The 41,019-nt window shown below is 71.3% G+C and carries 37 protein-coding genes; 15 read left to right on the top strand and 22 right to left on the bottom strand.

Features of this window, described 5'->3' with window-relative positions; genetic code table 11:
• The 5 genes from VF139_19065 to VF139_19045 all read left to right on the top strand — a co-directional run.
• Positions 1 to 192 (top strand): hypothetical protein (locus tag VF139_19065; GenBank protein HEX6853505.1); only part of this gene is annotated, 192 nt, incomplete at its 5' end.
• 27 nt (positions 193 to 219) lie between these two features.
• Positions 220 to 975, top strand: a complete 756-nt coding sequence (locus tag VF139_19060) for an arylamine N-acetyltransferase (protein ID HEX6853504.1) — start codon at positions 220 to 222, stop codon at positions 973 to 975.
• A complete protein-coding gene (locus VF139_19055; protein ID HEX6853503.1) occupies positions 972 to 1,484 on the top strand; it encodes a hypothetical protein in 513 nt (170 codons plus the stop codon). The genes VF139_19060 and VF139_19055 overlap by 4 nt, the downstream gene beginning before the upstream one ends.
• Positions 1,481 to 1,912, top strand: a complete 432-nt coding sequence (locus tag VF139_19050; protein HEX6853502.1) for a GNAT family N-acetyltransferase — start codon at positions 1,481 to 1,483, stop codon at positions 1,910 to 1,912. The genes VF139_19055 and VF139_19050 overlap by 4 nt, the downstream gene beginning before the upstream one ends.
• A 175-nt stretch (positions 1,913 to 2,087) precedes the next feature.
• Entirely contained in the window at positions 2,088 to 2,996 is a 909-nt protein-coding gene (locus VF139_19045; protein ID HEX6853501.1) for a tetratricopeptide repeat protein, read from the top strand.
• A 70-nt stretch (positions 2,997 to 3,066) separates the two neighbouring features.
• Here VF139_19045 and VF139_19040 read toward each other — a convergent pair whose 3' ends face one another.
• The 6 genes from VF139_19040 to msrB all read right to left on the bottom strand — a co-directional run bounded on the left by VF139_19040 (position 3,067) and on the right by msrB (position 9,629).
• A complete protein-coding gene (locus VF139_19040) occupies positions 3,067 to 4,179 on the bottom strand; it encodes a DUF4097 family beta strand repeat-containing protein (GenBank protein ID HEX6853500.1) in 1,113 nt (370 codons plus the stop codon).
• Between the two features lie 49 nt (positions 4,180 to 4,228).
• Complete coding sequence (locus tag VF139_19035; GenBank protein HEX6853499.1) at positions 4,229 to 4,756, bottom strand: GNAT family N-acetyltransferase; 528 nt, start codon at positions 4,754 to 4,756, stop codon at positions 4,229 to 4,231.
• A gap of 565 nt (positions 4,757 to 5,321) precedes the next feature.
• Positions 5,322 to 6,119 carry a nucleotidyltransferase domain-containing protein gene (locus VF139_19030; GenBank protein HEX6853498.1) on the bottom strand — a complete coding sequence of 266 codons (798 nt, stop codon included), beginning with the start codon at positions 6,117 to 6,119 and terminating at the stop codon, positions 5,322 to 5,324.
• Positions 6,116 to 7,546, bottom strand: a complete 1,431-nt coding sequence (locus VF139_19025; protein HEX6853497.1) for an NAD(P)(+) transhydrogenase (Re/Si-specific) subunit beta — start codon at positions 7,544 to 7,546, stop codon at positions 6,116 to 6,118. The genes VF139_19030 and VF139_19025 overlap by 4 nt, the downstream gene beginning before the upstream one ends.
• 10 nt (positions 7,547 to 7,556) lie before the next feature.
• The gene (locus tag VF139_19020; protein HEX6853496.1) at positions 7,557 to 9,134 is read right to left on the bottom strand and encodes a Re/Si-specific NAD(P)(+) transhydrogenase subunit alpha; all 1,578 of its coding nucleotides are present in this window, start codon (positions 9,132 to 9,134) and stop codon (positions 7,557 to 7,559) included.
• A 96-nt stretch (positions 9,135 to 9,230) separates the two neighbouring features.
• Positions 9,231 to 9,629 carry a peptide-methionine (R)-S-oxide reductase MsrB gene (gene msrB, locus VF139_19015; GenBank protein ID HEX6853495.1) on the bottom strand — a complete coding sequence of 133 codons (399 nt, stop codon included), beginning with the start codon at positions 9,627 to 9,629 and terminating at the stop codon, positions 9,231 to 9,233.
• A 256-nt stretch (positions 9,630 to 9,885) separates the two neighbouring features.
• Between msrB and VF139_19010 the strand changes: the two genes are divergently transcribed.
• On the top strand, positions 9,886 to 11,175 hold the full coding sequence (locus VF139_19010; GenBank protein HEX6853494.1) for an FAD-dependent monooxygenase: 1,290 nt from the start codon (positions 9,886 to 9,888) through the stop codon (positions 11,173 to 11,175).
• Here the strand turns inward: VF139_19010 and VF139_19005 are convergent.
• From VF139_19005 to VF139_18995, 3 genes are all read right to left on the bottom strand, one after another.
• Positions 11,172 to 11,870, bottom strand: a complete 699-nt coding sequence (locus tag VF139_19005) for a 4'-phosphopantetheinyl transferase superfamily protein (protein HEX6853493.1) — start codon at positions 11,868 to 11,870, stop codon at positions 11,172 to 11,174. The two genes, VF139_19010 and VF139_19005, sit on opposite strands and share 4 nt — an antisense overlap.
• Positions 11,871 to 11,877: 7 nt before the next feature.
• Entirely contained in the window at positions 11,878 to 13,188 is a 1,311-nt protein-coding gene (locus tag VF139_19000; protein ID HEX6853492.1) for a 1-acyl-sn-glycerol-3-phosphate acyltransferase, read from the bottom strand.
• Between the two features lie 70 nt (positions 13,189 to 13,258).
• Positions 13,259 to 13,966 (bottom strand): DUF4397 domain-containing protein, encoded by a 708-nt coding sequence (locus tag VF139_18995; GenBank protein HEX6853491.1) that lies wholly within the window; start codon positions 13,964 to 13,966, stop codon positions 13,259 to 13,261.
• A gap of 214 nt (positions 13,967 to 14,180) precedes the next feature.
• Between VF139_18995 and pulA the strand changes: the two genes are divergently transcribed.
• Complete coding sequence (gene pulA, locus VF139_18990; protein ID HEX6853490.1) at positions 14,181 to 18,248, top strand: pullulanase-type alpha-1,6-glucosidase; 4,068 nt, start codon at positions 14,181 to 14,183, stop codon at positions 18,246 to 18,248.
• 85 nt (positions 18,249 to 18,333) lie between these two features.
• On the opposite strand, the gene VF139_18985 is transcribed toward pulA, so the two are convergent.
• Entirely contained in the window at positions 18,334 to 18,936 is a 603-nt protein-coding gene (locus VF139_18985) for a hypothetical protein (protein HEX6853489.1), read from the bottom strand.
• Positions 18,937 to 19,017: 81 nt separating this feature from the next.
• On the opposite strand from VF139_18985, the gene VF139_18980 reads away from it, so the two are divergent.
• The 3 genes from VF139_18980 (at position 19,018) to VF139_18970 (ending at position 25,200) form a co-directional block, all read left to right on the top strand.
• A complete protein-coding gene (locus tag VF139_18980; protein ID HEX6853488.1) occupies positions 19,018 to 20,487 on the top strand; it encodes an alpha/beta hydrolase in 1,470 nt (489 codons plus the stop codon).
• A gap of 89 nt (positions 20,488 to 20,576) precedes the next feature.
• Positions 20,577 to 22,778, top strand: coding sequence for a patatin-like phospholipase family protein (locus tag VF139_18975; GenBank protein ID HEX6853487.1), 2,202 nt, complete (start codon positions 20,577 to 20,579; stop codon positions 22,776 to 22,778).
• 16 nt (positions 22,779 to 22,794) lie between these two features.
• Positions 22,795 to 25,200, top strand: a complete 2,406-nt coding sequence (locus VF139_18970; protein HEX6853486.1) for a glycogen/starch/alpha-glucan phosphorylase — start codon at positions 22,795 to 22,797, stop codon at positions 25,198 to 25,200.
• A gap of 10 nt (positions 25,201 to 25,210) precedes the next feature.
• Here the strand turns inward: VF139_18970 and VF139_18965 are convergent, their stop codons facing one another.
• Complete coding sequence (locus tag VF139_18965; protein ID HEX6853485.1) at positions 25,211 to 26,173, bottom strand: phospholipase A; 963 nt, start codon at positions 26,171 to 26,173, stop codon at positions 25,211 to 25,213.
• A gap of 53 nt (positions 26,174 to 26,226) precedes the next feature.
• Here VF139_18965 and VF139_18960 point away from each other — a divergent pair, with 53 nt between their 5' ends.
• Both VF139_18960 and VF139_18955 read left to right on the top strand, forming a co-directional pair.
• Complete coding sequence (locus tag VF139_18960) at positions 26,227 to 27,240, top strand: trypsin-like peptidase domain-containing protein (GenBank protein ID HEX6853484.1); 1,014 nt, start codon at positions 26,227 to 26,229, stop codon at positions 27,238 to 27,240.
• On the top strand, positions 27,240 to 28,718 hold the full coding sequence (locus tag VF139_18955; GenBank protein HEX6853483.1) for a SpoIIE family protein phosphatase: 1,479 nt from the start codon (positions 27,240 to 27,242) through the stop codon (positions 28,716 to 28,718). The genes VF139_18960 and VF139_18955 overlap by 1 nt, the downstream gene beginning before the upstream one ends.
• A gap of 4 nt (positions 28,719 to 28,722) precedes the next feature.
• On the opposite strand, the gene VF139_18950 is transcribed toward VF139_18955, so the two are convergent.
• On the bottom strand, positions 28,723 to 29,067 hold the full coding sequence (locus VF139_18950; GenBank protein ID HEX6853482.1) for an STAS domain-containing protein: 345 nt from the start codon (positions 29,065 to 29,067) through the stop codon (positions 28,723 to 28,725).
• A 26-nt stretch (positions 29,068 to 29,093) separates the two neighbouring features.
• Here VF139_18950 and VF139_18945 point away from each other — a divergent pair, with 26 nt between their 5' ends.
• Both VF139_18945 and VF139_18940 read left to right on the top strand, forming a co-directional pair.
• Complete coding sequence (locus tag VF139_18945) at positions 29,094 to 30,491, top strand: MBL fold metallo-hydrolase (GenBank protein ID HEX6853481.1); 1,398 nt, start codon at positions 29,094 to 29,096, stop codon at positions 30,489 to 30,491.
• Between the two features lie 256 nt (positions 30,492 to 30,747).
• Positions 30,748 to 33,099: a hypothetical protein gene (locus VF139_18940; GenBank protein HEX6853480.1), complete on the top strand. Its 2,352-nt coding sequence runs from the start codon at positions 30,748 to 30,750 to the stop codon at positions 33,097 to 33,099.
• Between the two features lies 1 nt (position 33,100).
• Here VF139_18940 and VF139_18935 read toward each other — a convergent pair whose 3' ends face one another.
• A complete protein-coding gene (locus VF139_18935; protein ID HEX6853479.1) occupies positions 33,101 to 33,616 on the bottom strand; it encodes an ORF6N domain-containing protein in 516 nt (171 codons plus the stop codon).
• A 134-nt stretch (positions 33,617 to 33,750) separates the two neighbouring features.
• Between VF139_18935 and VF139_18930 the strand changes: the two genes are divergently transcribed.
• Positions 33,751 to 34,506 carry a MopE-related protein gene (locus VF139_18930; GenBank protein ID HEX6853478.1) on the top strand — a complete coding sequence of 252 codons (756 nt, stop codon included), beginning with the start codon at positions 33,751 to 33,753 and terminating at the stop codon, positions 34,504 to 34,506.
• Positions 34,507 to 34,521: 15 nt separating this feature from the next.
• Here the strand turns inward: VF139_18930 and rpiB are convergent, their stop codons facing one another.
• From rpiB to VF139_18885, 9 genes are all read right to left on the bottom strand, one after another.
• Complete coding sequence (gene rpiB / locus VF139_18925) at positions 34,522 to 34,950, bottom strand: ribose 5-phosphate isomerase B (GenBank protein ID HEX6853477.1); 429 nt, start codon at positions 34,948 to 34,950, stop codon at positions 34,522 to 34,524.
• Positions 34,951 to 34,953: 3 nt separating this feature from the next.
• Positions 34,954 to 35,139, bottom strand: coding sequence for a hypothetical protein (locus VF139_18920; protein HEX6853476.1), 186 nt, complete (start codon positions 35,137 to 35,139; stop codon positions 34,954 to 34,956).
• A 62-nt stretch (positions 35,140 to 35,201) separates the two neighbouring features.
• Positions 35,202 to 36,464 (bottom strand): histidinol dehydrogenase, encoded by a 1,263-nt coding sequence (gene hisD, locus VF139_18915; protein ID HEX6853475.1) that lies wholly within the window; start codon positions 36,462 to 36,464, stop codon positions 35,202 to 35,204.
• Positions 36,461 to 37,729, bottom strand: a complete 1,269-nt coding sequence (hisE, locus tag VF139_18910; GenBank protein ID HEX6853474.1) for a phosphoribosyl-ATP diphosphatase — start codon at positions 37,727 to 37,729, stop codon at positions 36,461 to 36,463. The genes hisD and hisE overlap by 4 nt, the downstream gene beginning before the upstream one ends.
• Positions 37,726 to 38,484 (bottom strand): imidazole glycerol phosphate synthase subunit HisF, encoded by a 759-nt coding sequence (gene hisF / locus VF139_18905; protein HEX6853473.1) that lies wholly within the window; start codon positions 38,482 to 38,484, stop codon positions 37,726 to 37,728. The genes hisE and hisF overlap by 4 nt, the downstream gene beginning before the upstream one ends.
• The gene (gene hisH, locus VF139_18900) at positions 38,478 to 39,089 is read right to left on the bottom strand and encodes an imidazole glycerol phosphate synthase subunit HisH (GenBank protein ID HEX6853472.1); all 612 of its coding nucleotides are present in this window, start codon (positions 39,087 to 39,089) and stop codon (positions 38,478 to 38,480) included. The genes hisF and hisH overlap by 7 nt, the downstream gene beginning before the upstream one ends.
• Positions 39,086 to 39,673, bottom strand: coding sequence for an imidazoleglycerol-phosphate dehydratase HisB (hisB, locus tag VF139_18895; protein HEX6853471.1), 588 nt, complete (start codon positions 39,671 to 39,673; stop codon positions 39,086 to 39,088). The genes hisH and hisB overlap by 4 nt, the downstream gene beginning before the upstream one ends.
• Positions 39,670 to 40,662 (bottom strand): histidinol-phosphate transaminase, encoded by a 993-nt coding sequence (locus VF139_18890; protein HEX6853470.1) that lies wholly within the window; start codon positions 40,660 to 40,662, stop codon positions 39,670 to 39,672. Before VF139_18890 ends, hisB begins: the two co-directional genes overlap by 4 nt.
• Positions 40,663 to 40,671: 9 nt before the next feature.
• A partial coding sequence (locus tag VF139_18885) for a hypothetical protein (protein HEX6853469.1) occupies positions 40,672 to 41,019 on the bottom strand: 348 nt, incomplete at its 5' end.

The raw sequence follows: 41,019 nt of genomic DNA, 5'->3' as shown, positions 1-41,019 counted from the left end.
GCGAGATCCTGGAGCGCGTCCCTCGAGCGGGAGCTGCGCCTGGAGCCCGACGCGCGCTACCTCGAGCTGACGCCCCTGCTCGCCGTCGAGCACATGGCGACGGACGGTTTCCACCCCGGACCGGGGATCTACGCGGACTGGGGGGCCCGCGCCGCTAAGATGATCGCCGTCGAGCGTGCTGCAGAGCGTTGAGCGCGCGCCCCCCGGGGAGGCTCGTCCGTGAACGTCGCCGCCTACCTCGACCGCATCGGCATCCGCCGCCCCGTCGGGAGCGACGCGGCGTCCCTGCTCCATCTCCACGTCGCGCACCTGCTCTCGGTCCCCTTCGAGAACCTGAGCATCCACTGGGGGGAGCCGATCGTCCTCGACGAGGAGGCGCTGTTCGACAAGATCGTCGTGCGGCGGCGCGGCGGGTTCTGCTACGAGCTCAACGGCCTCTTCGCCGAGCTGCTGCGCGAGCTCGGATTCGACGTCGACCTCCTCGCCGCCGAGGTCGCGACGCGCGACGGAGGGTACGGCCCGCCGTTCGACCACATGGCGCTGCGGGTCGCGCTCGCGGGGCCGTGGCTCGTGGACGTCGGGTTCGGGGATTCGTTCCGGCAGCCGCTGCGCCTCGACGCCGTCGGGGAGCAGGTTCAGGGGGCCGACGCGTTCCGGATCGACGCCGTCGGGGACCGGCGCGTGTTGTCCCGGCGGGGCGAGGGGGACGTGTGGGCGCCTCAGTACCGCTTCGGCCTCGAGGCGCACGACCTCGCGGAGTACGAGCCGATGTGCCGGTACCACCAGACTTCCCCCGACTCGCACTTCACGCAGAACCGCGTCTGCTCCCTCGCGACCCCGTCGGGGCGGATCACGCTGAGCGGGATGAAGCTCATCGAGACCGAGAAGGGAGTGCGGCGGGAGCGGGTTTTGGCGGATGAGCGGGAATACGACGCGTTGCTGCGCACGCGGTTCGGAATCTCGAGGGATCGATGAAGGTCCTCAACGTCCACGAACGGCGCCTCGCGGCAACGCCGGACGCCGTCGGAGAGTTGATCGACTCCCTCGCGTCGTCCGACGATCGCCTTTGGCCTCGCAAGGCCTGGCCGTCGATGCGGTTCGATCGGCCGCTCGGCGTCGGGGCGGTCGGCGGCCACGGCCCGATCCGGTACACCGTCGTCGAGTACCTTCCCGGCGTCTGCGTTCGATTCCGGTTCGACGCGCCGCGGGGGTTCCACGGGACCCATCGCTACGAATGGGAGGCGGTCGAGGGGGCGGTGGTTCTCGCGCACGTCCTCGAGATGGAGACCCGCGGCCTCGCGACGGTGACGTGGCCGATCTTCTACCGCCCCCTGCACGACGCGCTGATCGAGGACAGCCTGGCGGTTGCGCAGCGATCGCTCCGCCTCGCGCCGGAGCGGCACCCCTGGAGCGTTCGCGTGCGCGCGTTGCGCCGGATCGTGGGTCGAGGCCGCGCGCGATCCCAGTCGGAGCTGTTCGCGTGAGGATCCGCCCCGCCGCCCTCGACGACGCGGAGGCGATCGCGCCGCTCCTGGGCGAGCTCGGGTACCCGTGCTCGACGGAGGAGGCGAGGGAGCGGCTCGGGAAACTGCTCGGCGTCGCGGGGATCGCCGTCTTCGTCGCCGAGGTCGAGGACGCTCTGGCCGGAGTCGAGGTCGTCGCGGAGCTCACGGCGCTGCTGCATCAACCCGGGCGGGTCGCGCAGATCACCGCCCTCGTCGTCGGCTCGAGCCATCGGAGAGTCGGAGCCGGGAAGCTCCTCGTCGAGGCGGCCGAGCGGTGGGCGCGCGACTGCGGTTGCGCGCGGATCCTCGTCGCGTCCGCGGAGCACCGCCACGACGCCCACGCCTTCTACGCGTCGATCGGCTACCGGCACACCTCGCGGAGGTTCACGAAGGACCTGGCGCCGTAGCCGGCGTGTCCCGCGGCCCACACGACGTCTCCCGACTCCCACGTCCTCCCACGCGTTGGCTCGAAATCCCTCGGCAATTCGACGGTGCAGCCGTGGCACGCCCCTCGCCATGTCCTCCGTTCGAGCCGGCCGCAACCCATGGTGGGGAGCGCGGCCCGGCCGAACGGAGCCCGCCATGAACCGCCGGATCGCCCGCAACGTTCTCGGCGGCGGCGCGATCGCCGCCGCCCTCGTCCTCGCAGGCTGCAATTCCTCGCAGCCCGTCGAGACCGCCCGCACCTCCACCCCGCCCGCCTCGCTGCTGAGCGACGGGCCGCTTTCCCCCGCGACGCCGAGCACCGAGACGACCGCGGTTGCCGAAGCGTCGAACCCCGTGCCGACCGAGGCCGAGATGAAGTCGGCGTGGCGCGAGGGCGTCGCCCTCTTCGAGGCGAAGGACTACGCCGAGGCGGCCGAACGGTTGTCGGTCGCGTCGCTCGGCCGCGGCCAGGACCCCTACGCGCACTATCTCCTCGGTCTCGCACGCTGGAAGTCGGGGGACCTCGAGGGCGCCGAGGGCGCGCTCGCGACGAGCGTCGGCCTCGACGCGACCCGCGTGAAGACCCATGTGAACCTCGCCCGCGTGCGCATGGACCTCGGCAGGCACGCGGATGCGCTCGAGGCGGCGGAATCCGCCCTCGCGATCGAAACCGGCTTCGTTCCGGCGCTCCATCAGAAGGGACGCGCGCTGTTCGCGCTCGGGAAACACGACGAGGGGATCGAGTCGCTGCGCGCCGCGCACGAGCTCGCGCCTTCGGACGGCCAGGTCGCGAACACCTACGGCTGGATGCTGCTGCAGTCCGGGCGCCCGGGGGAATCCGTGGCGCCGCTCGAGAAGGCGAGAGAGCAGCTCCCGTCGGTCGCGTACGTCCGCAACAACCTCGGCGTCGCCTACGAGCGGACGTCGCGGCTGGGTGAGGCGCTCGCGGAGTACCGCGCCGCCGTCGAGGCGGGGGATCCGGACGGGAAGGCCCGGGCGAGCGTGACGCGCCTCGAGCCGGTGGTGGAGCGGGTCGTGATCGCTTCGGGGACCGACGTCAAGTAGGTCGGCCTCGCTCGCGGCGGCGGTCGCGCGGATCCGGGTGTGTCCCGCGCGGCCGCCGTTCGCGTTCTCGCTACTTCGACCGGGCGAGCAGCGCCGTGCCGTCGCCGGTCGAGAGGACCAGCTTCGCGCCGCCGCTTCCCTGCCGGTACCGCATCACGTTGGGCTCGCGGGCGATCTCCTTCAGCTCGAGCCCCTTCACCGCGAAATCCCCCGAACCGCTGTGCAGCTCGGCGTCGAAGTGCGACCCCGGCCCGACGCGCAGGGCGATGTCGGCGGTCTCGGACCTCAGGACGGCGTTCTTCGTGCCGGTGAGCCCGGAGGTGACGTCGATCCCCCCTTCGGTCGTGGCGACCTCGAGCGATACCGCCTCGGTGTGCTCGAAACGCACGTCGCCGAGCTTGGCCTCCACCTTCCAGGCGAGCCCCTCGACACGGTCGGCGGAGACCTTGCCGCTCGTCGTGCGGACCGAGGCGTCCGCCGCGCGGACGTCGATGAGCTCGATCGGTCCGGAGAGGGTCTCGATCGAGAGCGTGGCGCCCTTGAAGGTGCGGACCTCGATCGGCGAGGCGCTCGTGCGCGCCGCGAGCGCGCCGTAGACCTGCTCGATCGTGATCCCGCCGTCCACGCTTTCGGTGACGAAGTTGCCGCGCGCGTGGTTCACGCTCACGGGGCCGACGATCTGCTTGGCGTCGACCTTCGATTCGTGCGGGACGGTGACGACCACGTGGACGGCGAGCGGCGTCGCGTCGCGCTGGTTCCCGAGGCTCACGGTCCGCCCGTCCCACGGGTAGGCGACCTTGTCGCGCTTGAGGAGCGGGGCGATCCACTTCGCGTATTGCCCCTCCGCATCGGCGCGCGGCATCCTGAGGGCGGGGTAGCGGTCGACCGGGAGCACGGGCCGCACGACGACGACGCCGGACTCGGTGACGACCTTCATCTCGACCGCGTCGGCGATGGCCTTGGCCGCTTCGTACGTCTCCCCTTCGGCAACGACGCGCGCCTCGACGGAGGCCTTGCCGGCCGTGCCGCCGCCGCGGATCTCGATCGATCCGAGCAGGTTCTCGACGCGGACCGTCCCCTTCGCGGCAAGCGGCTGCTCGGCGCGGCGAACGACTTCGACCTTCTCGTCCGCGAGCGCGGGGAGCGTCGCCAGCCCGAGCGCGATCACGATTCCGTAACGCATGATGGGGACCCTCCGGAAAGGACGGAGGGAACATGGGGCGCGAGGGCGGTCAGCGCAAAGAGGGCATCGCCGACGTCCGCTCCACCCTCCACACCACGTGCTCGAACCCGTGGAACTCCACCTGCCGCGTCGGCGCCATCCCGATCCGCCGCGCGACCGCCTGAGACGGGACGTTGACCGGGCGGATCAACGAGACGACGTACGGGAGCTCCCACGTCGTGAACGCGTGGTCCCGCACCGCGGACGCCGCTTCGGTCGCGTAACCGTGTCCCCAGAACGGACGGTGGAGCAACCAGCCGATCTCGCGTTCGGAGACACCTTCGACGGTCTGTCGAATCAGCCCGACCTGGCCGACCGGCTCGCCGGTGTCGCGAAGCTCGACGAGCCAGAGTCCGTGGCCGTCGTCGGCGTACCGCGCGAGCTGCCGGTCGAGCCAATTCCTGGACTCGTCGCGGTCGAGCACCTTCGGGTAGTGCCGCATGACCTCGGCGTCGCCCATCATCCGGGCGACGAAGTCGAGGTCGGCAGGTTCGAGTTCTCGGAGACCGAGTCTGGGTGTTTCGAGGATCGGGTTCATGACGGACCTCGAACGCGTCGCGCGCCGTGCCAGACGGCTACGATCCGTACGGTACTCGTCCCAACCTCGTAAAAGAAGCGGTACTCTCCGACCAAGATCTCTCGCGTCGACGATTCGGGGGACTCTGGGATCCTTCTCCCGGATGAAGGGAACCGCTCGAGTCGCCGCAGTCGCGTCCGGGCACGACGTTCGAACCGGCGTGCCGCGAGTGGATCGTCCTGGGCTATGAACTCGAGAATCTGTACGAACTGGGATAGGGCGATTCCGGTGAATCGAACCTTCAAGCACCTTTCCGCCTGAGGAGGCGGTTGGTGACGTCGAAGACCTCATCGAGCGAGTACGTCCGCTTGCCTTCGGACTCGGCTCGAGCCCGTTGCAGCATGTCCAATACCTCGCGACTCGGGCGAGCCGAATCCGGCTTCGCTGTCGCTGGAGGGGAAGTATGGCGGCCGTCTCGTCGCATGAACCGGTCTCCGGGACCGGAGGGAGCGTACGGCGACGGTGATCGACCTGCAAGGGAGCATCGACCGAACGAGGTTGCATGGATGCAACCTCTCGGGAAGAGTCAGCCCCAAACCTCTCGAAGAGTCTCGCGGAAGAGAACGTTCAGCTCCTCGATCGGAGGCGCCACCTCCGGTCTCGGTGCCTCGGTGGCCTCGTGCCGCCCGAGCTCCGCCTCGACGAACGCGCTGATGGCCTCGACGCGCGGCGCGCGCGCGAGCTCTGCGCCCGCGCGCTTCTCCGCGATCAGCGCGTCGATCGCACGGCGGAGCGCCGGGTCCTCGACGGTTGCGTCGACCAGGCGCTCGAATTCGATGGGGGGCGCCCCCGAGCCCGCCTCGATCCACCGGATCGCGAGCAGCGGTCGGAGCACGTAGAAGTACTTCTTGCGCCAGACCTCGTCCCCTCGCAGGTACTCGCGGAAGTTCCCGCGCGCCATGTGGAGGTAATGGTGGAACCCGGCGCGCGGGTCGAAGTGCGTGGGGATCATCGCGCGCAGGCGTTGCGCGACGGAGAAACGCTCCGCGTACACGATCGGGCACTGGAGCCACTCGAGAAGCGGCGGGTTCGACTTGCGGAAGAGGCGCAACGCCTTGCGCAGGTCCCATCCGTTGACGTCGTAGTCGTCGACGATCGGGCGCTCGAGAACGTCCCGACGACGCTCGAGGTCGACGGTGAGGTACCAGTCGGGAGGGCGGACGTAGAGAAACCGGGTGTCGTAGTCGCTGTCGTCCGAGGCGAATCCCCAGGCGCGACTTCCCGACTCCACGGCGAGGAGGACCACGACTCCCTCCTCGCGCTCGATCGCCTCGAGCCGGCGCCTTACCTCCGCGACCGCCTCGGGCCCCGGCCTGCCGCTCACCCCTCCGCCTGCACCGACGCCAGCAGCTTCGACACGCTCTGCTTCGCGTCGCCGAAGAGCATCAGCGTGTTCTCGCGGTAGCAGAGGGGGTTGTCCACGCCGGCGTACCCGGCGTTCATCGAGCGCTTGAGCATGACGACCTTGCCGGCCTTCCAGACCTCGAGGACGGGCATCCCGTAGATCGGGCTTCCCGGGTCGTCGAGGGCGGAGGGGTTGACGATGTCGTTGGCGCCGATGATCACCGCCACGTCGGTCTTGGGGAAGTCCTCGTTGATCTCGTCCATCTCCTTGACGATCTCGTAGGAGACTCCCGCCTCGGCGAGCAGGACGTTCATGTGCCCCGGAAGGCGCCCGGCGACGGGGTGGATCGCGTAGCGGACCTCGACCCCCTTCTTGCCGAGCTGCTCGGTGATCTCCTTCACCACGTGCTGGGCCTGGGCGACCGCCATGCCGTAGCCGGGGACGAAGATGACCTTCTTCGCGCCGGTGAGGAGGCCTCCGACCTCGCCGACGTTCGTCTCGCGGACGGGACCGCCGGTCCCGGCCGCCGCGACCGCGGGCTTCCCGCCTTCGGTCCCGAAGCCACCGAAGATGACGTTCCAGATGGAGCGGTTCATCGCCTCGCACATGATGTAGCTCAGGATCGCGCCGGACGCGCCGACGAGGGCGCCGGTCACGATGAGCAGGTCGTTCGAGAGCATGAACCCCGCGGCGGCCGCGGCCCATCCCGAGTAGCTGTTGAGCATCGAGACGACGACGGGCATGTCCCCGCCGCCGATCGCCGCGACGAGGTGGATGCCCAGGATGCAGGAGAGCACCGTCACCACCAGGAGCATGTTCAGCGCGGTCGCGGGCTCGGCGGGAATGCCGACGACCGAGGCGACGACGCACCCGGTCACGAGCGCGAGGTTCAGGAAGTGACGCGCGGGGAGGAGCAGGGGCTTGCCGCTGAGCGAGCCGCGCAGCTTCAGGAAGGCGACGACCGAGCCGGTGAAGGTGATCGCGCCGACGAAGACCCCGATGAAGATCTCGAAGACGTGGGCGAGTCCGGCGGTGTCGCCGTGCGAGCCCGCCATCTGCGTCGCGATCCCGACGAGCACCGCGGCGATGCCGACGAAGCTGTGCAGCATCGCGACGAGCTCGGGCATCTGGGTCATCGCGACCCGGGCGGCGAGGACGGCGCCGATCACGCAGCCGACGCCGATCATCGCGGCGAGCAGGCCGTAGGTCGAGGGCGCGGCGGGGCCGTGGCCCGTCGCGCCCGGGGAGAACAGCAGCGCCCCGGTCACGAGGATGGCGAGGAACATCCCGACCGTGCCGAGCAGGTTGCCGCGGCGGGCGCTCTCGGGCTGGCTCAGCCCCTTGAGGCTCATGATGAACAGGAGGCTCGCGAGGACGTACGTGGCGTTGGCGAAGGTGGTCGTCACGGCTCGCCTCCTACTTCCGGAACATCTTCAGCATGCGCTGGGTGACGAGGAAGCCGCCCGCGACGTTGATCGAGGCGACGAGGACCGCGATCGCGCCGAGCCACTGCGGGATTCCGAGCGAGGGTCCGACCGCGAGGAGCATCCCGCCGATGACGATGATCCCCGAGATCGCGTTCGTGACGCTCATGAGCGGGGTGTGGAGCGCGGGGGTCACGTTCCAGATCACGTGCCAGCCGACGACGACCGCCAGCAGGAAGACCGTCATGTGCTGCAGCACCTGCGGGGGCGCCTCGAGGCCGATGAGCGCCAGCAGTCCCGCGAGTCCCGCCATCCCGATCCGCGAGGGCCACGGCGAGGGCTCCTTCTTCGCGGGGGCCGAGGGTTTGGGGGGGGCGGGTTTGGGCGGCTGCGGCGCCGCGGCGCGCACCTCCGGCCTGGGGGGCGGCCACATCAGCTTGCCGTCGTGCAGGACGAGCATCCCGCGCTGGACCTCGTCCTCGAGGTCGAGGCGCCACGCGCCTTCCTTGATCATTTCCTCGAGGAGGTTGTACAGGTTCGTCGCGTAGAGCTCGCTCGCCTGGGTCGCCATGCGGCTGGTCAGGTCGGTCAGCCCGACGATCGTGACGCCGTATTTCTCCACGATCTGGTCGCGTTCGGTGAAGGCGCAGTTCCCGCCCTGTTCGGCGGCGAGGTCCACGATCACCGAGCCCGCGTGCATCTCGACGACGGCGCCCGCGGTGATCAGCTGCGGCGCGGGTTTCCCCGGGATGAGGGCGGTCGTGATGACGATGTCGGCGTCCTTGCAGTGTTTGGCGAGGAAGGCCTGCTCGGCGGCGAGGTAGGCGTCGGACATCTGCTTGGCGTATCCGCCCTCGCCCTCGCCCTTCTCGTCGAACTCGAACTTCAGGAACTGCCCGCCGAGGCTTTCGATCTGCTCGCGGACCGCCTCGCGCGTGTCGAAGGCCTTCACGATCGCGCCGAGGGCGCGGGCGGCACCGATCGCGGCGAGGCCGGCGACGCCGGCGCCGACGATCAGCACCGTCGCCGGGCGGATCCGGCCGGCGGCGGTGATCTGCCCCCCGAGCAGGCGGCCGTAACGGTTCGCGCCCTCGAGCACCGCCTTGTACCCCGCGATGTTCGCCATCGCGGAGAGGGCGTCGAGCTTCTGCGCGCGCGTGATGCGCGGCACCGCGTCCATCGCCATCACCGTCGCCTTGCGTGCGGCCAGGCGCTCGATGAGCGGGGCGTTCTGCGCGGGCCAGAGGAACGAGATCAGCCGCCCGCCCGGTCGCAGCAGGTCCGCCTCGTGCCGCTCGAGCGAGGAGTTCAGCTCGGGGGCGCGGACCTTGAGGATGAGATCGGCCTCGGACCAGAGGGCCTGGGTATCCTCGATGACCCGCGCCCCGGCTTCCTCGTACGACTGATCGGAGAAGCTGGCTGCGTCACCCGCGCCGCTCTCCACGATCAGCTCGGCGCCGAGCTTCGTGAGCCTGGTCACGGTCGCGGGCACCGCGGCCACGCGGCGCTCGCCCGGATGAACTTCCCTCGGGATCCCGATCTTCAGCTTCGAGGAGGCGGTCTCCGCCACGATACGTCCTCCGGGGGTGTCGGCCGGCCCCAAAAAGGCCGCGCATCTTAGTCCCCCGGACGCCGCCCGCGCTCGTGACGTAGGTCGTCGTTCGGCCTACTCCGACTTCTCGAAAGTCAAGGCCGCCGAGTTCATGCAGTAGCGCTGGCCGGTGGGCTTGGGGCCGTCGTCGAAGACGTGCCCGAGATGCCCCCCGCACCGGGCGCAGTGCACCTCGGTCCGGAACATCCCCCAGCTGAAGTCGCGATGGGTCCCGACGACCTGCGGGTCGACCGGCTCCCAGAAGGAGGGCCAGCCCGTCCCCGACTCGAACTTCGTCTCGGAGGTGAACAGGGGCTGGCCGCATCCGGCGCACCGGTACACCCCCCGGTCGTGGTTGTTCCAGAGCGCTCCCGTGTAGGCGCGCTCGGTTCCCTTCTCGCGCAGGACGTGGAACTGCTCGGGGGTCAGGACCTTGCGCCACTCGTCCGCGGACTTCTCGACCTTGTCGGCCATGATTTTCACCTGGATGGGGGAGGAAGATGAGGCCGTCGGAGCCGGGGCGGGGGCGGCGAGATCGGTGGAACACGCCGGCAGGAGGGCCGCCAACACCAGCAGTCCGAAGCTCAAAGGCCTGGTAGGACGCACGGGGACCTCGCTTCGCTGGCATTCTGCCGGACGACCCGGCCGAGCGCCGCTCCCGTTGGACGCTGAACCGTGGTCAAGAGTTTCGCCGGCCGAAGGCGCGTAGAGTTTCCCGTGGAGGTGCCCCATGTCCTGGTTCAAGTCCCCCTGCGAAGTGCTCGTCGCCGGCGCCGGGCCGGTGGGTCAGTTCTGCGCCCTCGAGCTCGCCCGGCGCGGAATCTCGGTCCGGGTGCTCGAAGAGCAGTGGCGGACGACCTCCCGCAGCTACGCCCTCGGCCTCCACCCCCGCACGCTCGAGCTCCTCGACGCCCACGGGCTCGCGGAGCCGTTGATCGCGCAGGGGCACCGCATGGGCTCCGTGGTCCTCCGGGACGCGAAGGGGGAAAAGGGGAGGCTCGACTTCGCCCACGTCGGCGGCAAGTTCCCGTTCCTTCTCGTGCTCCCGCAGTTCGCCCTCGAGGCGGCGCTCGAGCAGGCGCTCGAGAAGCGCGGGGTCAAGGTCGAGTGGAACCACAGGCTCGACTCCGTGCGCCCCGAGGGGACGAAGGTCGTCGCGGTCGTGCACAAGCTCGGCAAGGAGACGATGGGGTATGCGGCGGCCACGACGGAGTGGGTCGTCGAGAAGGAGTTCGAGGTCGAGCCGAGTTTCATCGTGGGCGCCGACGGACATCGGTCGAAGGTCCGCCGCGCGACGGGGATCGGATACCCCGAGGTGGGGCCCTCGCAGCTGTTCGCGGTCTTCGAGTTCCAGGCGGAGGGGTCGCCGCTCTCCGAGGTCCACATCGTGCTCGAGGAGGGGCGATCGAACGTCCTGTGGTCGATGCGCGAGGGCCGATTCCGCTGGGGGTTCGAGATCACCGACCCCGCGGCGGCGGAGGACGAGCGCAAGAAGAGCCGGCTGCTCGTCGGGTTCGACGACCGCTCGTACCCCGCGATCGAGCCCGAGAAGCTCGGCGCGTTCATCGCGGAGCGCGCGCCGTGGTTCCTCCCGCGGGTCACCGAGGTCTTCTGGTCGGCCGCGATCCGCTTCGAGCGGCGCCTGGTGGACCGCTTCGGCGAGGGGCACGTGTGGCTCGTCGGCGATGCGGCGCACCTCGCCTCTCCGATCGGGATGAACAGCATGAACGTCGGCCTGCGCGAGGGACGCGACCTCGCGTGGTCGATCGCGCGACGGTTGCGCGAGCCCGCGGCCGGCGACGCGCTCGCCACCTACGACGCGCAGCGGACCAGGGAGTGGAAGCGCCTTCTCGGCCTCGAAGGGGCGCCCGCGGTCGCGACCGGCGCCGACCCGTGGGTGCGCGCGAACGCCGCGCGCATCGTGGACTGCGCGCCTTCCTCGGGAACCGCCCTCCGGTCCGTGCTCGCGCCGCTGGGCATCCAGCCGGCGGTCGAGGAGGAGTGGGCGGTGCCGGTCTAGCCCGACCGGTCGACGAGCCGTCCCACCGGGCCTTCGACCGCGACGGCCGCGAGGAATCCCTCCGGCGCGCGCGCCTCGCGCAGCGACCAGCGCGAGGGGGCGTCGGGCTCGCCCTCCACGTGCAGCAGGCGGGCGGGCTCGCCCGGCCCGATCGCGACCGTGAACTTCCGCGTGGGGAAGGTCAGGCCGTCGCCGCGCCCCTTCAGCCAGGCCTCCTTGAGGGTCCAGCACCTGAAGAACGCGCGCCTCCACGCCTCCCCCTCGAGCCGGTCGAGGACCTCGAACTCCTGCGGCGCGAAGATGCGCCTCGCGAGATCCCGCCCGGAACGCACGTCGCGAAGGGCCTCGAGGTCGGCGCCGATCGCGCGGTGCCGGGTCGTCGCGACCAGGGCCCGGTCCGCGGAGTGCGACAGGCTGAAGCGCAGGCCCGAGCGGTCGAGCGGCGGGGCGAGATCGGGTTTCCCGCGCATGCCGTAGCGGAACGCCACGGAGCCCGCGCGGACGCCGAGCTCGGCGCCGAGGACCATCCGCAGTCGCCCCCGGGCTACGGCGAAACGGTCGCGGTCGCGGGGGCGGACGAAGCGGGAGGATCGGGCGATCTCGTCGGCGGAGAGAATCGCGCGCGCCATCTCGAGCTCCTCTCCGGGAACGTCGAGACGGAAGTGCCAGAGATCGACCCGCGGCTCCTCGCGCACGGCGCCACTATAAACGGCCGCCCAGCGCTTCGAGTCGCGCGCGCAGCGCGTCCCGTCGCTCGCGAAGCCGCGCGTACAGGTCGCCGCGGACGAGGAAGGTGAAGAATCCCTTCGCGTCGCGCCGGACCCGGAGCAGGCGCTCGCGCCACGTGAGCGCGAAGAACCCCGCGGGGATCAGGAGGACGGCGAACGCCAGCAGCGCGCCGCCTCCGCCGCTCCTCCAGGCGAGCCATCCTTCGAGCAGCCAGGCCGGGGGATACACGACGAGGGCCCCCACGAGCTTGTACGACGCTTCGACGGTCGAGTCGGGTCGCGCGAGCCGCACGCCGATGCGCACCAGAAGCCACGGCAGGCCGTGCAGGGCCATCCCGAGCAGCGCGAGCGGAACGCCCAGGAGGATCGGGCCCCCTTCGAGGATCGCGTAGCGGACGACGGCGGCGGCGCGATAGGTCCGAGGGAGCGAAGCACCCTCGAGCCCCAGGCGCTCGAGGTCCCGCGCCCAGGCCTCGACGTCCTCGCGCACCTCGCGCGCCTTCTCGGGGAACTCGCGCTCGAGCCGGTCGAGGGTGGTGAGCGCCGCCCGGACCCAGGCGGTCCGGGCCGCGGCGTCGTCGTCCGCGGCGTCGGGGCGGCGCCGGCCGACGCTCGCCGCGACCTGCGCGAGGTCGACGGTGTGGCGATCCGCGGCGACGACGATCCGTTCCTCGATCGCCGAGGCGATGCGATCGGTCAGCGCCCTGGCCGTCGCCTCGGGCTGCGCACCCACCTCGATCGGATCGCCGATCGCCGCGAGGGCCCACCCGCCGCGGAACGTCCCCGGCTCGTGCGCGACGAGGCCGACGGGGACGATCCGCACGACGATTGAACCGCCCGAGGCTTCCACCGCGCCCAGCGCGAGCCGCGCCGCCCCGGATTTCAGGGGGGCCAGGCGCGGTTCGTCCTGGCTCACCCCCTCGGGGAAGATCAGGATCGCCCGTTCCCGGCGCAGGGTCTCGAGAGCCGCGGCGAACATCTCGCGGTTGCGCGAAGGATCCGCCCCTTCGTCCTGGCGCCGGTGCACGGGGATCGCGCCCATCAGGCGAAGGAACGGCGCGAGCAGCGGGTTTCGGAACAGCGGCTCCTTGGCGATCGGGACGAGCCGTCTGGGGAGCCGGGCGACCAGGATCATCGGGTCGACGAGCCCGTTGGGGTGGTTGGCGGCGACCACCACCGGTCCCTGCGCGGGGAATCGCTCGAGTCCGACCACCTCGACGCGGCGGTAGAAGACCGCGAGCAGGAACCGGGCGAGCGACCGCAGCGCGCGGTAGGCGACATCCACGGGGGGAGAGTACACAAAACGACGAAGGGCCCGGGTCTCCCCGGGCCCCTCGTGTTCGGGATGCGTCGCTTCAGCGGCGGGCGACCGGCGCCCGCCCGCGGGCGGGCGAGACGGCATCCACGCGGACGACCGCGTCGAGCGCGGGGGCCCCGGAGAGCAGGCCGACCGCGAAGACGGTGTACGTGGTCCCGCCGGCGAGCGCGATGCCCGGAAGGCGCAGCGCCACGGTCTCCGTTCCGGCCGCGCGCACCTCGAGGTCGTAGGTCCCGCGCGGCACGGTCACGTAGTCGCCCACCCCCTTGAACGCGACGTTGCGGAACAGATACGGACCGTCGGCGACCTTGATGTCGACGGCGGGAGCGTCGGGGGAGGCGTGCACGAATCGGACGCGGGAGAACGGCAGGCCGACCGGGCGGTTGTCGTCCTCGAGGAGCAGCGGCTCGATCCGGTCCAGGAAGTTCACGGCGACGGCGGTGTAGTCGCGGTTGTAGAAGAGGTTCACGGCGTTGGGACCGGTGAGGTCGATCACCACCGGGGCGCTCGCCCCCGCGGGGACGACCTCCACGTCGTAGGCCCCGGCGGGAAGGGTCGCGTAGTCCGTCACGCCCTTGAACGGCGCGTCCGCAAAGGCGACGGCGCCGTTGACCAGGACGTCGACGTTGGGGGCGTCGGGGGACGCGTGCACGACGCGGATCCGGGCGTCGCTGCCGCCGGCGAAGACGGGGGAGACCAAGCCGATCGACAGCGCGAGGGCGGAAAGGGTCGAAATTCGCTTCATGAGAATCTCCATAATCAAGAAAAAGCGGCCATAGGAGGCCTTCTGTCCAGTATTCGTCCAGGACTGCTGTTCGGATTCGGGGAGATCCGAAAACCTACGGCTGAAAAATCTGGGACATTTTCGGACAAGAACTGGACAGGAGAAGGCCGAACACCGGCGCTACACTGCGTCGACGTTCGGGTCGAGCAGTTCCTCACAACGCAAGGGGTGGCAAATGGCTCGGCAATTCGTCCCGGTGCGAGCGCTCGTGGTCGCGGGCCTCGTCCTCGTCGGCAACTTCGTGGTGGCGTCCGACACGCCCAACCCTTCCACGGTGACCGTCGCCGGCAGCCTCCAGCAGGAGCTCGGCTGCCCCGGCGACTGGCAACCCGAATGCGCGTCGACGCACCTCGTGTACGACGCGGGCGACGACGCCTGGCAGGGGACCTTCGACGTTCCCGCCGGCAACTGGGAATACAAGGCCGCGCTCAACGGAGCGTGGACCGAGAACTACGGGGCGGGGGGCGCGCCCAACGGCGCGAACATCCCGCTGAACCTCGCCGAGGCGGCGACGGTGAAGTTCTATTACGACCACGAGACGCACTGGATCACCTCGAACCGCAACGCGACGATCGCCGTCGCTCCGGGGAGCTTCCAGAGCGAGCTCGGTTGCCCCGGCGACTGGCAGCCCGACTGCCTGCGCTCCTGGCTGCAGGATCCGGACGGCGACGGCGTCTACACCTTCCGCACGAGCGGCCTTCCCGCGGGGAACTACGAGACGAAGGTCGCGATCAACGAGTCGTGGTCGGAGAACTACGGAGCCGGGGGCGCGCCCAACGGTCCGAACATCGCCTTCACCGTGACCGCCGACTGCGCGACGGTCGTCTTCTCGTGGGACTCGACGACGAAGGTCCTCGCCGTTTCCGAGGACGCCGCTCCGCCGGCGCAGCCGGCGAGCGTGACCGTCGCCGGGAGCCTGCAGAGCGAGCTCGGATGCTCCGGCGACTGGCAGCCCGACTGCGCCGCGACCCACCTGGCCTTCGACGCCGCCGACGGCGTCTGGCAGGGGACGTTCGACGTCCCGGCCGGCAACTGGGAGTACAAGGCGCCGGTCAACGACTCGTGGGACGAGAACTACGGCGCCGGAGGCGCGCGCAACGGACCGAACGTCCCGCTCGGGCTCGCCGAGGCGGCGAGCGTGAAGTTCTACTTCGACTACGGCACGAAGTGGATCACCTCGAACCGGAACGCGACGATCGCCGTGGCGCCCGGGAGCTTCCAGAGCGAGCTCGGTTGCCCCGGCGACTGGGATCCGTCGTGCCTGCGCTCGTGGCTGCAGGATCCGGACGGGGACGGCATCTACACCTTCTCGACGACGAAACTCCCGGCGGGGAACTACGAGACCAAGGTCGCCCTCGACGAGTCGTGGAACGTCAACTACGGCCAGGGCGGGGCGCAGAACGGGGCGAACATCGCCTTCACCGTCCCGGCGCCGTGCACCCCGATCTTCTTCGCGTGGGACTCGAGCTCCAAGGTGCTGACGGTCGGCTCCGAGGGGGCGCCGCGCGGCAACCTCTCGCTCGCGCAGGCGCACTGGGTCGCCAAGGACACCGTCGCGTTCCGCGTGACCGGGCCGGCCGACGGCCAGACCTTCAAGCTCCACGTCGCCGCGGACGGCGGGCTCCAGCTCACTCCCGAGGCGGTGACGGGCGGCGAGGACTTCGTACTGACCCTCGACCCCGGCGGGCTCTCCGAGGCGGTCGAGGCGAAGTTCCCGCACCTCGCCTCGTACGCCGCGCTCAGGCTCGCTCCCGAAGCCGCGGCACGCGCCGCCGAGCTCGTGAAGGGGCAGCTCGCGGTCTCCGCGACCGGCGGCGACGGGCGGATCGTCGATGCGACGTCGATGCAGATCCCGGGCGTCCTCGACGACCTCTACGCCGCGGCCGCCGCGCCCGCGAGACTCGGCCCGACCTTCGCGGCGGGCGTCCCCACCCTTCGCGTCTGGGCGCCGACGGCCCGGTCGGTGCAGCTCCATCTCTTCGCCGACGCCGACCCGGCCTCGACGTCGACCGTCGTCCCGATGACCCTCGACGCCGCTTCGGGGGTCTGGTCCGTCACGGGGGAGGCGTCCTGGAGGAACCGCTTCTACCTCTACGAGGTCGTGGTGTTCACCCGCGCGACGAACGCGGTCGAGACCAACCTCGTCACCGATCCGTATTCGGTGAGCCTCTCCCGCAACTCGCAGCGCAGCCAGATCGTCGACCTCGACGATCCGTCGCTGAAGCCCTCCGGTTGGGACGACCTCCGCAAACCCGCGCTCGAGGCCCCCGAGGACATCGTCCTCTGGGAGCTCCACGTCCGCGACTTCAGCGCCTCCGACGCGTCGGTCCCCGAGGGGTTGCGCGGCACGTTCAAGGCGTTCACCCTCCCGCGCTCGGCCGGCGGCCGGCACCTCGCCGCGCTCGGCCGCGCCGGGTTCACCCACGTCCATCTGCTCCCGTCGTTCGACATCGCGACGATCGACGAGGACAAGAGCCGTTGGAAGCAGCCGGCGGGGGACCTCGCCTCGATGCCGCCGGACTCGCCCGACCAGCAGGCCGCGGTGGAGGCGGTCCGCGACGAGGACGGGTTCAACTGGGGGTACGACCCGTGGCACTTCAACGTCCCGGAGGGGTCGTATGCGACGAACCCCGACGGCCCGCAGCGGATCCTCGAGTTCCGCGAGATGGTGAAGGGGCTTGCGGATCGCGGCCTTCGCGTGGTGATGGACGTCGTCTACAACCACACGAACGCCTCCGGCCAGAACGCGAAGTCGGTCTTCGACCGGATCGTCCCCGGCTACTACCACCGCCTCAACGCCGACGGCGGCGTCGAGCGGTCCTCCTGCTGCGAGAACACGGCGACCGAGTTCGCGATGATGGACAAGTTCGTCGTCGATTCGACCGTTCATTGGGCCCGCGCCTACAAGGTCGACGGCTTCCGCTTCGACCTCATGGGCCACCACATGAAGGCGAACATCCTGCGGGTGCGCGACGCGCTGAGGTCGCTCACGCCGCAGCACGACGGGGTGGACGGTCGCTCGCTTTATCTCTACGGCGAGGGGTGGAACTTCGGCGAGGTCGCGGACAACGCCCGCGGGGTGAACGCCGTCCAGGCGAACATGGCCGGCACGGGGGTGGGCACCTTCACCGACCGGCTGCGCGACGGCGTGCGCGGCGGCGGTCCGTTCAGCCCGGTTCGCGAGCAGGGGTTCGCCACCGGCCTCTGGTACGACCCGAACGGCTTCACCTCGGGAACGCCCGAGGAGCAACGCGCGCGGCTGCTGTTCTACGGCGACTGGATCAAGCTCGGGCTCGCCGGGAACCTGTCCGGGTACGCCTTCCGCGACATGGACGGCGACGTCGTCACGGGCGCCGACGTCGATTACAACGGCCAGCGCGCCGGGTATGCGCTCGACCCGCAGGAGATCATCAACTACGTCTCCGCCCACGACAACGAGACGCTGTTCGACGTCGTGCAGCTCAAGGCCGCGGCGGACGCTCCGCTCGCGAAGCGGATCCGCATGAACCACATGGCGATCAGCCTCGTGGCGTTCGCCCAGGGGATTCCGTTCTTCCACGCGGGCGACGAGCTCCTCCGCTCGAAGTCGCTCGACCGGAACTCGTACAACTCGGGAGACTGGTTCAACAAGCTCGACTTCACCTACCGCTCGAACAACTTCGGCGTGGGTCTGCCTCCGGCCTCCGACAACCAGGCGAACTGGCCGATCATGGGGCCGCTGCTCGCGAGGGCCGATCTCAAGCCCGGTTTCTTCCCGATCGTCGACGCCTTCCAGCACACGCTCGAGACGGTGGCGATCCGCAAGAGCGCCTCGCTGTTCCGCCTGCGGACCGGGGCCGAGGTGGCGAGCACGGTCAAGATCTGGAACACCGGGCCGGAGCAGGTTCCCGGCGTGATCGTGATGGAGCTCTCGAGGCCGGCCGCGCCTGCGGCGTCGGGCGGAATCCGCCGCGCGGTCGCGGGGCCCGCCGCGCTCGCGCGCGGCGCGTCGCCGCTCCCGGCGCGCCGCGACTACGAGCGGATCTTCGTGGTCTTCAACGCCAACGACGAGCCCCTCACGTGGGTCGGGCCGTCGAAGCTCGGTCTCAAGCTGCACCCGATCCAGGCGGGATCGGTCGATCCGCTCGTCCGCAACGCGCGGTACGACGACGCGACCGGCACCTTCGAAGTCCCGGGGCTGACGACCGCGGTGTTCGTCTGCTGCGGCGGGCCGGACTGGATCCGGGTGAACGTCCCTCGTTGACGTCCGCGGGGGCCGGGCGGATGCGATTCCGCATCTTCCGCCCGGCCCCGCGCGGAACGCGCGGCGGGCGAAGGTGGATGCGCGTCTAGGGAATCAGCCCCTGCTTCTTGATCGCGAACGCGGTCGCCTCCGCGATCTCGGCGATCATCTTCTCGAGTCCCGTCGGGTTCGTCGAGTCGGTCTGCGACGCCCAGATGAGCTTGTCCTGCTTCAGGTCGTAGACGACCGTCTCGACGCGCACGATCGTGTTCTGCGTCACGTAACCCGGCTCGTAGACCGACCCCCACCCGTAACCCCAGTAGCCCGGTCCCCACAACGAGCCGTAGGTGGGGGCGTACGACACCGTGCCGGGCACGTACTGGACTTCCGTCCGCGAGTCGACCGGCCGGAGGATGACGACGCCCTCGAAGCCCTTCTCGCGCAGAAGCGCCTTCGCGGCCTCCTGCTCGGGGGCCTTTTCTCCCGGGAAGACCATGTACGACGCCACGGTGCGATCCGGGCCGAGGATCCGCACGAGGGAGTCCTCGGCGGAGCGCCGCGTGAGCATCTCCGGGCTCATCATCACGGCGAGTACCTTGTTGAACTTCACCTGGGTGGTCGCGGGGTCGCGCCACTGGGAGACGAGCTTGGTGGCGGCACAGCCGGCGGCGAGCGCCAGCGCGATGGAGAGCAGGGCGATTCGCTTCATGGACGTTTCCCTCGGGGTTCGCGGAGACGATAGCCCAGATCCCCGCGAATGCTAGGCTCGGCGCGCGAGGGGAGGTGTCCCATGAGGCCGCGATTCCGTCGTGCGGCGTCGGCCGCGATCCGCTGGTCGCTCCGCGCGTTCGCGACGTGCGCGGCCGTGGTCGCGGCGATCGCCGCCGGCTTCCTGCTGTACGCGCTGGAGGCCCTGCCCCCCCTTCAGCCGTGGCACACCGAGCGCCTCGAGCGCGAGTTCGACGCCGACCGCGATCGGGGACTCGACCTCGACGGATACCGGCGGCTCGAGGAGGAGCTGTTCGCCGGCATTCCCGACTTCGGAGCGCGCGCCGCGTGGACGCGCTGGGACCCGAACGGGCAGGTGCGGCGGCTCGCGGGGGACGCCCCCTGGAATCGCACGTTCCGCGTCGGAACGCCCGGGACGCGCGGCGCCGCGCTGCTGGTGCACGGCCTGACCGACTCGCCCTACGCGATGGGGGCGCTCGCGCGGGTCCTCGCGGAGGCGGGGTACGAGGCGACGGTGCTGCGTCTCCCCGGGCACGGCGCGCTCCCCTCCGGCATGGTGCGCATGCGCCTCGAGGACTGGCAGGCGGCGGTCCGGATCGCGGCGCGCGACGTTGCGGCGCGGGTCCCTCCGGGAGGGCGGTTCGTGGTCGGCGGGTTCTCCACGGGAGGGGCGCTGACCCTGCAGTACACCCTCGATACCCAGGTCGACGCCTCGCTCCGGCGGCCCGACGGGGTCGTGCTCGTCTCTCCGGCGATCGCGGTGAGCCCGCTCGCCGCGTTGTCGAACGCGATGGACCTGGCTTCCATCCTGCCGTGGGAGCCGCTGCAGAAGTCCCATTGGCAGGAGATCAAGCCGGAATTCGACCCCTACAAGTTCAACTCCTTCGCGGTGAACGCGATCCGGCAGGTGCGCCGCACGACCCTTCGCCTCCAGGCCTCGCTCGCCGACGCGCAGGAGGCGGGGCGGCTGGGTTCGATGCCCCCCGTGCTCGCCTTCCAGTCGGCGATCGACGCGACGGTGGGAACGGATCCCGTCGTGGACCTTCTCTTCGCCCGGCTCTCCGGCGCGCAGCACCGGCTCGTCCTCTTCGACGTCAATCGCTACCGCGGCCTGGGAACGCTGCAGCGCCCCGAGACGAAGCTCCTGATCGACCGTGCCGCCGGCGGACCGCGCGGGTACTCCCTCACGGTGATCGCCAATCGCTCCACGGAGAGCCCGGAGGTCGAGGCCCGCGAGTACACACCCGGCTCGGCGGAGCCTTCGGCCCGGCCGCTCGACCTCGCCTGGCCCGCGGGGGTCGTCTCGCTCGGGCACGTCGCCCTCCCGTTTCCGCCGGACGACCCGGTCTACGGCTTCCTCCCGGGGAGCGGCGCCAACGGCGTGCCCTCCCTCGGCTCGTGGGCGCTGCGCGGGGAGGAAGGGGCGATCACCCTGCCGCTCGGGGCGCTGACCCGGCTGCGCAGCAACCCGTTCTGGCAAGTCGTCGTGGAGGAGGTCGGCAGGTTCGGCGCGTCGGGCGAGCGTCCGTGAGGCGGCCCCCGAAAAAATACGGGTCCGCGTCGTCCACCCGTGCCTGCACCGGGCCGATGCGCGAAGATGCGCGCGGAGGAGGGGGTGTCATGCGCGTTCGATTCTGGGGAGCCCTGCTCGTCGCCGCCGCCTGCGGTGCCGTCGCCGCCGAGGGGCCGGCGAAGCCCAAGCTCGCCCTCGTCCTCAGCGGCGGCGGCGCGCGCGGCGCGGCGCACATCGGCGTGCTGAAGGTCCTCGAGGAGAAACACGTCGTCCCCGACCTCATCGTCGGAACGAGCATGGGCTCGATCGTCGGCGGGCTCTACGCCGCCGGCTACTCCCCGCAGGAGATCGAGGACATCCTCGCGGGGATCAACTGGAACGAGGTCTTCTTCGACGCCCCCGAGCGTCGCGACCGCACCTTCCGCCGGAAGCAGGACGACGACGTCTTCCTGGTGCCCACGAAGCTGCGGTTCAAGGGACTCAAGGTCTACATGCCCTCGGGAATCCTCGGCGGGCAGCGGCTCGACCTGACCCTTCGCGCCCTCGTCGACAAGGCGACCGCGGCCCAGGACTTCGACGATCTCACCGTTCCCTACCGGGCGGTCGCGATGGACCTCAGCAACGGGGAGGCCGTGGTGATCGGCGACGGCAGCCTCGCCGAGGCGATGCGCGCGAGCATGTCGGTCCCCGGCGCCTTTCCGCCGGTGGTGCGGGACGGAAAGACGCTCGTGGACGGCGGTGCCGCGGCGAACCTCCCCATCGGGATCGCGCAGTCGCTCGGCGCCGAGCGGCTGATCGCCGTCGACATCACGAGCCCCCTGAACCCGGAGGTCGAGGGGCGCTCGTTCATGGGGGTTCTCGATCAGCTCTCCGCCCTCCTGACCGTCGGCAATCGCGAGGCGGACCTCACGCGGCTGAAGCCCGACGACCTGCTCATCCGACCGAACCTCGAGGGGATCAAGTTCGACGAGTTCGAGAAGGCCAGGGAAGCCGTGGGGATCGGCGAGGTCGCGGCGCGCGAGAAGCTGAACGCGCTCGACGCCTTCTCGGCGGACGACGCGACCTGGACCGCTTTCCGCGAGCGCCACCGTCACGCGGACCTCCATGCCCAGCCGCTCCGGGAGTTCACCCTCGAGAACACGAGCTGGGTCGACGATCGCGTGGTCCTGGAACGACTCGACCTCCCGATCGGAAAGCCGATCGACCGCGCGGCCCTCGACCGCCAGCTCGTGCTGCTGTCGGGGCTCGACTACTTCGGCATCCTCCGGCCCGAGCTCGTGCCGGTGGAGGGCGGCACGGCCCTGAAGCTCACGGCGCCCCGGAAACCCTACTCGAGGGGGAGCCTCCAGTTCGGCCTCAGCCTCGACACCGACCTCGCGGGGGAGGCGACCTTCACCCTCATCGCGCGCCACCGCATGATGGCGGTGAACACGCGTGGGGGCGAGTGGAAGAACACCGCGCAGGTCGGAAGCACCCGGCTGCTGTCGATGGAGTTCTATCAGCCCCTCGACTGGGGGATGCGGTGGTTCTTCTCCCCGGTGATGTACGTCTCCCGGGAGACGCAGAAGCTCTGGGTGGACGGGGTCGCGATCGGCGACTTCAAGGTCGACACCCAGTGGGCCGGCGTCGACTTCGGGAGGATCCTCGCGGAGAAGGTGGAAGTCCGCGTCGGGGTGTTCCGCGGCCGGGAAGACTTCGACCAGACGGTGGGGATCCCGCTCCCCCTCGACGAGCTGGACAACCTGGACTTCGGCGGCTTCCGCGCCGGGTTCCGCGTCGACACCGCCGAGGCCGCGGCGTTTCCCAGCAAGGGGGCCACGATGATGGTCGCCGCCGAGCGCGACCTCGCGGCCTTCGGGGCGGAGGAGGACTCCACGATCTTCAAGGCGGACCTCCAGCAGGCCTTCGAGTTCCGAGGGAGCACCTTCACCCTCCGGGTGGCGGGTTCCACCGTCGTGGACGGGAGCGCGACCCTGCGCACGGCGGCGGTGCTCGGCGGCCTCGGGAGGTTGTCGGGGCTCGGGACCAACGAGCTGTTCGGAGAGCGCGGCGGGTTCGCGGCGTTCACCTGGTACCAGCGCCTCACCGAGATCCCGCTGGGCTCGTTCAAGAACCGTGTCTTCGTCGGCGTCTCGCTCGAGGCGGGCAACACCTACTTCGAGGGGGAGCCGATCACGTGGCCGTCGCTTCGCGCGGGCGGGGCGGTCTTCCTGGGAGCGACGACGCCGCTGGGCCCCGCTTACCTCGGCTGGGGGTGGACCGAGCCGGACCGGAACCGCTGGTACCTGGTCATCGGGGAGCGGTTCTGATCGAAGGGAGCTCGAGATGGACCTCGCGGAGTCGATCGTCGAAGCGCTGCGTTACGGCGTCGGGAAGCTCCCCTCGCGCGCGACGAAACACGACTGGTACATGGCCTTCGCGCACGTGGTGCGCGAGCGGATGCTCGAGCGGTGGATCGCGACCCTCGAGACGCTGCAGCGGCGCGACGTCCGCGGGGTGGCGTATCTCTCGGCCGAGTTCCTCATGGGGCCGCACCTCGGGAACAACCTGCTGAACCTCGGCCTCCTCGAGGAGGGGCGCCGGGCCGCGAGCTCGCTCGGGCTCGACTTCGACGAGATCCTCGCCCAGGAGGAGGAGCCCGGGCTCGGGAACGGCGGACTCGGCCGCCTCGCCGCGTGCTTTCTCGATTCGCTGGCGACCGTGCAGATCCCGGCCGTCGGCTACGGGATCCGCTACGAGTTCGGGATCTTCGACCAGGTGATTCGAGACGGCGCCCAGGTCGAGGTGACCGACAAGTGGCTGCGGTACGGGAACCCCTGGGAAATCTGCCGCCCCGAGATCGCGCACGAAGTGGGCTTCGGCGGGCGCACGGAGAACTGGACCGACGAGCGCGGGAGGTTCCGCGTCCGCTGGGTCCCGGCGCGCGTCGTGATCGGCGTCGCGCACGACACGCCGGTCCTCGGCTACCGCGTCGGAAACGCGAACCTGCTGCGCCTGTGGAAGGCCGAGGCGTGCGAGTCGTTCGATTTCCAGGCGTTCAACACCGGCGACTACTGGGGCGCGGTCGACGACAAGGTCGTGTCCGAGAACATCAGCAAGGTCCTCTACCCGAACGACGAGCCCGCCCAGGGAAAACAGCTCCGCCTCGAGCAGCAGTATTTCTTCACCTGCTGCGCGCTGAAGGACATGGTGACGATGCACCGGTCCACCGGTGCCCCCCTCGAGGCGTTCCACGAGACCTGGGCGGTGCAGCTCAACGACACCCATCCGTCGGTCGCGGTCGCCGAGCTGATGCGCCTGCTGGTCGACGAACACGGCATCGACTGGGACCCCGCCTGGGAGATCACCCGCGCCGCCCTCGCCTACACGAACCACACGCTCCTCCCGGAGGCCCTGGAGACCTGGCCGGTCGAGCTGTTCGGGGCGCTCCTCCCGCGCCACCTCGAGATCGTCTACGAGATCAACCGCCGGTTCCTCGACGAGGTGCGCGCGCGGTTCCCCGGCGACGAGGGGCGCGTGTCGCGGATGTCGATCGTCGAGGAGAGCCGGGGACGCCGCGTCCGCATGGCGCACCTGGCGACCGTCGGGACCCACGCGGTGAACGGCGTGGCGGCGCTGCATTCGGACCTCCTCAAGCGCGAGACCCTCGCCGACTTCCACGCGATGTGGCCCGAGCGCTTCCACAACGTCACCAACGGCGTGACCCCTCGGCGCTGGGTGGCGCTCTCCAACCCCGGCCTGGCGGCGCTGATCACGGGGAGGATCGGGGACCGCTGGCTCGTCCACCCCGAGGAGGAGCTCCCCGCGATCGAGTCGTACGCGTCGGACGCGGCGTTCCGCCGCGCGTGGCGCGAGGTCAAGCTCGCCAACAAGCGGACGCTCGCGGAGGAGCTCGCGCTGCGCGCCGGTGTTCCGGTCGACCCCGAGTCGATGTTCGACGTGCAGGTGAAGCGTTTCCACGAGTACAAGCGCCAGCATCTCAACGTCCTCAACATCGTGGCGACGTACCTCCGGCTGCTCGACGACCCAGGCGGGAACGTGGTCCCGCGCGTCTGGATCTTCGGAGGAAAGGCCGCGCCGGGGTATGCCGCGGCGAAGGAGATCATCCGCCTGATCCACGCGGTCGGCGCCGTCGTCAACGGCGATCCCCGCGTCGGGGGGCGCCTGAAGGTCGCGTTCTTCCCCGACTTCAACGTCACGAACGGCCAGAAGATCTACCCCGCGGCCGATCTGTCGGAGCAGATCTCGACGGCGGGCAAGGAGGCGTCGGGTACCGGCAACATGAAGTTCGCCATGAACGGCGCGATCACGATCGGCACCCTCGACGGCGCGAACGTGGAGATCCGCGAGGCGGTGGGCGAGGAGAACTTCGCGTTGTTCGGGCTGACCGCCGAGGAGGTGGCCGCGTGGGCCGCGCGCGGGTACCACCCCCGCGAGGTCGTCGAGCGGGAACCCTTCCTCGCGAGGGTGCTCGAGACGGTCGGGTCGCTGGGCTTCCGGCCGTTCGTCGAAGGCCTCGTGGCGAACGATCCGTTCTTCGTGCTCGCGGACTTCGCCGCGTACGCGGCCTGCCAGGACCGCGTGAGCGAGACCTGGCGCGACACCGAGCGCTGGACGCGCATGTCCATCTTCAACGCCTGCCGCGTCGGTCGGTTCTCGTCGGATCGCTCGATCCGCGACTACGCCGAGCGGATCTGGAAGGTGTCGCCGATGCCGGTGGAGGTGCCGTAGCCGCGTTCGATCAGTACCAGTTCCCCAGCACGACGCCGAGGCCGAGCGAGGTCTTCCGGAAGTTGTAGTCGATCATGCTCTCGCCGTGCCCGGTGAACGCCTGGAGGTAGCCGCCGACGTGCCGGCCGACGGGGAAGCGCCAGTCGAGCTGCGCCGATCCCCAGCTCTTCGAGAAGGAGAACGTCGGCCGGACCCGCAACGCCAGCGTGTGCCCCTCGACGAGCCTCCAGAAGGCGAGGACCTCGCCGTATCCGACGTAGCCGGCCATGTCCGGGTTGTCGTCGTCCTCGTACTCCTCGTCGAGCCGGATCCAGGGCTTGAGGGTCAGGACGAAGTTCCCGCGCTCGAGGCCGACGAGCGCGTAGATCCTGTTCCAGCTGCGGGAGAGCGGCTCCGCACGGCCGTTCGATTCGTGCACGATGCCGAAGGCGAGCAACCTCCCGTCGAGGCCCGCGATCCGATACCGGGTCGGCAGGGTGAGCACGAGCTCCGGCTCGTAGTTGGTCTCGCGGAACGGGCGCGACGCCTCGGCCGTGTACACCTGCCAGTAACTCTGCTGCGAGTACCCGACCCAGAGATCGGCGCTCCTTCCGAACACGGTTTCCCACACCTTGGTCTTGAAGCTGAGCTGGAACTTCGCCTCCAGGTGTTTCCACGGCAGGGGGACCGGGTCCGTGCTCTGGCGGGTCGGGCTCTGCGGCACCTCGTTGACCTCGTCCGAGGCGACGGCGGGGAGCAGGAAGTTCGGACGGTAGAACCGGAACTGGAAGAGGCCGTGTTTCGTCTCCGGGAGGAGCTCCCAGCGCTCCTCGAGGAGCGTCGGCGTCGTCTCCTCCGGAGCGAGCGTCGCGGCGAGGGCGTCGTAACAGGCGACGCGCTCCGCGGGATCGACGATCGCTCGGCAGCGGTCGAGATCCTCGGCGGTGGGGACGGCGGCGAGCGCGGGCAGCAGCAGCAGCACGGGCGGGTGCATCGGCCGCCGATTGTAGCGACACCTCTGCTAGCCTTGCCCGTCGTGGAGGTTGCATGCGGCCGATCCGTGTCCTGCTCTGCCTTCTCCTGCTCGCGCCCGCGGCGCGGGCCCAGACCGTCGCGGAGGTCTACAAGCGGGTCAGGGACTCGGTCGTCACCGTCCGCACCCTCGAGCGCGGTCCCGCGAAATCCGCCGCGGGGGCCACGGCGTTCCTGGGCCTCGGCTCCGGGGTCATCATCGACGCGTCGGGTTGGGCGCTCACCGCGGCGCACGTCGTGCAGACCGCCGAGGCCGTCGCCGTCGAGCTCGCGAGCGGGGAGGAGATCGAGGCGCGCGTCGTCGCCTCGGAGCCGCTGGTCGATCTCGCGCTCCTCAAGCTCGAGCGCGTCCCGGCGAAGCTCGTGGCGGCGAAGTCCGGCGATTCGAGCCTCGTCGAGATCGGCGAGCAGGTCTTCGTCGTCGGGGCGCCCCTCGGGATCTCGCAGAGCCTGAGCGTCGGGCACGTGAGCGGCAAGCGCGAGGCGAACGCCCTGTTCGGCGGGTTCGAGTCGGCGGAGCTGATCCAGACCGACGCGGCGATCAACACCGGAAACTCCGGGGGGCCGATGTTCAACATGAAGGGGGAGGTCGTCGGGATCGTCAGCTCGATCCTCTCCCGCTCGGGCGGCTTCGAGGGGATCGGATTCGCGATCTCGTCCAACACCGCCCGGCGGCTGCTCACCGAGCGGCCCCCGTGGACCGGCCTCGAGGGGATCATGGTCGCGGGGGAGCTCGCCGCGCTGCTCAACTTCCCCCAGCCGGTCGGCCTGCTGGTGCAACGCGTCGCCTCGGGATCCCCCGCTGCGGCGATGGGGATCCGCGGCGGGTCGGTCGAGGCGACGATCGAGGACGAGAAGATCCTCCTCGGCGGGGACGTCATCCTCGAGGTCGCGGGAGTCAAGCTCTCCGAGACGGGCGCCGGGGCGAAGATCCGCACCCTCATCTCGGGGAGGACGCGCGGGGAGCGGATCTCCGTCGTCGTCCTGCGCGGCGGCGGCCGCGTCGAGCTGATCTACACGGTGCCCTGATGGCGTTGTCGTTCCGCGCGCGCCTGTTGTGGTCGATCGGTCTCCCGCTGCTCGTCGTCTACGGGGCGATGGCCTGGATCCTCACGACGCGCCTCGAGCGCGGCGCGGTCGCGCGCCTGGAGCGCGGCGCGATCGAGCGGGTCGGCGTCTTCGCGGGGCGGCTGGACGATCGCGTGAGGATCCAGGGGGCGGAGGCCCTCGCGTCGTCCTTCGCCGAGTTCGATCGCCGCGTCGCCGAGGCCGGAGCGCGCTACGTCGTGATCGATGCGTCCGGAAAGGTCGTGCACGACTCCGACGGACGGATCGCGGAGGGCGCGGACCTCGCCGTCTCGGCGGAGGCGGCCGGGCGTCCCCAGGTCTCGGGCGCGGTGCGGGAAGCGCTCGCCGGCCGCAGCGGGATCGCTAGGGTCGAGGGGACCCTCTCCGGCGACACGGGTTGGCTCGTCCACGTCCCGCTCGCCTCGACGGGCGGCGCGGTCTTCGCGGGAGCCTCCGAGGCGACGGTCCTCGCGGACCTCCGCTCCCAGATGCGCCTCGGCCTGTCCGTCCTCGCACTCGGGCTCCTCGCGATCCTCGCGGTGGTGTGGGGCATGGGGTCGCACGTCACGCGGCCGGTGTCGCGACTCGCGCTGGCGGTACGCGAGCTCGGGCGCGGCGACCTCGACGTGCGCGTCACCGGGATCGCGTCGCGGGACGAGATCGGCGACCTCGCCGCGGCGTTCAACCGGATGGTCGCCGACCTGAAACACCACGTCGAGGCGCGCGAGAAGGTCGAGGGGGAGCTGCGCGCCGGGCGGACGATCCAGACGGCGATGCTCCCGAAGTCGCTCCCGACCGGGGACGGATTCGCGCTCGCCGCGCGCAACCTCGCCGCGCGTCACGTCGCGGGGGACTTCTACGACGCCTTCGAGGACCGCGGGGCGCTGGTCTTCGTCGTCGCGGACGTCTCCGGGAAGGGGCTCCCGTCGGCGATGTACATGGCGGTTTCGAAGGCGGTGCTCCGCCGGGCGCTCCTCGCCCACGCCTCGCTCGCCGACGCCGTGGCCGACACCAACGACGCCCTGGAACGCGAGGCGATCGGCAGCATGTATCTCACCGCGTTCGTCGGGCGGTACGACGCCGCGACCGGTCGCCTGCGCTACGTGAACGCCGCGCACCCGCCGCCGTGGCGGACGGGGGCGGGGGAGACCGCCGAGGTCGGCACGACCTCCGGCGGGCCGATCGGGATGTTCCCGCGCCGCCGCTTCGAGGAGCGGGAGGCGAGCCTCGCGCCGGGGGAGTCGCTCGTGATCTTCAGCGACGGCGTTCCGGAGGCGCGCACGCACGACGGGGAGTTCTACGGCGAGGGCCGGCTGAAGTCGTTCCTCGAGCATGCCGAGGCCGTGGACGCCGCCGCGGTCGCGCGCGAGGTCGAGTCCTTCCAGCAGGGGATCCTGGCGGACGACGTGACCGTGATGGTGTTGCGCCGCGAGGCGTAGGCGCTCAGGCGCCGAAGTCCTTCCGCGCCGACGCGACGTCGTCGAAGATGTCGAACACCTTGTGGAGGTGGGTGGCGACGAGGATCCGACGGACCGCGCCGTCGGGGGCCGCGGCGACGCGCACGATCGCGGCGCGGTCGGCGGCCCGCTTGGAGCAGGCGACGATGGCTCCCACGCCGGCGCTGTCCACCCAGGCGAGCCGGACGAGATCGAGCACGATCCGGCGCGCCCCGGCCTCGAGCGACTCCTGAAGGGCGGCGAGAAGCTCGGCGTCCCCCTTGCCGAGGGCGAGCTCCCCCGTGCAGGAGAGGACGTGGACGCCGCCGGTCTCGCTTCGCAGGATCGCCATGGCCGGAAGTTATACTCCACGGCTCCATGAGCGAGCTTCCCGACCACGTCCCCCCCGCCCGCGTTCCCGAAGCCCGGCCCAGCGCCCTGGGGATCGTGATCCGCCGCTCCGCCGGCGGATGGGAGCTCCTGTTCGGCCGTCGCGCCGCGACCTCGCGCTTCATGCCCGGCTACCTGGCGTTCCCGGGGGGGCGTTTCGAGCGCGGGGACGGCTCCGAGGCCGACCCGCTCGCCTGGGTGCGATGCGTGGCGCGGGAGATGCGGGAGGAAAGCGGCCTCGACATCCCCGTCGCGTCGTGGCGTCCCGCCGGGGAGCGCACGACCCCGCCGTTCTTCCCGGTGCGGTTCCGCACCGCCTTCTTCGTCGCGGAGCTCCCCCCTTCCGCGACCCTTCCGGAAACGCCGCCGCAGCCCGAGGAGATCGCCACCCTCGAGTTCCGGAACGCTCCCGAGATGCTCGAGGCCTGGGCCCGCGGCGAGGTCCTCGTCCCCCCGCCGGTCCTGCCGATCCTCCGCGAGGCGGCCCTGCGCCCGCCGGCATCCGCCGAGGAGTTCGCGACGCGGGTCGGCGCGCTCAACGCGAGCGAGCAGGCGCTCCCGCGGATCGAGTTCGTCCCCGACGTCTGGGTGTGGCCGACGCCGACGGCGACGCTTCCCCCGGCGACGCACACGAACGTCTGGATGCCGGGCGGCGCGCGCTTCGTCGTGATCGACCCGGGGTGCGGCGATCCCGAGGAGATCGAGCGGATCGTGCGCGTCGTGAGGCGCCGCGAGGCGGCCGGGTCGCGGGCGACGGAGATCGTGCTCACGCACCACCACCGGGACCACGTGGACGGGGCCGCCGCCCTCGCCCGCGCGCTCGACCTGCCCGTCGCCGCGCACGCCGCGACCCTCGACCGTGTCGCGGGAAAGCTGCACGGCGTCGAAACCCGGGCGATCGCCGACGGCGAGCGGCTCGATCTCGGAGGCCAGACCTGGACGGCATTGCACACTCCCGGGCACGCCCCGGGCCATCTGGCCTTCCACGAGCCGGCGCGGCGGTGGATGATCGCGGGGGATCTCGTCAGCGGGTTGTCGACGATCCTCGTCGGGCTCGTCGACGGAGACATGGGGCTGTTCATGGATTCGCTCCGCCGGGTCGCCTCCCTCGGCGTGCGCTCGGTCCTCCCGTCACACGGCGCCCCGCTTCCCGGGAAGGCGCTCGCCGCGGCGTTGATCCATCGCGAGGCGCGCGAGCTGCGGGTCATGGCGGCGCTCGCTGCGGACGGGTCGCACGAGCTTGCCGGGATCGCCGCCGAGGCGTACGCGGACACACCGGCGGCGCCGGTGCCGCTCCGGGAGTCGCAGACCCGCGCGCACCTCGAGAAGCTCGAGCGCGAGGGACGCGTGACGCGCGGGATGTCGGGCTGGTCCGCCGTGCGCTGACCTGCGCGAGATCCCCCACCGCATTTCCGGAAAACGGGTCGGATCCCCCACGCCGCACCGCGAGGATTCGCGATCCGCCGAGCGTCCGATTTCAAGACCGGGCATCGACATTGCAAAACAAACGTTTCAACCGAAGCGTGCCGCATCGGTTCGGTGCCCCACCCCGCGCGGATGCCGGCACGCAGCATGTGGCTCGACGGCGGCGGTCGAAACGGACGCTCGACCGCCGCCGGAGACTTTCCCCGGGGGGTGAACCGTGGTCCCGATGCTCGCCTTCGCGTTCGTGCTGGCGGCCCCGACGGTGCCGACCGAGATCCAGCAGCCCGGGACCCAGCCCGGCGAGGTCGCCGCCTTCGCGAGCCCCGACACCTGCGACAACTGCCACGGCAACATCACCCAGCCGACGAATCCGACGCTCGAGAAGGAGCGCGAGCCGGCGTTCGGGTGGCGTGGCGGCATGATGGGGAACGCCGGTCGCGATCCGCTCTTCTGGGGAACGGTCGCGATCGCCGAGCAGGATTTCCTTCCGAACGCCGACCCGAATCTCCGAGGCGGGGCCGGGGATCTCTGCATCCGGTGCCACAGCGTGGGCGGGTGGATCGCCGGGCGCTCGACTCCGACGGACGGCAGCGGCCTCGCGGCCACGACCGACAAGGAAGGCGTCGAGTGCGAGTTCTGCCATCTGCTCGTCAACCCGGATCCGCCGCTGAGCCTCGCGGGGACGACGGAGGCCTACCAGGCTCCGTTCCAGCCCTTCGACGGCGCCGCGCCGAACGAGACCTACCGCGGCAGCGGGCAATACGTGATCAACGGCAACGGCACCCGGCTCGGCCCCTATGCGGACGCGGCGGCGAACCACGCGTTCGTCGGATCCCCGTTCCACCGGCAGTCCGAGATGTGCGCGACCTGCCACGACGTCAGCAACGCGGCGGTCGGCGACCTCGCCCACAACAACGGCACCCAGGACCTCCCGCTCGCGGCGGGGCGGTTCAGCGGCGTGCCCGGCTCGCCGGTCGACGGCAAGGCGGCCTTCAACAACGCCCCGCACCGGTACGGGATCGTCGAGCGCACGTCGAGCGAGCACGTCGCCAGCGCCTTCGACACGATGCGGGTCTCCGACTTCGCGACCCTGCCCTCCGACCTGCGGACGGCCGGCGGCTCGATCCAGCGCGCGTACCAGCGCGCGATGGACCAGACCGGAAACGCCGCTCGCCCGAACTACCAGGACGGCACGGTTCGTTACTACACCTGCCAGACGTGCCACATGGCGGCCTCGACCGGAAAGGGATGCAACAAGAACGGGGTTCCGACGCGCGCGGACCTGCCGAGGCACGACCAGACGGGTGCCTCGCACTGGGTGCCGGACGCGGTCAAGTACATGGACACGAAGGGGACGCTGCGCCTGGGCGCCGGACTCACGCAGCTTCAGCGGGACGCCCTCGACGCCGGAAAGGCCCGCTCGATCGAGATGATCCAGAGTGCCGGGTCCCTCTCCGCGAGCCAGGACGGCAACGCGCTGGAGGTTCGCGTCACCAACCTCAGCGCGCACAAGCTGATCAGCGGCTACCCGGAGGGGCGCCGCATGTGGCTCAACCTCAAGTGGTACAACGCCTCGAACTCCCTGATCGCCGAGGTCGGCGGCTACGGGAACATCGGGCGGACGGTTCAGGACAACGCGGGGGTCTCCCACCAGGTCCAGTCGCTGCTCGACCTGCACGACGGCGTCGTCTACGAGGCGAAGCCCGGGCTCGACCAGGCGTGGGCGAGCCAGCTGCTCTCGCTCGGGTATCCGGCGAGCCTCCCGCTCGAATACGACCGGATGACCGACTCCCCGGGGATGACGCTCGGGCAGCTCGGCGCCTCGCCCGCGGGGACGCAGCACCACACGTTCCACTTCGTCCTCAACAACGTGATGACCGAGGACAACCGCATCCCGCCGTACGGCTTCAAGTACGACGAGGGGCGCACGCGCAACGCGCTCCCGGTCCCGGCGACGCAGTTCGGGAATCCCGGCCCCGGCGGCACCTACAACTACTGGGACGAGCGGTCGTTCCCGATCCCGCAGGGCGCCGCGCGCGTCGAGGTGCGCCTGTTCTACCAGCAGACGAGCTGGGAATACGTGCAGTTCCTCTGGAAGGCGAACGACCGGCTCAACACGTTCCTCGGGAACGAGGGTGTGAACCTCCTCGACGCGTGGCTGAACACGGGCCAGGCGGCGCCGGTGCAGATCGCTCTCGCGAGCGCGAACGTGACCGCGCCGGTCGTGACGCCGGGCGAGGCCACCCCGATGCTCGCCTCCCTGAACAGGACGACGGGGGCGATCGACGTCACCTACACGCCGGCGTGTGCGGCCGCGAATCACACGATCTACTTCGGCCCGCTCGCGTCGGTCGCGAGTTACGGTTACCTGAACGCGACGTGTGCTCTCGGCAACTCGGGGAACGCGTCGTTCGACCCGGGCGCGGGGAGCTCCTTCTTCCTGATCGTCGCGCAGGACGGCGCGGTCGAGGGCTCGTTCGGGACGGACTCGACCGGCGCCGAGCGTCCCGAGGCGGGACTGCTCGGAGCCTGCCCTCTGCCGCAGAACCTGGGGAACCGCTGCGACTGAGCTAGAACCCGATCCGCCGCCTCGATAGCTGGGGCGGCGGAAGGAGGGCCCGGATCGCGGCGAGCACGCGCCGCAGCTGCTCGTCGTGACCGGTGACCCGGCGTTCGAGCTGTGCCAGCTCCACCCGGAGTCGCGCCGTCGCTCGTGCGCCGCTTCGGAGACGCGCAAACGCCCGCACGACGAAGACACTCATGGCGATGGCCCGGTCGCTGCGAAGCACCATAGCCGCCATGATGGCGCCGTGCTCGGTGAACGCCCACGGGATGGACCGGCGGCCGCCATGCTCTGCACTTGAGATCACGAATTGTGATTTCAAGATCCCGAGCTCATCCACGGTCAGCGGAAAGGCGAAGTCGTGGGGAAACCGGGCGCCGTTTCGTCGAATCGCCTGATTGAGCGCTCGGGTCTCCACGCCGTAGACCGCGGCGAGGTCTACGTCGAGGATAACCCGCGCGCCCCGCAGCAGGATGATGCGTCTCCCCAGCGCGGCGGGAGGACGGTCCAGGGACTTCGACATGGTGGCCCCGATCGAGGAGGCGTCGGGATCGAAGGATTGTATGCCGGAAGGTGGGGGGAGGGGCGAGATCGCAGCCGCCACGGGTTGCGTCGGGCCACCTCCAGCCCCAGATTGCGGGGCAAGAGGAGGCCCCCATGATCGTCCGCGTTCTTCTCGCCGCCGCCCTTTTCGCGCACGCGCTCCCCGCGGCGTCCGCCGTCTGCACCACCGATCGCGATTGCGACGACGGGCTCTACTGCAACGGGGCGGAGGGCTGCGCGCCCGGAACCCGCGGCGCCGATGCGCGCGGGTGCGTGCGCGGCTTCAACCCCTGCGACCGCGACGAGACGTGCAGCGAGGAGGAGAACCGCTGCTTCAACCCCTGCGCGGACCGCGATCGGGACGGAAGGCGCGACGTCGCCTGCGGCGGCGACGACTGCGACGACACCGACCCGCGACGTTACCCCGGAAACGTCGAGGTCTGCGATCTCGAGGGGCACGACGAGGACTGCAACCCCGAGACGTACGGATCGCTCGACCAGGATCGGGACGGCGAGGTCGACGCGCGCTGCTGCAACCGGGACGCCCGCGGCGAGGCCTATTGCGGGATCGACTGCAGCGATACCGACGAGGCCCTCAACCGCGGGGCGATGGTCTGCGACGGGGAAGGGGTCTACATCTGCGGCGACGGACCGATGCCGTGCGGCGCCGGGACGAAATGCGTCTCGCAGCCCAACCGCACCGGCGTGTGCATGGCGCCGCCGCCGGGGTACGTCGCGCCGCCGCGGTTCTCGCCGCCGCCTCCGCCGCCGCTGCCGACGCTGGACTCGGCGCTGAAGGGCATGAAGCCGCTCCCGAAGCCGACCGTGAAGCCGGCGACGCCGAAGCCGCAGGCGCCGAAGCGGAAGTGATCGGGAGCCCGGCCGTCACCCTTCGATCTGCCGGATCCTGCGCGCGTGGCGGCCCCCTTCGAACGGGGTCGTGAGCCACGTCCCCACGATCGCGAGGGCGGTCGCGAGATCGACGGTGCGCTCGCCGATCGAGATCACGTTGGCGTCGTTGTGGGCCCGTGCGAGCCGGGCCGTCTCGACGCTCCAGCAGAGGGCGCATCGGATCCTGCGGACCTTGTTGGCGACGATCGCCTCGCCGTTCCCCGATCCGCCGAGGACGATCCCTCGCTCGCAATCCCCCGACGCGACCGATTCCGCGGCCGCCCGGATGTACCCGGGGTAGTCGACCGGATCGCTCGAGCTCGTTCCGAAATCCACGACGTCGTGCCCCTCGAGAGCGAGCGCGTGCCGGATCGCTTCCTTGTAGCGGAATCCGGCGTGGTCGGAGGCGATCGCGATCCGCATCGGCTACGAAGCCCGCCGCGCCCGCACGACGAGCTCGACCTCGCAGTCCAGCGCCTGAAGCAGGCGGAGCATCGGATCGACGGACTTGCTCTGGTTCGTCGTGTCGAGGAGCCGGTAGAGCTGGGCCGGCGAGGTCCCCACCTCGAACGCCTTCCTTCGACGGTGGATCGTCACACGGCGGATCTTCACAGCCGGCCCTCGGTTTCCAGGGTGGATCCGGTCCCGATCCTTCGGGCGGACATGGCCGGACTCTACCTCACCCTCCGCTCCGCGCTCCTGGCGTGCCCCTCGAGCCCCTCGTGCCGTCCGAGCGCGACGGCGTCCTTCACGAGCTCCTGCGACGCCGCGGGATCGTCGATCCGCAGCCACGTCCGCACGCGAAGGAACGTGAGGACCGACAAACCGCCCGAGGAACGCGCCGTTCCCCCCGTGGGCAGCGTGTGGTTCGGCCCCGCGCCGTAGTCGCCGAGGACCTCCGCCGCGTGGGATCCGACGAAGAGGCCGCCGTAGTGCTTCACCCGCGGGGCGACCGAGGCCGCGTCGCGCAGGTCGAGCTCGAGATGCTCCGGCGCCAGGAGATCGCAGACGCGGATCCCGGTCTCGAGGTCGGGGACGACGACGAGGAAGCCGTTCTTCAACGCGGCTTCGGCCGTCGCGCGGGTCGGAAGGACCGCGAGCTGGCGCGCGACCTCGGCGTTCACCGCGTCGGCCAGCCCGCGGTCGAGGGAGACGAGCACCGGCAGGGCGTCGGGGTCGTGTTCGGCCTGGGCGAGGAGATCGGCGGCGACGACCGACGGATCGGCGGAGTCGTCCGCGAAGACGACGAGCTCCGACGGTCCCGCCAGCATGTCGATCGCGACGCGTCCCGCGACGAGCTGCTTGGCCGCCGTGACCCATCGGTTGCCGGGGCCGACGACCGCGTCGCAAGCGGGGACTTCCCCCGCGCCGTACGCGAGGGCGGCGATCGCCTGGGCACCTCCGGCCGAAAGGAGCGCGTCGGCGCCGGCGACCGCTGCGGCGGCGAGGGTGATCGGCACCGGCTTCGGCGAGGCGACCCAGACCACCGGCGCCCCTGCGGCCCGCGCGGTGACCGCGGTCATGAGGACCGAGGAGGGGAGCGGGAAACGTCCGCCGGGGGCGTAACATCCGGCACGCTCGACGGGGCTCACCGTATGCCCCGCTTCGCCTCCCGGGATCGGCAGGGTCAGGTCTCCCAGGCTCGCGCGCTGCGCTTCGGCGAAGCGGCGGATGCGGTCGGCGGTGCGCTCGAGGAGGGCGCGGTCGGCCGTCGGGATCGACTCCAGGGCGCGACGGAGCGCCGGCCTCTCGATCACCAGCGGCTCGCCGGGCCGGAGATCGCCCAGGCGCTCCGCGTGCTCGCGCAGCGCCGACTCGCCGCGCCGGCGGACGTCGTCGACGATCGACGCGGCCTCCGCGAGCGTCGCCGCGTCGACAGGGTCGCGACGGCTCGCGTGGACCTCGTCGGGGCCGATCACGCGAAGGGGGGCGGTCATTCGGGGGCCTCCTTCTTGGCGTCACCGGGGCGCCGCGCGACGCGAAGGGCCCGCGCGTCGAGCACGTGGGCGACGTCCTCGAGCCTCACGCCCGAGGCGGACAGCTTCACCATGGCGAAGTAGAGAAGGTCCGCCGCCTCCTCGGCGACGCGACCGGAGGAGAGCTCCGTCGAGAGCTCACGGGCCTCCTCCTCGAGCTTCGAGGCGAGCAGCGCGGGATCGTCGAACAGGCGGCGCGTGTACGAGCCGGGAGGCGCTTCGACCGTCCGGCCGGCGAGGGTCCGCTCGAGGGCCGCGAGCCCCCGCGCGTCCCCGAAGCAGCTCCAGGCGCCCGTGTGGCAGTTCCCGGAGCCGTGCTGGCGGACCGTGAAGCGCAGCGCGTCCCGATCGCAGTCGAGGTCGACGCGGAGCAGCTCCTGCGTCGCCCCCGACGTCGCTCCCTTGACCCACGGGCCGCGCCTGCGCGAGTGGTAGACCCCGCGACGCGAGCGCACGGCCTCGCGCAGGCTCTCGACGTCCGAATACGCGAGGCCGAGGGCGGCTCCGTGGGGATCGCAGATCACCGTCGGCCACAACCCGTCGGGGCGGTCGGAGGTGAGCGGCGCGGCGATCGCGTCGGCCAGGTCCATGGCTCCCGTGTAGATCGCCATCCCGACCTGCGCGTCGGCGCCGAGGCGGTCGAGGGCCGCGATCTCGTCGGGGGTCGTGACGCCCCCCGCGATCGTGACCCGGCACCCCTCCGCGGCCGCGACGATCGCCGCCGCCCGATCGAGGGAGGTACCCCCGAGCCGTCCCTCGCGCTCGACGAAGGTGACGAGAAATCCTCCGACGAACGGCCGAAGCTCGCGGATCCGGTCGAGAACCGTCGCGCCCGTGCGGCGCGTCCAGCCGTGGTCGACGACCTCGTCGTGCACGGTGTCGAGCGCGGCGACGACGCGTTCGCGGGGGAGCCGCGCGAGCACCTCGGGGCGCGCCGCCGTGCCGAGCACGACCTTCGTCGCCCCGGCATCGAGCCACCGCAGCGCCGCGTCGACGCTTCGGATCCCGCCGCCGACGCGGCAGCGGGCGATGTGGAGCAGGTCGAGGATCGCGCGTTCGTTCGAACCGGTGCCGAGGGCGGCGTCGAGGTCGACGACGGCGATCTCTCCCGCGAGCGCGAAGCGCTCGGCGATCGGGCGCGGGTCGCCGGCGTCGAGGACGAGCTCCTTCCCGCCGCGCAGCTGCACGGCGTTCCCGTTGCGGAGATCGATCGACGGGACGATCACGGGCGCACCTCCAGGCCGGCGCCCGCGAGGGCGCGCTTGACGTCGGCGACGGTGAACAGGCCGTCGTGGAAGATCGACGCGGCGAGGACCGCGTCCGCCCCCGCGCGCGCCGCCTCGACGAGGTGCCCCGGATTCGCGGCGCCGCCGGAGGCGACAACGGGAACGGGAACCGCGCGCGCGACGGCGGCGATGAGGTCGAGGTCGTACCCCGACTGCGTGCCGTCCTGGTCCCAGCTCGTCAGGAGGATCTCCCCGGCCCCCGCCTCGACGGCCTCGCGCGCCCAGGCGATCGCGTCGCGGCCGGTGCGCTCCCGCCCTGAGCGGATCACGACCTCCCAGCCTCCGCCTTCGGCGCGGCGCGCGGCGTCGAGCGCGAGCACGGTGCACTGCGCGCCGTAGGTGTCGCGGATCTCCCGCAGGAGCTCCGGACGCTCGACCGCCGCGGTGTTGACCCCGACCTTGTCCGCGCCGGCGTCGAGGAGGCGCAAGGCGTCGTCGGCGGCGCGGACGCCTCCTCCGACGGTGAGGGGGATCGAAAGCCGACGGCGCACGCGGCGGACCGTCTCGACCGCGTGCCCGCGCCCCTCGGGGGTGGCGGAGACGTCGAGGAGCACGAGCTCGTCGGCCCCGCCCGCCTCGTAGATCGCGGCCTGCTCCTCGGGATCGCCGGCGTCGCGGAGGTACTGGAAACGCACCCCCTTCACGACGCGCCCGTTGCGGGTGTCCAGACACGGGATCACGCGCACGGTCAGCACGCCGCCTCCTTCGCCCGCGCGAGCCAGCGCGACAGGAGCGCCGCCCCCCAGGCCCCCGACAGCTCCGGGTGGAACTGGCAGGCGAGCACCGCCCCGCGCTCGACGGCGGCGAGGAAGGACACGCCGTGTTCGGTCACGGCGGCCGCCCACCCTTCCGGGGCGGGGGCGGACCAGGCGTACGAGTTGGCGTAGTACGCGTACCCGTCCTCGAGGAGGGCGCACCCCGGCTGCGCGGTCACGCGGTTCCAGCCCAGCTGCGGGACGCGGACCTCGCCGCGCAGGCGCTCGGCGCGCCTGGGCACGACGCCGAGCCCGACGACGCCGGGGGTCTCGTCGCTCCCTTCGCCGAGGAGCTGCAGGCCCAGGCAGATCCCGAGGGTCGGTCGCCCCGCGCGCACGCGATCGGCGAGGACGGGGGCGAGCTCGCTGAGGTTTTCCATCGCCGCTCCGAAGGCGCCGACGCCGGGAAGGACCACGATCGGCGCCGACGCGACCTCGGCGGGGTCGGCGGTCACGCGCGGTCGCGCCCCCGCGCGTTCGAGGGCCGCGAGCACCGACGCCAGGTTCGCGGTGCCGGTCCTCACGACGTGGACGACGCCGCTCACGCCAGGGTCCCCTTCGTGCTCGGGATCTCCGACGAGCCGTCGCGCGCGACGGCGGCGCGCAGGGCCAGCGCCGTCGCCTTGAACGCCGCCTCGGCGCGGTGGTGGTCGTTCGACCCGCGCAGGACGTCGACGTGCAGCGCCATCCTCGCCGCGTTCGCGAGGGAGGCGAGCACGTGGGTCACGTTCTCCGTCGCGAGGGCCCCGATCGCCCAGCGGGTCAGGCCGAGGTCGATCACGGGGGCGGGGCGCCCCGAGAGGTCGACGACCGCGCGGGCCAGCGCCTCGTCCAGCGGCGCGTACGCCGATCCGAAACGCGCGATCCCGCGCCGTTCGCCGAGCGCCTCGGAGAGCGCCTGCCCGAGCGCGAGCGCGCAATCCTCCGCGGTGTGATGGTCGTCGACCTCGAGGTCCCCCTTGCAGGTCAGCGCCAGGTCGAAACGGGCGTGTTTCGCGAGCGAGACGAGCAGGTGGTCGAGGAAGCCGATCCCGGTCGCGATCTCCGTCGCGCCCGAGCCGTCGAGATCCAGGGTCAGGCGGAGGTCGGTCTCGCGGGTCTTCCTCGCGATCGTGGCGGTGCGGCTCATGGGAGGATCTCCTTGAACGCGGTCCTCAACCGGGCGAAGGCGGCAGGCTCGCCGGGAAGCGTGAGCCGAAGGGCCCCCGCGAGGGCGGGATCGTTCGGGAAGATGCGGACCGCGATCCCGCGCCGGGCGAGCTCGGTTCTCACCCGTTCCGCGTCGTCGAAGCGGGCGAAGACGAAGTTCGCCTGCGACGGCTCCGCCCGCGCGCCGAGCAGCGCCTCGAGCTCGCGCCGCTCCTCGCGCACTCGCGCGACGAAGGCGGCGGTGGCCTCCGCGCCGATCTCGAGCCAGCGCTGCACCAGGGCCAGCGACAACCCGGAGACCGGGTACGGCCCACCGGCCGCGCGCATCCAGCCGATCCAGGGCTCGGGGCCGATCGCGTAGCCGACCCGGAGCGCCGGGAGCCCCCACGCCTTCGAGAAGGTGCGGAAGACGATCGCGTTCGGGAGGGTCAGGGCGAAGGAGGTCGGGTCGTCGTCGGCGAAGTCGACGTAGGCGAGGTCGACGAGGAGCGCGGGGGCGCTCTCGGCGACGCGCGCCAGCGCCTCGCGACCGACCACCGCTCCGGTCGGATTGTTGGGGCTCACGATCGCGACGAGCGCGGTCGTCGCGTCGATCGCCCCGAGCACCGCGTCGAGGGGCCAGGGGCCGCGCCACGGAGGGCTCACGACGCCGCCTCCGGCGAGCGCCGCGTAGCGCGCGATCATCTCGAAGGTGGGGGAGGGAAGGACGATCGAGCGCCCCGGCGCCAGGAAGGTCCGGCAGGCGCGGTCGAGCGCCTCGTCGGCCCCCGCGGTGACGATCACCCGCGCGGGGTCGACGCCGTGGCGCGCGGCGATCGCCGCCTCGAGAGGGCGTGCGTCGGGGTAACGGGAGAGCGCCGCGGCATCCTCCGTCAGCCGCTGCGCGATCGGCGAGCCCCCGGTGCCGTCGAGCTTGAGGTCGGTCGGGAAGGGAGGCTCGGGGACGGAGTAGGGGGTCACTCGGATCACGACGGCCTCCTACGCCACGATCTGCGACGGCGCGGTCACGAGGATGTCCGTCGCCCCGCGCGCCTTGATCTCCGGAATGACCCGCGCGAGGTCGGCACGCGGCACCGCCGCCTTCACGGCGTATCCCGCGCCGCCGTGCAGCGGGGCGACCGTCGGCTCGCGCATGCACGGGAGCGCCTCGATCACCGCCTCGAGTCGGTCGGCGGGGACGTTCGCTTCGACGAGCACGCGCCCCCGTGCGTCGATCACGCCGCGCACGAGGAGGACGAGCCGCTCGAGGGCCTCGCGCTTGACGGGGACGTCGAGCGCGCGCGGGCTCGCGTACATCCGCGTCGACGAGCGCATCAGCTCGTCGAA

This window comes from Candidatus Polarisedimenticolaceae bacterium (genome assembly GCA_036376135.1).
Lineage (GTDB): Bacteria > Acidobacteriota > Polarisedimenticolia > Polarisedimenticolales > DASRJG01 > DASVAW01.
This window is presented reverse-complemented; position numbering and strand designations above follow the sequence as displayed.

Coding starts and splice junctions, on each gene's coding strand:
- pulA (HEX6853490.1), top strand. CDS start 14,181: ATGGCTCGGCAATTCGTCCCGGTGCGAGCGCTCGTGGTCGCGGGCCTC.
- VF139_19040 (HEX6853500.1), bottom strand. CDS start 4,179: ATGCGTTACGGAATCGTGATCGCGCTCGGGCTGGCGACGCTCCCCGCG.
- VF139_18995 (HEX6853491.1), bottom strand. CDS start 13,966: ATGAAGCGAATTTCGACCCTTTCCGCCCTCGCGCTGTCGATCGGCTTG.
- VF139_19035 (HEX6853499.1), bottom strand. CDS start 4,756: ATGAACCCGATCCTCGAAACACCCAGACTCGGTCTCCGAGAACTCGAA.
- VF139_18945 (HEX6853481.1), top strand. CDS start 29,094: ATGAGCGAGCTTCCCGACCACGTCCCCCCCGCCCGCGTTCCCGAAGCC.
- VF139_18935 (HEX6853479.1), bottom strand. CDS start 33,616: ATGTCGAAGTCCCTGGACCGTCCTCCCGCCGCGCTGGGGAGACGCATC.
- VF139_19010 (HEX6853494.1), top strand. CDS start 9,886: ATGTCCTGGTTCAAGTCCCCCTGCGAAGTGCTCGTCGCCGGCGCCGGG.
- VF139_18975 (HEX6853487.1), top strand. CDS start 20,577: ATGCGCGTTCGATTCTGGGGAGCCCTGCTCGTCGCCGCCGCCTGCGGT.
- VF139_18955 (HEX6853483.1), top strand. CDS start 27,240: ATGGCGTTGTCGTTCCGCGCGCGCCTGTTGTGGTCGATCGGTCTCCCG.
- VF139_18960 (HEX6853484.1), top strand. CDS start 26,227: ATGCGGCCGATCCGTGTCCTGCTCTGCCTTCTCCTGCTCGCGCCCGCG.
- VF139_18970 (HEX6853486.1), top strand. CDS start 22,795: ATGGACCTCGCGGAGTCGATCGTCGAAGCGCTGCGTTACGGCGTCGGG.
- VF139_18965 (HEX6853485.1), bottom strand. CDS start 26,173: ATGCACCCGCCCGTGCTGCTGCTGCTGCCCGCGCTCGCCGCCGTCCCC.
- VF139_18980 (HEX6853488.1), top strand. CDS start 19,018: ATGAGGCCGCGATTCCGTCGTGCGGCGTCGGCCGCGATCCGCTGGTCG.
- VF139_18950 (HEX6853482.1), bottom strand. CDS start 29,067: ATGGCGATCCTGCGAAGCGAGACCGGCGGCGTCCACGTCCTCTCCTGC.
- VF139_18930 (HEX6853478.1), top strand. CDS start 33,751: ATGATCGTCCGCGTTCTTCTCGCCGCCGCCCTTTTCGCGCACGCGCTC.
- msrB (HEX6853495.1), bottom strand. CDS start 9,629: ATGGCCGACAAGGTCGAGAAGTCCGCGGACGAGTGGCGCAAGGTCCTG.
- VF139_19055 (HEX6853503.1), top strand. CDS start 972: ATGAAGGTCCTCAACGTCCACGAACGGCGCCTCGCGGCAACGCCGGAC.
- VF139_19045 (HEX6853501.1), top strand. CDS start 2,088: ATGAACCGCCGGATCGCCCGCAACGTTCTCGGCGGCGGCGCGATCGCC.
- hisB (HEX6853471.1), bottom strand. CDS start 39,673: ATGAGCCGCACCGCCACGATCGCGAGGAAGACCCGCGAGACCGACCTC.
- VF139_18985 (HEX6853489.1), bottom strand. CDS start 18,936: ATGAAGCGAATCGCCCTGCTCTCCATCGCGCTGGCGCTCGCCGCCGGC.
- rpiB (HEX6853477.1), bottom strand. CDS start 34,950: ATGCGGATCGCGATCGCCTCCGACCACGCCGGATTCCGCTACAAGGAA.
- hisD (HEX6853475.1), bottom strand. CDS start 36,464: ATGACCGCCCCCCTTCGCGTGATCGGCCCCGACGAGGTCCACGCGAGC.